The organism is Soehngenia sp. (genome assembly GCF_055108775.1).
Window position 1 is genome coordinate 1 of the sequence record NZ_JBSQIL010000007.1, and the last position, 46,888, is coordinate 46,888.

Below are 46,888 nucleotides of genomic sequence, written 5' to 3' on the forward strand. Positions count from 1 at the left end.
TTTTTACACTGTATATATACCCAAAATGGGGGGAATCTAGCCATTTCAATATAAAAAAAGGCAGTAAATATGCGAGTTGTAGAGTTTTGCAACGAGCTACAAATTTGAATCTAAGGAGGGTTAAATATGGATCTTTTTATTTTAGGAGTAGTATCGGGTTTTACAGTTAAAGCAATCATAGATATCCTAAAACACAAGGGGACCAAAAAGTAATAAATGCAATAGGTTATATAGGTATGACACATACTTTATATTATGTGCATCAAAATTGAAGACTAATAAAAAGGGAAGCTTTGTCATAGGCTTCTTTTTTATTGCCTCTTGAAACGTGTAAATCTAAGCTTTTCAAAATTCATAAATTCCCTGCGAATAAAATGGCTTTTTATAGTATTGTTAAGCGGTAGCTATTGATTTGTGGTTAATTGAAAGCATCACCCGATTTATGAAATATATAAAAATCATGAAGAGGCTTGATTTATGACAAAAATTGTGATAAATTAAACAATTAAGAAAATATAAAGGAGGATTGAAAATGAAAAAGATAGGCTTACTTCCGAGACTTATCATCGCAATTATTTTAGGTATTATCTTTGGGAACGTTTTACCAGAAGCATTAATCAGAGTTTTTTCTACTTTTAACACTATTTTTGGACAGTTCTTAGGATTTGCTATTCCATTGATTATCATTGGATTTATTGCTCCAGGAATTGGTGAATTAGGAAAAGGAGCAGGCAGAATTCTTGCTTTAACAGCAGGTATTGCATATCTTTCAACTGTATTTTCAGGCTCAGTAGCTTATTTTGCTAATTCGTTGATATTACCAACATTTTTAAATAGTAGCAATATCAATATGGACATTGTCGGAGAAGAAGCAATGGCAGCCACATATATTGATATGAGCATACCACCTCTAATGCCTGTAATGACAGCTCTTATCATTGCATTTACTTTAGGGATTGGGATGGCTGCGATAGATTCAAAACACATTAAAGGATTTATGAATGAATTTCAAAACATTATAAGCAAAGTGATATCTGAAATCATAATTCCACTGTTACCAATTCATATCATGGGGATATTTGCTAATTTAACCTTTTCAGGGCAGACAGCCATGATATTAAGTGTATTCTCTAGAGTGTTCATACTTGTAATAGCTCTACACATCTTAATAATCATAATTCAATATACTATTGCTGGTTCAATGGCAAATGCTAATCCTTTTAAATTGATTAAGGGAATGTTGCCAGCTTATTTCACTGCAATTGGTACTCAATCATCTGCGGCTACCATACCAGTTACATTAGTTCAAACTAAGAAAAATGGAGTAAACGAAGGAGTTGCAGAATTTGTTGTACCTCTTTGTGCAACTATACATCTTTCAGGAAGCACAATTACACTTGTTAGCTGCTCTATGGCAATCATGATGTTAAATAATATACCGATAAGTTTTGGAACTTATTTTGGATTTATACTTGTATTAGGGGTTACAATGGTTGCAGCACCTGGAGTTCCAGGAGGAGCTGTTATGGCAGCTTTAGGAATCTTGGAGAGTATATTAGGATTTGATCAGACAATGCTTTCTCTAATGATAGCCCTTTATCTTGCACAAGATAGCTTTGGTACTGCTTGCAATGTAACAGGCGATGGAGCTATAGCTGTAATAGTTAACAAGATTTCAGGATTTAAATTGGAACCAAAAGAAAAATTAGTAGACATAGATATAAATTAATTTAATTAAAAATATAGACCTTTTAGGTCTATATTTTTTTACTTTGGGTATAGATTATCTAAAGGAGGGGGAATGTATGAATATAAGGAGAGCTTATCCAATCGAAGCTGAATTTTTAACTGATTTAGCAGTTGAATCAGAAGCTTATTGGGGTTATGACAAAAAATTTTTAGATGCATTTAGAATTATATACAGATTGAGCGAAGACTACATTATCAACAATCCAACATTTGTCTTAGAAGATGATGATAAAATTATTGGGTTTTATAGCATTGTTGAAAGCAGTGAAGGTGTTATTTTAGAATATTTTTATATAGATCCATCATATATAAGAAAAGGATATGGTAAAACACTGTGGGATCATTTAATCGAGTTTTGCAAAAATAGAGGAATTTTAGAATTTGATTTTGTAGCATCTGATGAAGCAGTGCCATTTTATGAAAAAATGGGTGCAATAAAAGTGGGAGAAACAAAATCAATTGTAGAAAGCGATAGAAGAGTCAATAAAATGAAAATGGTAGTTTCTTAGGAGGGAGAAAATTGGGTAAATATGATTTCAAATTAATATCTGATGAAGGGAAAATGGTATCTTTGGCGGATTTTAAAGGTAAAAATGTAGTAGTTTATTTCTATCCAAAAGACAACACCTCTGGTTGAACAATTGAGGCTAATGGGTTTAGGGATCTAAATCAGGAATTTGAAAAGTTAAACACAGTGATAATTGGGATAAGTAAGGATTCTCAAGAATCACATCAAAAATTTAAAAGAAAAAATGAATTGAATTTTATACTTTTGACTGATGATACAGGTGAAGTTTTAGAGAAATATGGGGTACTTAAAAACAAGAAAATGTTTGGAAAAGAAGTCTTAGGGATAGAGAGAAGCACATTTGTATTCAACAAATTTGGAGAGCTTGTAAAGGAGTTTAGAAATGTTAAACCAGGACCCCATCCACAAGAAGTTCTCGAATTTATAAAGGAAAACTTGGCCTATTGATTGTTTAAATAATAATTAGTTGGGTAAATTCAATATGTGATAATAAATGTTAGGGGGTATATATATGACGCAATATCATGAACCAATTGATAAATTAGATGAAAAAACAAAAGATATTACAAGAGCTCTTATGAGTTTAAAAGAAGAAATAGAGGCTGTTGATTGGTATAACCAAAGAGTCGCAGCATCTGATGATGAGACATTGAAAGAAGTATTAGCTCATAATAGAGACGAAGAAATTGAACATGCTGTAATGACATTAGAATGGCTTAGAAGAAATATGGATGTATGGGATGAAAATCTGAAGAAATATCTCTTTACCACAGAAAATTTACTTGAAGTAGAAGAAAGCGTTACAGAAGATAAAGAAGATAAAGATTTAGGTTTAGGAGATTTGAAATAGGAGGGATAACATATGCTAAATAGAAAAATGGCTCCAATATCAGATAAAGTTTGGGAAGAAATAGATAATAGAGCCAGAGAAGTTCTTACTAGTTATCTAACAGCAAGAAGAGTAGTTAGAGTAAATGGGCCTATGGGTTTAGAATTTAATGCAATAGGAGAAGGTAGACTTTCAGAGATAAAAAAGGCAGATTCAATACATTATTCTAACTATGATGTAAAACCACTTACTGAAGTAAGAGTTGAATTTGAACTAGATAGAAAAGAGTTGGACGATATAGTAAGGGGGGCAAAAGATCCTGATTTAGAACCCCTTGAAGATGCATTGAAGAAATTAGCTTTATTTGAAGAAAAGGCTGTTTACTATGGACTTGAGGATATAGGAATTGTTGGACTAGATAAAGTTGGTAAAAAAGCCATTCCTTTTGGAAAAGACAGAGAATCAATTTTAAATGCCATTGGAAAAGGTTTGATGGAATTAAAAGAAGCTTATACAAATCCACCTTATGTTTTAGTGGTAGGAGAAGAACAATTCAAAGACATTATATTAAGTGACAATGGATATCCTCTAGAAAAGAAGATAGCTAAATTAATTGGTGGAGAAATAATAGTTTCAAAAGCAGTAAACGGAGCTTTTTTAGTACCATTTAATTCAGAAGACCTAGAACTTACAATTGGACAAGATTTTGCGATAGGATTCGTAGAAGCTAATGAAGAAAAAATTAAATTATTCGCAATAGAATCTTTCACATTCAGAGTTTTAAATCCAGATATAGTTGTTAAATTTGCATAAAATTTTGTTTATACCCTATACAGAGATACTCGTATAGGGTATAATTTTTTTATGTAAATGTTTGGAGGTAAAAATATGACAGAATTTATCGCTTTTAGTGCTTTTACTGCTGGAATAGCATCGTTTTTTTCACCTTGTCTGTTGCCTATGATACCAGCATATATTTTTTATATTTCTGGAATAGATGATGTTGAAGCAATAAAAGAAAATAAGAGCAAAGTATTAAAGAGGACTTTAGGATTTATCATAGGGTTTACATTTGTTTTCATAATAATGGGTTTAAGCGCTTCATATATAGGCAGAATATTTATTAGCTACAGAAATGTATTTTTAAAACTCAGTGGATTTATAATTATAGTGTTTGGACTAAATTTGATGGGTATAGTAAATTTAAAATCTTTAAGCAGAGAAAAGAGGTTTAAATCTCCAAGAAAAGTAAATGGGATATTGAGCTCAGGACTCATGGGAATGGCTTTTGCTGGTGGATGGACTCCTTGTTTTGGGCCGATACTTGGTACTATACTTTTCATGGCATCATTAGAGGAATCAATGATTCAAGGAGGGGTTTTATTATTTATATATTCACTTGGTATGGCGATTCCTTTTATAATTACAGCGATTTTCATAAATAAACTCACATTTTTTATGACAAAATATGAAAAGGTACTCAATATCATACCCTATATTGGTGGAATTATATTGATGGTCTTCGGATTGTTGATATTTTTTGATAAATTAGTAATAGTTTCAAATTTGCTTACTTAGGAGGGAATAGAATGAATAGAAAGACTATATTTTTGATATTAGGTTTACTAGTGGTGGCAATAATTGCTCTAGCAGCTACCTCAATAATGGTTGCTGATACAGAAGAAGAGAGTTTTGATAGTTCAAATGAAGTAACAGATAGAGGACAGGTAGGGCCACCTAGAATTGTAGAAGAGCCAAAGATAGAAAAAGGGAAAGAAGCTCCAGATTTCGTTTTAAAAGATTTAGATGGTAATGATATAAGCTTGAGTGATTTTAGAGGCAAAGTAGTCCTATTAAACTTTTGGGCAAGTTGGTGTGTCTATTGTGACCAAGAAATGCCTGATTTAGAGAGATTATATACGACATTTGATGATATTGTTGTAATCGGAGTTAATGTTGGAGAAGATTTAGATCTAGTAAGAGAATATGTTGAAGAAAACAATTTGACTTTTCCTGTAGCATTAGATTCTGAAGCAGATATTGCTAGCGAATATCTAGTATCAGGGCTTCCAACCACTTATTTCATAGATGAAGATGGTATTATTTATGGAAGATATCCCGGAATGATGACATATAACATGATGCTTGAGTTTTCTAATGAAACTAGAAAATATTAGAATTGTTTGACAAGATTTTATCTTATTTATATAATAAGGTTAACGATTTCATACAATATTTGAAGGGTGGAGTTATTTTGAAAAATCCTGTGATTGAAGTTAATTCAGAGATAGGCAGGCTTAGGCAGGTCATGCTTCATAGGCCTGGAAAAGAAATAGAAAATTTGATGCCGGAGTATTTGGATCGGCTACTATTCGACGATATACCATATTTAAAAATCGCACAGAAAGAACATGATGAATTCGCAGAGACTTTAAAATCAAAGGATGTAGAAGTCGTATACCTAGAAGACTTAGTTGTAGAGTCCCTTTTAGAAAGGGAAGTATTAAATTCATTTATTGAAGAATTTCTATATGAAGCAGGAATAAAGGAAGATTTCAATATCATTTCGCTAAAAGAGTATTTCTTATCTTTAGACAAAAAAGAAATGGTTTTAAAGATGATGGCAGGCGTTAGAAAATCAGAGATCAAAAACACGGTAAAAGTACATTTAGCAGAATATTTGGAAAGCGATTACCCGTTTTTAATAGACCCTATGCCAAATCTTTATTTCACCAGAGATCCATTTGCATGTATTGGAGACAAAGTTTCAATTCATAAAATGAATACGCATACCAGAAATAGAGAGACTTTGTTTGCGAAATATATTTTTAACTATCACCCAAAATATAAAAAAGTACAGCACCTTTATGAAAGACAAGAAGAGTTTTCTATCGAAGGTGGAGATATTTTAGTTTTAAGTGATAAAGTGTTAGCTATAGGCATTTCTGAAAGAACTAATCCAAATGCTATTGAAAAAATTGCACTTAACATATTTAAAGGTGAAAATACATTTGATAGAATCATAGCAATAGATATCCCAAAACAAAGGACCTTTATGCATTTAGACACAGTTTTTACAATGGTAGATTATGATAAATTTGTCATACATCCAAATGTAGAACAAACAATGAAATCATTTGTATTAGAAAAAAAGGATAAAAACAGCGTAAAAATAACTCCTCAAATTGGCAGTTTAAATGAAATATTGGAAACGAATTTAAATGTAAAGGGTATAAAGTTTATTAAATGCGGTGGAGATAGCGTTGTAGATGCTGCAAGAGAACAATGGAATGATGGATCAAATACCCTTTGCATAGCCCCAGGAGAAGTGGTAGTATATTCTAGGAACTATGTTACAAATGAAATATTAGATAGAGAAGGCATTAAGTTAAATATAATATCTAGTTCAGAGCTGTCAAGGGGCAGAGGTGGCCCTAGATGCATGAGTATGCCTTTTATTAGAGAAAAAATATTTTATTAGAGAAAAAATATAAGGAGGAGAAAAATATGGCAGTTAATTTAAAAGGAAGAAGTTTTTTAACACTAATGGATTTCACACCTGAAGAAATTAGATATTTATTGGATCTATCTCATGATTTGAAAGCCAAAAAAAGAGCAGGAATTTATAACTATGTACTAAGAGGAAAAAATATAGTACTGCTATTTGAAAAATCATCAACAAGGACAAGATGTGCTTTTGAAGTCGCAGCATTAGAAGAGGGAGCACATGTTACATTCCTAGATTCAGCAAGTTCACAAATGGGCAAAAAAGAATCACTTGAAGACACTGCAAAAGTTTTGGGAAGATTTTACGATGGAATAGAGTACAGAGGATTCAAACAAGAAGTTGTTGAGGATTTAGCAAAATATTCAGGAGTTCCTGTTTGGAATGGACTAACAGATGTAGACCATCCAACTCAGATATTAGCAGATTTATTGACCATAGAAGAGCATGTTGCTAAGCCTTTAAACAAAGTTAAATTAGTATTTGCTGGTGATGTCAGAAACAACATGAGCTATGCATGGATGTATGGTTGCGCTAAGATGGGCATGCATTATGTAGCTCTTGGACCAAAAGAGCTAATCGATCAAATAGATAAAGAAGCTATGAATAGAGCATTGGAAGTAGCAAAAGAAACAGGAGCAAAAATAGAGCTTTCCGATGATATAAATGCTGTAAAAGGCGCAGATGTAATTTATACAGATGTATGGGCATCTATGGGAGAAGAAGATCAGATACCAGAAAGAGTAAAACTATTAACACCATATAAAGTTACTATGGAAATGATTAAGATGACAGAAAATGAAGATTGCATATTCATGCACTGCTTGCCAAGCTTCCATGATTTTGAGACAAAGATGGCAAAAGAACAAATGGAAAAGGGTTATGATATAAGAGAAGTAACTGATGAGGTATTCAGAAGCAGACACTCAGTTGTATTTGATGAAGCAGAAAATAGAATGCATACAATAAAAGCAGTTATAGTAGCGACTATAGGTTAGAGGGGGATTTAATGTGAGACCAACAAGAGTTGTAGTAGCATTAGGAGGAAACGCATTAGAAGACAAGTCAATGCCTTCAACAGCAGAGGCTCAGCTAGAAGTAGTTAAAAGAACAAGTGAATATATAGCTGATATATCAACAGCAGGATATGAAATTGCAGTAGTTCATGGAAATGGACCACAAGTAGGCAGGATTTTACTTGCCACAGAAGCTGCAAAAGATGTTACCCCACCAATGCCATTTGATGTATGTGGAGCAATGAGCCAAGGATATATTGGATATCATATTCAACAAGCTTTGAGATTTGCACTAAAGAAAAGAGGCAGAGATATACCGGTAGTAACTGTTATTACACAAGTTGTCGTAGATAAAGACGACGAAGCATTTAAAAACCCAACAAAACCAATCGGTCCTTTCTACACAGAAGAAGAAGCAAAAAAATTAGCTCAAGAAAAGGGTTATATAGTTAAAGAAGACGCAGGAAGAGGATATAGAAGAGTTGTACCTTCACCACTACCAAAGAAAATAGTTGAGATAGACACAATTAAAACACTTTGGGATACCACAATCGCTGTCACATGTGGCGGTGGAGGAATTCCTGTAATAGAAAAAGAAGATGGATCTTTGGAAGGAGTTGCTGCAGTAATAGATAAAGATCTAGCAGCACAAAGACTTGCAGAGGATATGGAAGCAGATATTCTTTTGATATTGACAGAAGTTGAAAAAGTAGCAATAAACTTCAATAAACCTGATCAAAAGAATTTAGATCATATGAGTGTTGAAGAAGCTCTCAAATACATGGAAGAGGGACATTTCGCACCAGGAAGCATGCTTCCTAAAGTAAAAGCAGCTGTAAACTTTGCAAAATCAAAACCAGGAAGAAAAGCAATCATCACTTCTCTATATAAAGCTAAAGAAGCTTTAGATGGGTTATCAGGAACTGTAATTGAAATGTAGAATCGGGGTTTATCACCCCGATTTTTTCTTAAGTGTTATTATGTTGAATTCTATTCAATTTACTGATACAATTTTTACATAATATATAGAAAAGGGGAAAAAATATGAAGATAGGATTAGTAGGATTAACTTCTGTTGGAAAGACATCACTTTTTAACCTATTGACAGGTTCAAATATAGAAGTTTCTGGATATGCTACAGGAAAGATCAATGCAAATATTGGAATTGCAAAAATCCCAGATGAAAGACTTCAATTTTTAACTGAGCTTTACAAACCTAAAAAAACCACTTATGCCACAATAGAAGTAGTAGATGTGCCTGGATTGGTAAAGGGATCATCAAGTGGAAAAGGAGCTGGAAACTTATTTTTAGATAATGTAAGAAAGACAGATTTACTAGTGCATGTAGTCAGAGCATTTGAAGATGAAAATGTTATACATGTAGAAGGGGACATAGACCCTATGAGAGATGTAGAGACATTAAATTTAGAGTTGTTATTTTCCGATTTACAAGTTATAGAAAATAGAATTGAAAGAATTGAAACTTCTAAAAAAGTGACAAAAGAGAATCTATTGGAATTAGAAGTTCTTAAGAAATGTAGAGAGTGTCTAGAAAATGGTCTATTATTAAACAATCTAGAGTTAACAGATGAAGAAAAAGATGTGTTAAAGACTTTCTCATTTTTATCACAGCAACCTATGATACTAGTGGTAAACATAGATGAAAATCAATTGGCTAACAAAAATTATCCGAAAAAAGATGAGCTATATGAATACTCTAAAGCATCGAACACGCCGATGATCGAAATCTCCGTAAAAACTGAACTAGAACTAAGAGAATTAGACGATGAAGATAGAAAAATTTTCATGGAAGATTTGAACATAAAAGAATCTGGCATAGACCTATTATCAAAGACAGCTTATGATTACCTAGGGCTTATATCATTCTTGACAGCAGGAGAAGATGAAGTAAGGGCATGGCCTATTAGAAAAGGTATCACAGCTAAAGAAGCTGCTGGCAAAATTCACTCTGACATTGAAAAAGGATTTATCAGAGCTGAGGTATGTAAATTCAACGATTTAAAAGAACATAAGAGCATGGTCAAATTAAAAGAATTGGGGTTACTGACATTAGAAGGAAAAGACTATATAGTACAAGATGGAGATATAATCAATTTTAGATTTAATGTATAGGAGAGTTTTAACTCTCCTTTTAAATATGATAGAGGGGTAGTTAAAGATGACAAGTGAAAGGATCAACTACTGCGAGCCAGTTGTTGTTGAAAACGAAAGAAAAACATTGCAGGAAATCGAAAGAAGCATCATAAAGACATACAGAAAACCAATCTGGTCAAAGTTTATTAAGGCAATCAAGGAATACGAACTCATAGAAGACAACGATAAAATAGCAGTTGCGATATCTGGAGGGAAAGACAGTCTTTTAATGGCGAAGTTATTCCAAGAACTTAAGAAATATGGAAAACAAAATTTTGAAGTTGAATTCATAGTAATGGATCCTGGGTATCATAAGGACATAAGGGCATTGCTTGAAGAAAACCTTAAATTTTTAGATATACCTGCACATATATTTGACGCAAATGTGTTTGAAGTCGCTGATAGAATTGCAGGAGAGTATCCTTGCTATATGTGCGCTAGAATGAGAAGAGGAGCTCTTTATGGTAAGGCTAAAGAGCTAGGATGTAATAAGTTAGCTTTAGGTCACCATTTTAATGATGTCATAGAGACTACAATGCTCAATTTATTGTATGCTGGAAGCTTTAAGACTATGATGCCAAAGCTAAAATCCCAAAACTTTGAAGGATTAGAACTCATAAGACCTTTGTATTTAGTGGAAGAAAAATATATAGAAAGATTTATAAAATCAAGCGGAATATGGCCATTAAACTGTGCGTGTATGGTGGCAGCTAAGAAAATTGGGAATAAGAGATACGAAATAAAAAATTTGATTGATGAATTAAAACAAACCAATGAAAATGTAGAGATGTCAATTTTCAGAGCAGCTCAAAATGTTAATTTGGACCAAGTTTTAGGGTATGAGAAAAACGGAATAAAAACATCTTTTTTAGATGAGTACTAGAAGGAGATGATTTAATGAGATTTATATCATGGAATGTCAATGGATTAAGAGCAATAATGAAAAAAGGATTTATTGAATCAGTAAAAAAATTAGATCCAGATATATTATGCCTTCAAGAGACTAAAATGCAAGAAGGCCAACTAGATTTAGATGTAGACCTCGAAGAATACGAAAAATACTTCAATTCTGCACAAAAGAAAGGATATTCAGGAACTGCAATATTTACTAAAGTAAAACCAATAAGTGTAAGCTATGGGATGAATAAAGAAGAACATGACAATGAAGGAAGAATAATAACAGCAGAATATGACGATTTTTATCTTGTGAATGTATATACGCCAAATTCTAAAACGGAATTAGAAAGACTTGAATATAGAATGGTTTGGGAAGATGAATTTAGGAACTTTTTAAAGGATTTAGAAAAGATAAAACCAGTTATAGTTTGTGGCGACTTAAATGTAGCTCATAAAGAAATAGATTTGAAAAATCCTAGTTCTAATAGAAGGAGTGCAGGATTTACAGATGAAGAAAGAAACAAATTCACTGAACTCTTAGAAGCTGGATTTATAGATACTTTTAGATTCTTTTATCCTGACAAGGAAGGGGCATATACTTGGTGGAGCTATATAACAAAAGCTAGAGAGAGAAATGCAGGTTGGAGAATAGATTATTTTTTAGTTTCAGAGAGTTTAAAAGATAGACTTGTAGATGCTAAGATTCATTCGGATATATATGGTTCTGACCACTGTCCAGTTGAACTTGAGATTAGATGATTTTAGAAACCGTCCACATCATTATCATATAATTTTCACAAAACAAAGATATAATGTAACAAAAGGGAGGGATAAGAAATGAAAGATGAAGAAATGAAAGATGAAGAATATAAAAAAGAAGATCTAGAAGAGAATTTGGAAACAGGTGAAGTTGAAGAAGAAATTGAAGAAGAAAATATTAAAGATGCTAACATTAATGAAGAGTACGATTTCAAAGAAGAGGATTCAAAAGATAGAGATGTTACTAAATCAAGTAAAAATGAAACTATTGCAAACATAAACTTTAAGTGGAAAACACTGGTTGTAGTTGTTTTAATCATCTCATTGACAAGTGGGCTACTGGGCTCTTATATCGGAATTAGAATGTTTGCATCAAACTATTATCCAAATTCAAACAATCAACAACAGATAACAATAAATCCAAACGATAGCTATACAACAGTATCTGCTGTGGTGCAAAAGAGCATGAGCTCTGTAGTAGGGATAACAACAGTTGAAGTAAAAGATCATCTGTTTGCTCAGCAATTAGTCAATGGGATTGGTTCAGGGATTATCGTAGATTCTAATGGATATATTTTGACGAATTCTCATGTTATCTCTGATGGAAATGCAAGAGAAATAAATGTTCTATTTGAAAATGGAGAAAAAGCAGAAGCTGAAGTAGTATGGGCAGATAGTTATATGGATTTAGCTATCATAAAAGTAAACAAGAAGAATTTGCCGGTTGCAGTATTAGGTGATTCAGATTCACTCGTGGTAGGAGAATTGGCTATAGCAATAGGGAATCCATTGGGACTTGAGTTCCAAAGGACTGTAACAAGCGGGATAATATCTGGCTTAAATAGATCTGTGCAGGTATCTGAAAATATGGTAATAGATAATTTAATACAAACTGATGCATCTATAAATCCTGGAAATAGTGGAGGGCCATTGCTTAATGCAAAAGGTGAAGTGATAGGAATTAACACTGCAAAGATTTCTACCGCAGTAGGACTCGGCTTTGCTATACCTATAAATACAGCAAAGCCAATCATTGAAGAAGTTATTAAGACAGGAACTTATCAAAAAGCATATCTTGGAATTAAAGGGGTTTCAGTAGAAGAATATGAGATGGGATTAGGTGTAGATTTAGAAGCGGAAAGCGGTGCAGTCATATTAGAAGTTCAAGATAATAGTCCAGCAAAGAGAGCGGGATTGCAAGTAGGAGATATAATTATAAAATTAGATGACGATGTTATAGAAAACATGCATGATTTAAAAAATAGTTTATATTCATACAGACCTAATGATAAAGCGTTATTAGAGATAATTAGAAGTGGTGAGATAAAGAAAGTAGAAGTGATTTTAGAGGCATCAAAACAATAAAATGTGACTTTTATTTAAAAAGTCACATTTTTTACTAGTATAAATCTTTATATTTGATATAATTATATTTAGATTAACGAAACAAAAGGGGTGTTAAAATGGTAAACGCATTGCCTAAAAGAAGCGAAGTCGATGTAAATTTAACTTGGGACTTGAAAGGTATTTTCAAATCAGAGAAAGAATTTAATGAAACATTAGAAAAGGCTAAAAAAATTGCTGAAACAATGATACGAGACTACAAAGGTAGACTAAAAACTGCAGATGATATAAATTCTTGTCTTGATATATTTAGAGAATTTGAGATGTTGTTTAGCTGGCTAGCTAGCTATGCATCATTAAAAGTAAGTGAAGATCAAACAAACATGGATAATCAAACACTATACTCTAAAGTCATGAATTCTTTCATCAAAGTATTCGCTCAAATAGATTTTATAGAAGAGGAAATATCAAATTTGCCAAAAGAGGTTATAGAAGAGGCATTAAATAAATCTGAAGACAACGCAGGATACCTTAAAAATATTCTAAGGAGAAAACCTCATAGACTTCATAAAGAAGCAGAAAGAGTTTTAATTAGCTTAGGAAATACTTTGGAAGCGCCAGAAAACATATACAATATGGCTAAATTAGCTGATATGAAATTTGGAGAGTTTGAAGTAGATGGTAAAAAATATCCTTTAAGTTTTGTTTTGTTTGAAGGCGAATGGGAGTATGAAAAAGATACAAAGATAAGAAGAAAAGCATTTGAAGCCTTTTCAAATAAACTCAGAGATTACCAATATACTATTGGAGCTACTTACAATACACAAGTGCAGACAGAAAAGACCATATCAGAATTGAGAGGTTTTGATTCAGTAATAGATTTTTTGCTTTTCCCTCAAGAAGTAGAAAGAGAACTTTATGATAGGCAAATCGACTTAATAATGGAAAAACTAGCACCCCATATGAGAAAGTATGCGAGACTTTTAAAGAAAATCTATAACTTGGATGAAATGACTTTTGCAGATTTAAAAGTAGATGTAGACCCAGATTTCGAACCGCAAATTAGCGTTGAAGAAGCAAGAGAATATATATTAGGTGCACTTGGTGTTTTAGGCGAAGATTATACAGAGATGCTAAACAGAGCTTTTGATGAAAGATGGATTGATTTTGTACAAAATGAAGGCAAATCAACTGGAGCCTTTTGTTCTTCACCTTATGGTGCACATTCTTATATACTAATCTCATGGACTGAGAGAATGAGAGAAGTGTTTGTACTTGCACATGAACTTGGGCATGCAGGTCATTTTACTCTTGCACATAGAAATCAAAGCATATTTAACTCAAGGCCTTCACTTTATTTTATAGAAGCACCATCGACTATGAACGAAATGCTCATGGCAAACTATTTGATGAAAAACACAACTGATAAGAGAATGAAGAGATGGGTAATATCTAGCATAATAGCTAGAACATATTATCACAATTTTGTAACACACTTACTAGAGGCTCATTATCAAAGAGAAGTTTATAAAATAATAGATGAAGGTGGAAGCGTAAACGCTCAAACACTAAATAAATTGAAAAGAGAAACTCTTGAGAAATTCTGGGGAGAAGATGTAAAAATAAATGAAGGAGCAGAACTAACTTGGATGAGACAACCTCATTATTATATGGGGCTATATCCTTACACATACTCTGCTGGTCTAACTATTGCAACACAAGTAAGCCAAAGGATATTAAAAGAAGGAGAAAGCGCAGTAGAGGATTGGAAGAATGTTCTTAAAGCAGGAGGCACAAAGACTCCAGTAGAATTAGCACAGATGGCAAAAGTAGATATCACAACCGAAGAACCTTTATTGAATACAATCGAATACATTGGAAGCTTAATAGATGAAATAATAAAATTAACTGATGAAATAGAAAACGAAAAATAAGAGAGGCTCAATGCCTCTCTAAAATCTTCTTATGACTTTTAAAGTCAATATACCATTCTCATAATTTAATTGGCCTTCATCAACCATTGCATCGAGCAAGTTCAATTGAGATGAATAATCACTTCCGAGTAAACCCCAATAATACTCTTCTGTATCATCTCTTCGAGGTGTGTTTAAAGACATTTTAAGTTTGTTTAAAACAGATTCATCTATATTTTTTACAGCGCCCTGCAATTCCACCATGCCTTTATTTTCATCAAATACCAGGTTAATATTTACATTGTTGCAACCATGGTTTAAATATATATGGACTAATTCATTCATTATTTTTATCATGATCAATTCATTTTTATTCATCAGATTTTTCCTTTCTAAATGAAGTAATGATTGGTACTAAAAATGCTGCAACAAATCCACCAGAGAAACCATTGTTATATAGATTTAGTCCAGCATGAAGATATGACAGGTTTGAAACCAAAGATGCATGCAAGCCACCTGCCAACAAACCAAACAGCACTCCAAATTCACCAGCTATTGGGGCTAAAGTAGTTGAAAATAGTACAGTTAAGACTGAGCCTATACTAGATAAATCACTGCCAGTTATTTTTAGCATTAATATTGTACCTAGCATAACAGGTAAAATATTTCTAGGATGTTTCCCAAAAGCACCAAATCCTACTACTGTAAATAAGCCAGCAATTGTTGGTCCGTTTATGGTTGCATCAATTATTTCAAGATAAAGCATACATATTAATCCAACAATACCCATATTGAAAATTGCGAAATCAAATCCATCTAAGCTCACAAAATCAGTAACTAACCTACCTGAACGACCTATTAGATTTTTATATCTATGAAAATCCAGCCTTGAGATTATAAATTTAAATAAAATCATGCTTATAATTATGATATAAATAATGATTTTTATCTTTCCATCAGGACCTTCATAAACAGTGCTTAAAGATTCCAATGGTCTGTCGAAAATTTTAAACAATGAAGCTACTACCATACCTATTATTCCAGCAGTAAAACCGATATTATAAAGACTGTAGCCATCGTGGAATCGAACAAAACTACTTGCTAATGGAGGCATGATTAAGCCTACAAACAAACCCGAAACAATAGCAAAGATATAATTAAAAGGAACTAACAACTCACTTCCGAAACCAACACGTGTTACCAAAGGGCTAAGTGCTGTACTAAAAAAAGCAATCACTGTATATTTTGAGAATTTTTCTTTTTTTATTTTACTATAAATATAGACTCCTAAAATTATACTTAATACATTTATGATGTTCTTTCCAAACATTGAAAATCCAGCAACTGTAAAGATAGCAGATATTACTGGCCCATTCGGGTCTATGTTTTGAAATAGAACTATAGCCAATAGCATTATCATGACTAATCCGCTATTAAATAAAGCAGATCCTATGTTGGCAACTTCAAAATAATCTACTATCAACAAATCGGGATGGGCTATGATTACTTTAAGCCCATTAAATATCTCTGAAGGCGAATTGAATAAAAAAGAACTAAGAATCAACAATATACTATAAAAAAATAAAATTAGATACTTTAAATATTTTTCATTATCTTTATATAATAATTTTTGCATAATAAATCTTTAGAATATCCTTCCAATAATTTTTTTGTACTTATCAGTATATTTAATAAAATCATATTCTGGATTTTTAACAACAGATCCTATGAAATTTTGCTTATTGTATTCATAACTCATATTTGGAGTTAGATTTTCAACTAAATAAAAATACTTATTCTTCGATAAATCGAGACTTTCTTTATCGGTTTTTAAAAGCCAATCAACATATTTTTCGATATAAGATAATGTCTTTTCTTCATCTTTTAACATTGCAAAAGTATCTGCAAACATCAAGATATTATTACCAAGCAGATATCCTTCAAGTTCAAAATCTTGTATTAGTTTTCTTTGAAGATTTGCTAATTCCAAAGCATAATCAAAATCTCTATCTTTTAGTGCTATACCCCATAGGCTAGCTAAAGAAATTATTGAATTATTGATATTGTTAAAAAGACTTTCTTGCTCTATTTTTTTAGCCTTATTGCTATCACCTGTAATAGAATAAATAGTCGAAAGCATAAAACCTGTGTTTACATTGATTTTGGGCAATGTATTTAGTAAGTCGATAGCTTTTTCATATTCACCTTTCATTGTATAAAGGCTTGAGAGTACATATAATGAAGCTTGTTTAACCTCTAGATCTCCAATATTTGAAGCCTCTTCTAACAACTCAATTGAGCGATTTAACATTCTATCGGCCTCTTCTTCAGAATGAGCTAATTGAATGTACTCTTGAAGTAAACTCCCAATCCTGAACTTTAGAAAAAGGCTGTCTGGGTATTCCTTTAAATATTTTTCACACATTTCCATAGCTTCATAATAATTGGAAGTGGTAAATTTTTCAGCACATATCTTGTAGATATTATTAACATCTTCTGGTGTAAGTTCAGTTTCAAACATCAAGAGTGAGTCTATAGTTGTCCCGAGTAATCTAGCTATTGAAGAAAGAAGAGTTATATCGGGATATGCTAGATTATTTTCCCACATTTCTACTACTTCTTTAGGAATATCAAGTCCATGAGCAAACTCTTCAACACTTATACCTTTGTTCTCTCTTAATTTTTTTATAGTGCTACCTATTGACAATTGCATGTTAAACCCCCTCACCTTGAAAAACAAAAAAATATTTGCTATAATCACTTTTATATTATACCCTAAAATGATAGAATAAACAAACAGACTTGTTAAATAAGGAGAGCGCATTTGAATGATAAAAATTTTTAAAAATTTAAAGCCTTATTGGAAAAATATTCTTGGGATACTAACATTTACTATGATAGGAGTTCTTTGTGAATTATTTTTACCAAGGCTTATGGGAAACATAGTCGATAATGGAGTCGTAAATGGAGATGTAGACTACATAATTAATACAGGCTTACGCATGATTATGTTTGCCATATTAGGAACATCTTCGATGATAGTATCGGCATATCTTTCTTCTAAGGCAGCTACAGGATTTGGTAGGGACTTAAGAAGAATGGTTTTTACAAAAGTAGAAGGCTATTCTCTTAATGAAATGGAGAAAATAGGAACGTCCTCATTAATTACTAGAACTACTAATGATATCAACCAAATTCAACAAGTAGCAATTATGTCAATGAGAATGATGGTAAGAGCCCCTCTAATGCTAATAGGGGGTTTTGTTATGGCATATTCAACTAACTCTACACTATCCAGAATTCTTCTAATATCAGGACCTTTATTATTAATAGTAATTGCAACGATAGGGAGAGTAGCATTTCCTTTTTTCAAAAAGATTCAAGAAAAAATAGATAAGATAAACAAGGTAATGAGAGAAGAGTTATCAGGCATTAGAGTAATAAGGGCTTTTAATAAAGTTGATTTTGAAAAAAAGAGATTTGAAAAAGCAAATAGAGATTTGACAGAGACATTTTTAAAAGTCACTAGAATTATGACTTTGGTTATGCCTTTGATAATGATCATACTAAATTTTACAAATGTTGCAGTAATTTGGTTTGGAAGCAATTTAATAAGTACAAACAACATGGAAGTTGGACAATTGATGGCATTTATTCAATATGTAATGCAGATTATGTTTTCTTTGATAATGGTATCAGTTATATTTATAATGATTCCAAGAGCAAGCGCTTCAGCAACTAGAATAAATGAAGTCTTAGAATTACAATCAGATATAGTAGATGGAGTGGAGAAATTACCTGAAAACAAAGAAGGAGATATATTAGAATTAAAAGATGTAACGTTTAACTACTTTGATTCAGAAACACCAGCGGTGAAAGACATTAGCTTTAAAGTAAAAAAAGGACAAACAACTGCCATCATAGGTGGAACTGGTAGCGGAAAATCAACTATTTTAAATTTGATCATGAGATTTTTTGAACCTACAAATGGAGAAATACTGTTAAACGGCAAAAATATAAAAAATATTTCTCAGGATGAGTTGAGAAAACACTTTTCATTAATCCCTCAAAAAACTGTCCTGTTTACAGGGACAATAAGGGATAACATAAAGATGGGGAAAGAAGACGCGACAGATGAAGAGATAATTGAAGCTCTAAAAATAGCACAAGCTTATGATTTTGTTCAAAAAAATAAAGAAGGATTAGATTATATATTATCTCAAGGAGGAAAGAACCTCTCAGGTGGGCAAAAACAAAGGTTATCAATAGCTAGGGCAATAGTTAGAAGACCTGATTTTTATCTGTTTGACGATAGCTTTTCTGCCCTTGACTTTAAAACAGATAAAATACTAAGGGAAGAACTAAAAAAAGTTACACAAAATTCAGGAGTACTAATAGTAGCACAAAGAATTTCAACTATCATGGACGCTGAAACAATTGTAGTATTAGATGACGGAGAAATAGTAGGAATGGGAAATCACAAAGAATTGTTAAAATCTTGTGAAGTTTATAGGGAAATAGCTCAATCTCAGCTCGGTGAGGAGGCATTAAAAGATGAGTGAAGAAAATAAAGATTTAGAGAAGAAAAGAAAAGCTAAGAGAGTAAACAATCAACAAGGAGGGAGAGGGCAAGGAGGAAGGTTTGCAACTTTAGAAAAGCCAAAAGATTTTTCAGGAAGTGTGAGAAGACTAGCTGGATATTTGAAACCATATAGAGTTAGGATGGCTATTGTCATTTTTATGGCTATTGGAGCTACAATTTTTACCGTCATAAGTCCAATAATAATAGGGCAAATAACAACTTCGTTGTATGACTCTATCACCACAAATACCCCAATTGACTTTAATTTTATTAAAAACACCATATTTTTATTAATAGGTATTTATTTGGTAGCAGCTTCCTTTAGTTATTTGCAACTATTTTTAATGGCTAGTGTGTCACAAAGATTAGGGTATGACTTAAGAAAACAAGCAAACGACAAAATACACAAATTGCCATTAAAGTATTTTGATTCAAAGACAGTAGGAGAAATTTTAAGTAGAGTTACAAATGACATTGATACAATTATTTCAACTATGCAACAATCAGTAACACAACTGATAACATCGGCTTTGACATTCATAGGTATATTTGTGATGATGCTTGTAATTTCTCCAACGCTCACACTGATTACACTAGTTACAATACCATTGAGCATACTGATCACAAGAAGCATTGCGAAGAGATCTCAAGTTTATTTTTCAAAACAGGCAAATACATTAGGGGAATTAAATGGTCATGTTGAAGAAACTTTTACTGGGCATGTAACGGTTAAAGCTTACAGCAGAGAAAATCAGTTTATTGAAGAATTCAATGAAATAAACGATAGATTGTATAGTCATGCGTGGAAAGCACAATTTGTATCTGGGATAATAATGCCTCTCATGTCACTTGTCAATAATATTGGGTACGTATTTGTAGCTGTTGTTGGTGGGATATTTGTGCTAAGAGGAAACATAACCATTGGATCAGTTCAAGCTTTCATGCAATACACAAGGCAATTTACTCTGCCTATAGTACAAACTGCAGAGATCATTAACATTCTCCAATCAACTGTTGCCTCTGCTGAAAGGGTATTCGAATTATTGGATGAAGAGGAAGAAGATGATGAAAGCCATAAAGTATTGAAATTAGAAAGTCCTAGAGGAGAAGTAGAATTTAAAAATGTTACATTTGGTTACACTAAAGAAAAACCCTTGATAAAAGACATGAATCTACATGCATCACCTGGTGAAACAGTGGCAATTGTTGGACCTACAGGTGCAGGCAAGACAACCATTGTAAATTTACTCATGAGGTTTTATGAAATTGATGATGGAGAAATCATCATAGATGGAGTAAACACAAAAGATTTAAAAAGAGAAGATGTAAGAAAGCTCTTTGGAATGGTATTGCAAGATACGTGGTTATTCAATGGGACAATCAAAGAAAATATAGCATATGGGAAAGAAAATGCAACGGATGATGAAATAATACACGCTGCAAAACTAGCTCAGGCAGACCACTTTATAAGGACTTTGCCAAAAGGATATGACACTGAATTAAATGAGGAAGCCTCAAATATTTCCCAAGGTCAAAAACAGCTTTTAACTATAGCCAGAGCCATATTAGCAAATCCAACTATACTTATACTAGACGAAGCTACATCAAGTGTAGATACTAGAACGGAAATTCTAATTCAAAAGGGAATGGATATGCTAATGAAAGGAAGAACTAGCTTTGTCATAGCACATAGACTTTCAACGATAAGAAACGCAGATATCATACTAGTAATGAATAATGGGCAAATAATTGAGCAAGGGAGTCATGATGAATTAATGAAACTAAATGGGTTCTATGCTGACCTTTACAACAGTCAATTTGCCGCTTAAACGCTGAGATAATTAAGCGTTTTAATTTAATAAAATTAAATGTTTGAAAACCAATATAAAGGGTAAAATCCCTCGAAAAGGAGGGATTTTTTTCATATGAAAAAATTTATATCATTAGCAGTAGCCATAATTTTTTTACTCACAAGTGTTAATTTCACATCAGCAGCACCATCTTTGACAGAATTACAGAACTTAAGATATCAGGCAGAGAAAAATGTTACACCTACAAAATCATTGACACAATTTAACGAAGAAGAATTAAAGGACACAGATTTAGTTAGAGTAGCAGTTGAGCTAGAAAGTGATCCTATAATTAAGGTTGCAACTTTAAACAAAAAGGATTTTGCGAAACTTGATAGCAACCTAAAAAAACAGCTCAAAGATGAGATCAAAGCAGAGCAGAAAGCACTTAAAGAATTGATGAAGGCAAAAGGAATAAAATTTAAAGAATTAGAAAGTTTTACAAATGTTGTAAATGGGTTTAGTATCGAAACAACTTTTGGAGATGCTAAGAAAATAAATCAATTAGAAAATGTCAAAAATGTGAGTCTAGTAAACGAATATGAAAGACCAAAGCCAGAACTTGTTACAAGCAAAGACATTATAAATGCAAGAGAAGTTTGGGAGAATTTAGATTATAATGGAGAAGGAACAGTAATTGCAATCATTGACACTGGAGTTGACCCTAGTCATAAAGACATGGTATTGACAAATCCTGACAAGGCTAAAATCCAGTCTGCAGTTGATTTAACTGGTTTTCCAGGGACATTTAGGACAATAAAAGTTCCTTATGGATACAATTACATGGATAAAAACCAAGAAATCCTCGATTTAGGACCAGATGCATCAGAACATGGCATGCATGTAGCAGGGATAGCTGCTGCAAATGGCAATGAAGAAGACGGAGGGGTACAAGGAGTAGCAAAAGAAGCTCAAATACTAGCTATGAAAGTGTTTGGTAACAATCCATCACTTTCTACCACTTATGGGGATATAATTGTAAAGGCTATAGATGATTCAGTAGCTCTTGGAGCAGATGTAATAAACATGAGTTTAGGCTCGACAGCTTCATTTGTTGATGAAGAAGATTTAGAGCAAGTTGCAATAAAAAATGCTGTAGAAAATGGAGTAATCTGTGCTGTATCTGCCGGAAATTCTGCTAGATTTGGAAACGGATGGGATAATCCATACACATCAAATCCAGACATAGGTGTTGTTGGCTCTCCTGGATTGGCATATGATTCACTTCAAGTAGCTTCCATAGAAAACACTCATCAGATGTCTAGAACTTTGATGTATAGAGAAAATGGACTAGAAAAATACATTCCTATGGCAATAGCAGGCAGATTCGATCCTATTGATTTCTATGATGGACCTGTAGAATATGTAGATGCTGGATCAGGTCATCCAAGTGAAATGGCCAATGTCGAAGGCAAGATCGCTCTTGTAGTTAGAGGAGGTCTAACACCAAATTTTGTTGATAAGATAACCAATGCACAAAATGCAGGAGCTATTGGTATAATAGTCTATAATCATCAATCCGGAGGAGAAGCTCTTGTAAATATGGCTACTCCAGACAATTTAATGATACCTGCCATGTTTATAGGAAACAGTGGGGGGCTTAAACTTCTATCTTTAGATGAAAAATTTGTTGAATTTAATAATAAGACAGTGATTTCATTAAATCCAAATGCTGGTAAAATGTCAGATTTTACATCTTGGGGGACAACTCCTAATTTAGGATTTAAACCTGAGATTACAGCACCTGGTGGAGCTATATACTCTACTGCACAGAATAACAAATATCAATCAATGAGTGGAACATCTATGGCAGCTCCTCATGTAGCAGGAGGTAGTAGCTTAATTTTGCAGAGAGTAGATAAAGAATTTGGATTAGAAGGAGAATTAAGAGCAAACCTAGTTAAGAATTTGATTATGAGCACAGCAAAACCACTAGGAGACAAAGGATTATATAACTCTTATTATGGTTTGACTGAATTTAATTATACTTCTCCTAGAAGACAGGGAGCAGGCACCATGGACTTATTGAGTGCAAGTATAACACCTGCTATAGTAATTGATCCAACAACAGGAATAAGTAAAGTTGAATTAGGAGAAATTGATTATTTAACTGAATTTACCATAAGAGTTCAAAACTTAAGTGATAGGCAACTATCATATAGCCTTAAAGGAACAGTACAGACAGATTTAGCAGATACTGAATATAACTATTTAGAATCACAAGGCGTTTATATAGAAGATACTATAGAGCCTCAAGGGCCAAATGGTTTTTGGTCAGGAGAATTTCCATTGACATTTAGTCAACAGACAATAAATGTGCCCGCTAATGGATACACAGATGTATTGGTAAGCATTGATTTAACAAATGCAGTAGATTGGTTTTACAATGTTCCACTAGAGTATATATTCCCAAATGGAACGTTCATTGAAGGATTTATAACATTAGATGATGTGTTAGATGAAAATCCAAGTTTAAGCATTCCTTATTTGGGATTTTTTGGAGAATGGGATAAAGCTCCAATCTTAGATGATAGTATATACGATGCAGAGGGAAATCAATTTTACGGAGTCACTGGTTTAGCATGGTTGGATGAAGCAAACAGAACCTACTATTTCTTAGGTTTTGATGCCTTAGGGAATGTTGATGAGAACTTTATTTCATTTTCGCCAAATAACGATGGAGTATACGACTCGGTAGTTCCGGTAGTGAGTTTTTTAAGAAACGCGAAAGAACTTGAAATAAATATTCTAGATGAAGGCATGAATGTAGTTAGACAATTAGCTAAACAAAACGATTTACGAAAAAATTATTTTGATTCTCGTTATCCATATTATACATCCTATAGAGACTGGAGCTGGGATGGTAAAATAAATAACAAATTAGCAAAAGATGGGCAATACTATTATGAGATAAAAACAAAAGTGGACTATCCAAATGCTGATTGGCAAGTTTATACTTTCCCAGTGAAACTGGACAACACTAAACCAGTAATAGAAGATGTATTATATGATGCAGACATGAATGAATTGCATGTAAAAGCTCATGATAGTGGAAACGAAATATATATCTATGAGCTATATACAAATGGCAAACTAGTTAGTCGATCTTTAGATGGAGTATTTGATCTAACTGATGTTTCTTACAGCATGAAATCGGAAGTTGTTGTGGTTGATTTTGCAAACAACTATGAATTTAGATCATTAGAAAAAGTATTTAAAGGAGTAAATCCTCCAAAAAAAGATAAAACAAATCCTAAAGGACCACAAGAGCCTGCGACACCAGAAACACCAGATGCAGAAAAATACAAAGAACCTTTAATGCCAGTTGATAATGACATAACTATACCAACAGTAATGGTTCAAACACCAGCTTTTTTTGATCTTCTAAACAGCAATAAAGTAACTCTATCAGGATATGTAAAAGATGAATCTAACATTGAATATTTAAAAATAAATGATAGAATTGTCAACTTAGTATGGGATGAATTTAATAATCAATGGAACTTCAAAATAGATCTTTTATTAGAAGATGGATTCCACTCTATAAACATAGAAGCCGCTGATGGAGCTGGAAACATGATTAGCTTTGCTCACAAGATATTTATAGACACCATTGCTCCTACTATAGAACTAATTGAAGCTATTCCTAGTCAAACAAAGGCTAATACTATTACAATAAAAGCCAAGGTAAGTGATAATTTTCCAAGCTTGAAAGTTTATTTAAATCAAAATATACTAACAAATATATCTCCAGATTGGTCATATTTTGATGAATTAGATAATGCCATGTATTTGATAGAATATGAGCTAAAATTAAACAAAGGAAAAAACGATATAGTTATTGAAGCAGTGGATGATGCAGGGAATAGAACGATAAGAGAATATAAAATAAATAAGCATTAAATATACAAACCTCAGGTTTAACCTGAGGTTTGTGTTATAAAACTGATATTATAAAATTCGTCAATCCACCCAGTACTATCAATATAGCACTATTAACTTTAAATCTTATCATCAGGATAAGACTTAATAAAAATATAGTTACGGTAATAGGATTAAATAAAGATGCCATACCAAGACTTATGCTAACAAAAGCCATCATAACTAAAGAAGCTATATTGACACCATCTAATGCACTTGAAAAATAAACTGAATTTCTAAGTGTTTGAATATGTGGTTTTATCAAATAAACCACCACAAAAGCAGGTAAGAAAATCCCTATTGTTGCAAGTATTGCTCCAGGTAAACTCCCCAATAAATATCCGATAAAAGTTGCAGTGGTAAAAACTGGGCCTGGAGTGAATTGTCCAACAGCGATAGCATCAAGCAATTGTGTATTAGTCAGCAATGCTCTCTTTTCAACAAACTCTGATTCTAAGAAAGCCAACAATACATATCCACTTCCATATAAAAAAGCTCCGATTTTTAAAAACACAAAAAATATCATTGGCAAAGATATGCTGAAAAACTTGTCCTTTAGTCTTGTTCTGTTGTCATATAACATCATGAGAATCCCAGTAGTTAAAATTAAACTAATTTCAGCAAAACCTGAATAATAAAGCAATGCAGCAATCAGACCAAATATGACTTTCTTTTTTGAATCGATGACACTTCTAAACAGCCTATAAAGAGCATTTAATATGATTGCCATTATTACGGGCTTTATCCCATCTAATATTGCGCCAACTTGTGGCAAAGTTCCATAATTCACATAAAAAAAAGCAAATAACAACACTATAAGCATAGCTGGGAGTATAAAAGAAACCCCTGCATTTATAAGACCCAATACCCCACCATGTTCATATCCAACCATTATTACCATTTCAGTGGAATTAGGTCCTGGAATCAAGTTAGTAGCCCCAAAGAAATCCATAAATTTTTCTCTATCAAGCCATTTTTTCTTAGTGACAGCTTCTTCCTCAAGCATGGCGATATGAGCTGCTGGTCCACCGAAAGCCAAGAAACCCAATTTGAGAAACGTTTTAGTTATATCTAACTGTCTTCTATTTTTTTCCTGCTTTGATAAAAGATCATATTCCTTATTTTCCATATATTCACCTCAATCAATATATACCAAAATTGCTGTGGCAATAACAAAATAATTCATAAAATCTATGTAAAATTTATTTTTAGTAACACATGTTACGCATATTTTTTTAAAAAAAGGGTATTATATAAGCATAAAGAATTAGGAGGGGTAATATGGATATGTTTTGTTTTCAATGTCAAGAAACATCAAAGGGAACTGGATGCACGAAAGTAGGAGTTTGTGGAAAGACCAGCGAAGTTGCAAACCTTCAAGACCTTATGATATATGCGTTAAAAGGGATTTCTCAATTAGCTACTAAGGCGGATGAAATAGGTTTAGAAATTGAAGGTCTCGATAGATTTATAGTAGATGGATTGTTTATGACAATAACAAATGCTAACTTTGATCGAGAAAGATTTTTAAAAAAGATTAGAGAAGCTCTATTGAAAAGAGAGGAAATCGAGAGAGCGCTTTTGGAAAAAGGCGTTGATTTAAGCAATTTATCGGATTATGCTAAATTTAGAGTAAATACTGATGAAGACATAATATACAAAGCAACTTCAGACGAAGTGGGCGTACTTAGCACAAAAGACGAAGATGTAAGATCTCTTAGAGAGTTAATAACTTATGGAGTTAAAGGCATGGCGGCATACTATGAGCATGCACACAATCTAGGTTTTGAAAATAAGGACATACCTAAATTCATGAGAAAAGCGTTGAGTATGATAACAGATGATAGTTTAACAGTAGACGATCTAGTGAAACTCACTTTAGAAACAGGAGAATATGGAGTTAAGACTATGGCTTTATTAGATGAAGCCAATACAACTACCTATGGGAACCCTGAAATAACAGAAGTAAATATAGGTGTGAGAAATAATCCGGCTATACTTGTATCAGGCCATGACTTAAAAGATTTAGAGGAATTGCTAATTCAAACTCAAGGAACTGGAGTAGATGTATATACTCATAGTGAAATGCTTCCAGCAAACTATTATCCCGCATTTAAAAAGTACGATAATTTTGTTGGGAATTACGGCAATGCTTGGTGGAAGCAAAATGAAGAATTTGAAAAATTCAATGGCCCTATACTATTTACTACAAACTGTATAACTCCACCTAAAGAATCATATAAGGACAGAGTATATACAACAGGCAGCTCTGGATATCCAGGATTTAAACATATTCCAGACAGAAAAGGTGGGAAGCCAAAAGATTTCAGTGAAATAATAGAACATGCAAAAAGACTTCCTGCACCTACTGAAATAGAAACAGGAAAAATAGTGGGTGGCTTTGCACATGCACAAGTATTCGCTCTTGCAGATAAAATCGTAGAAGCAGTCAAAAATGGAGATATTAAGAAATTCTTTGTAATGGCAGGTTGCGACGGTAGAATGAAAAGCAGAAACTACTACACTGATTTTGCGCAAGCACTTCCTAAAGACACAGTCATACTTACCGCAGGATGCGCTAAATACAGATACAACAAGTTAAACTTAGGCGATATAAATGGAATACCAAGAGTATTAGATGCAGGTCAATGCAATGACAGTTATTCATTAGCCCTTATAGCACTTAAGTTAAAGGAAATATTTGAATTAAATGACATAAATGAATTGCCTATTGCATACAATATAGCTTGGTATGAACAAAAAGCGGTGATAGTATTGCTAGCATTATTGAGTTTAGGTGTTAAAAACATTCACTTAGGGCCAACTTTGCCTGCATTTTTATCACCAAATGTTGCAAAAGTATTAGTAGATAATTTTGGAATTGGAACAATAAAAGATGTAGAGAGCGATTTAGAATACTTTTTAGCTTAATAATAAATGAACCGACAAATTTGTCGGTTCATTTATTATTTGTTTAATTATCTTCGATATGGGAATATATTAAATGCATTTAATTCTAAAGGAGGTAGGTTCATGTATAAAAGTAAAAGATTAGTTGCATTTTTGTCTGCTTTAGCTCTTGTCTTATCGATTTTTCCGTTTCCAACTAGTTCAATTGCAGCAGAAGAAACAATAAAAATTACAGTATTAGGTACCACAGATTTACATGCAAACATCTACAATTATTCTTATGAAGATGGAAAAGAATTAGACAATCTTGGTATGACTAAAGTGTATTCAGTAGTTAAAGAAGTAAGGAAAGAAAATCCAAACACTTTGTTAATCGACAATGGTGATACTATTCAAGGTACTATTTTATCTGATGACTTATACAATAATGACCTCAGCCTAAAAAACCCGGTAATTGATGTGATGAACTTCATGGGATACGATGCCATGGTATTAGGCAACCATGAGTTTAATTTTGGCTTGGAATTGATTGATAAACTCAAAGATGAAGCACAATTTCCATTATTAGCTGCAAACATTACCAACAAATCAGATTCTAGCAATTACGCAACTCCATATGTAATTAAAGAAGTTGATGGGGTAAAAATCGGCATACTTGGTTTTACTAATCCAAATATACCTAAGTGGGATGGACCTAAGGTAACTAGCTTAGAGTTTTCTAAACCAGTAGAAGTAGCTGGGAAATATATTGAAGAAATGAAACAACAAGGTGTAGACATAATAATCGTTTCAACACATACAGGATTAGAAGAGGAATATGCATCAACCGGTGATGGAGCTATGGAATTAATTGAGAAATTTCCAGAAATAGATGCAGTATTAACAGGGCATGCTCATGTAACTCACGCTACCAAGATAAATGATACTTTAGTTGGAGCTGCTAAAAATGCAGGAGCAGAAGTAGTGAGATTTGATTTTGAAGTAAAGGAAGAAAATGGCGAATTTGTAATAGCAGATAAGAAAGTAGATGTAATAAGTGTTAAAGACTACAAAGCTGATGAAGAACTTAAAGAATACGCCAAACCTTATCATGAAAGAACTTTAGAATTTTTGGAGGAGGTAATAGGAACTGTAACTGATGATTTCGCACCTCCGTCAGAAATTCCAGGCATACCTGAAGCTCAAATTAGAGATACTGCAGTTATAGACTTGATAAACAATGTTCAATTAGAAGCAACAGGAGCTGATATCGCAGCTGCTGCATTGTTCAGTCAAAATTCAAATTTAAGAAAAGGTGATGTAACATACGCTAATATATTTGAAATATACAAGTATCCTAATACTTTGGTAGGAATAGAAATAACAGGCAAGGAATTAAAAGACTATATGGAATGGTCAGCTTCTTATTATAATACCTTTAAACCTGGAGACATAAATATCAGCTTCAATCCAAACATAAGAGGATATAATTATGACATGTTCCAAGGAGTTGACTACAAAATAGACATAAGCAAACCAGCAGGTGAAAGAATCGTTGATTTAAAATTCAATGGACAAGAAGTAAAAGACACAGATACATTTAAATTGGCAATAAATAATTACAGATATGGTGGACTTAAAAGCATGGGAATCATAAGTGGTGAACCATACTTTGAATCAGATCCAAAATCACTTAGAAGTTATATTGCAGACTATATAAGGGAAAACTCACCTCTTTCACCACAAGTAGATAACAATTGGGAAATCATAGGTGCAGACTTAAATCATCCTCTTAGACCTTATTTAATTGAAGAAATCAAAGCAGGCAGACTGGCTCTACCAGTATCAGAAGATGGGAGGAGCTTTAATTCAGCAGCTATAAATGCAGATGATATGATAAAACAAGGCTTAATCCCAGATGAAGTATTAAAAGAACACGGCATTGAAGTAGAGCCTTATGAACCAGAACAACCTACAGAACCAGAAGAACCAAAACATACAATCTATACGGTTAAATCAGGTGATACACTCTATAGAATTGGACAAAAATTTGGTGTGGACTGGAAAGAGATAGCTGAACTCAATGAAATAAAAAATCCTAATTTGATTTATCCAAGTCAAAAATTGATGATACCTGAAAATAGCATAAGCGAACCGGTCGTAATAGAACATATTGTAAAAAGTGGAGAGACTTTATCAGGTATAGCAGCCAAACATGGGGTGGATTGGAGAGACTTAGCGGAGTATAATAATCTTACTAATCCAAACCTAATTTATCCTAATCAAAAGATATTAATAAAAAAATAAATACTCATCACATCTCAATGTGATATAATAAATAGAATAAAACCCCTATAAATGATATGATACTTCTAAAGTAGATAATCTGATTAATTAAAATTAGATTTCTGCTATGGAAGCATCAGTTCACAATCAGGGGTTTTATTTTGCATTAACTGGGTATAATACCAAGATGAATTTATATTTAGGGGGAAACTGAATTGACAGATTGGCTTTTAAAGAAAGTACTAAAAGATAATCCTAATTATCAAGACCCAATAGTAAGACAAAGAGTAGGATATTTAGCTGGTATAGTAGGAGTAATAACAAATGTTTTACTATCGGTTATTAAGATAATAATAGGACTTTTAATTTCATCTATAAGTGTGCTTGCAGATGGAGTAAATAATCTTGCCGATTCTGCATCTTCTATAACCACATTGATAGGTTTTAAAATTTCAAATTCCCCAGCAGATAAAGAACATCCCTATGGACATGGCAGAGTAGAATACATAGCAGCTTTGATAGTATCTTTTATGGTTATTTTAGTGGGGCTTCAATTCACATCTTCTTCAATTGATAGAATTCGAAATCCAAAACCTGTAGATTTTGAAATTATTTCATTTAGCATTCTTATATTATCTATATTAACAAAGGTATGGTTATCAATATTTAATAAAAAATTAGGAGATAAAATAAACTCAACTGGACTCAAAGCTACAGCAACTGACGCATTCGGAGATGTTCTTATTACAAGTGTTGTTGTGTTATCCATTTTATTTTCTCAAGTGACCACATTTCCAATAGATGGAGTTGTTGGGCTAGTAGTTTCTTTCTTTATTATTTACCAAGGGATTGGGCTTATAAAATACACAATAGGTCCATTAATTGGTGAGGCACCATCTAAAGAAATGGTTGAGAGCATATATGAAGATTTAAAAAAATATGATTACATTACAGGAGCACATGATCTTTTGATCCATTCATATGGGGAAGGAAAATACATGGGTACAGTAGATGTTGAATTTCCAGCAGATATTGATGTAATAACAATACACAACGTAATCGACAAAGCAGAAAGAGAATTAGGAGAAAAGTACAATATTTCTTTAGTTATTCACATGGATCCACTTGAAAAAGAAACTAAAGAAAGATATGAGCTGAGGCGAAATGTAAAAGATATAATCAAAAAAGACGATAGAGTTGAATCCATGCATGACTTTAGAGTCTTGGAAGATGAAGATGGAAAGTATATTGAACTTCATGTTGTGATTAATGGAGATAAAATTGACAAGGAAGAAATAGCCGAAAAAATTAAAGAGGAAATTGAAGAAAGCATAGAAACCGTATCAAATGGTCTAAGGGCAAAAGTTATAATAGATATTGACTTTAACGGAACGAGGGGATAAATGTGTCAGAAACAAATCTGGTTAGGAGGTTTGCTGAGTTTATAAAGTCTGGTGAGAAAAATCCAGATGATTTAAAATTAGGTTTGGAATTAGAACATTTTGTTGTATATGAAAAGAATTTAAATTCTGTTTCGTACTTTGGTATAGATGGTGTTGAATCAAGTTTAGAAGAATTCTCTAAAAATGCCAAAAATGTAATTAAAGAAAATGGACACATAATAGAAGTGGATAAAGATGATTATTATATTACCTTAGAGCCAGGTAGCCAGCTTGAAATAAGCATTGAAAAGACCAGTTCTATAGAAAAGATTAATGAAATATATCAAAAATTTTTAAAAGAATTTTTGCCTATACTTAAGAAAAAAGAACAAACCCTGATAAATTTAGGATATCATCCAGTAACTAGGATTGATGAAATAAGGCTAACACCAAAAGAAAGATACAATATAATGTATGAATACTTCAACTCAAAAGGAAAATACGCACACAATATGATGAAAGGCACAGCAGCAACTCAAGTTTCAATAGATTACACAGATGAAGTTGATTATGCTAAAAAAATAAGAGTTAGCAATGCACTATCTCCTGTATTGTTTGCTGTATATGAGAATGCATATTTTTTTGACGGAAAACCATCAGAAAACCATTGTACTCGTGCTTTGATTTGGGAAAATTGCGATGATGATAGAACAGGCATAATACCTGGAACTCTAAGGGATAACTTTAAATATGAGGATTATGCAAGGTATATATTAAATAGACCTCCCATATTTACAGTGCGAAATGGAGAAATCATAAAAACTTATGATAAAAATACTATTGAGATAATAGATGAAGACAACTTAACATATGATGAAATAAGGCATATCTTTAGCATGTTTTTTCCAGATGTTAGAACGAAGACCTATATTGAGATAAGGATGATGGACTCTGTTCCATTTGAATATGCTTTGAGTTCAGTTGCTTTGATAAAAGGATTGTTATATAACGAAAAAAATTTGAATTATTTGTTTGAAAAGACCAAGAAAATTGATGAAAAAGAAGTTAAAATGGCTAAAAAAGAAATCATAAAAAATGGACTTTTCAGCAAATATGGTGAATATAAAATCATAGATATATCAAAGGAATTATTGAATTTAGCCTATGATGGACTTGAGGATAGTGAAAAAAACTATTTGATTCCACTTGAAAACTTAATTAATGAAGAGATAAATTTACATGAGAGAACTAAAAGACTTTACATTGACTTAGACAGATTAAAAGCATTAAATTGGGCAATTGCAAAGGATGATACAGTATGACTGGAGAAGATATAAATAAAAATTTCATTGAAATGGTATTTAGAGATAAGGACTCTTATGAAAAGGATTACCATCTGACAGCTGAAAGAGTTAAAAATTCGTCAGCAATATACAAGGGTAAACCTGTTCCTTTCACATATAATCCGATGTTCTATTCAACATCAGAAGAAATTGAAATAAAAAAACTCATGGAATACATGATGCAAATTTGTGATAAAGTAACTGACGAATACATCAAAAATCCTGAATTTAGAAAGAGATTTTTGTTCCCAAAAGAGATCGAAGAGCTAATTCTTTTAGAAAACCCATATGATGTAAATATACCAATAGCTAGATTCGATATGTTTTACAAGGACAAGGATAATTTCAAATTTTGTGAATTAAATACTGACGGATCCTCTGCAATGAACGAAGACAATACAATAGCAAGGATTTTGCTTGAATCAAAAGCTTTGAAAGATTTTAAGGAAGGATTTGAATTATACAATCGAGAGCTCATAGAAAAATGGGTAGATGTAAGTTTGGAATTATACGAAAAAGCTAAACTTCGTGAAGGGAATCCAAATGTGGCAATAGTAGATTTTAAAGAGAGCGCCACTGCTTATGAATTTTTAGAGTTTAAAAAAGCTTATGAAAAAAAAGGATTAAAGACTTTAATAGTAGACCCTAGAGATTTAGTCTATAAAGATAATAAACTTCACTATGAAAATACTAGGATAGATTTAATATACAGAAGAATTGTCACATTTGAATTGATTGAAAAATTCAATGAAGCAGAAGAATTCATAAAGGCTTATAGAGATGGAAACGTAGTGACAATAGGCTCATTAAGAAGTCAAGTTGTACACAATAAGATATTTTTTAAGGTCTTGCATGATACAGATTTGAAATTTTTACTAAATGAAGATGAATTGGAATTTGTTAAAAAACATATACCTTATACTAACATATTTGGTGGAGATGAGGATGTATTTAAGGAAGTGTTAAGAAATAAAGACAACTATGTCATTAAACCAATGGATATGAATGCATCACAGGGTGTCAGTATAGGCAGAGATATCGAAGAACTCTCTTGGAAGAGAAATTTAGAAAAAACCTTTAATAAAAATTATATCTATCAGGAATTTGTATCTCCTTACGAAAGAGAATTTTTAGTATATGAAGGTGGATTGAAAAGAAAAAATTTAAAGTATTTAGTAGGTGTTTTTTTATACAATAGAAAATACGCAGGAATGTATACAAGAGTGAGTGAGAACAATTTAATTTCAGGTGTAAAAGACTATTACACCGCAGCTAATATAATCGCAAAAAAACAAGGTGAGTAGAATGAAACAAATATTTAAAAATGATTGGCAGAATTTATTAGAGGAAGAGTTTGAAAAAGATTATTATATTAAACTGAGAAAAATCTTAATAGAAGAATACCGAAATTACACAGTATACCCCGATATGTACAGCATTTTCAACGCACTACACTATACAGCCTACAAAGACGTCAAAGTTGTCATTTTAGGGCAAGACCCTTATCACGGCGAAAACCAAGCACATGGTCTAAGCTTTAGTGTCAAAAAGGGAGTTCCCATACCGCCATCTCTATTGAATATATATAAAGAATTAAAAGATGACTTAGGATATGAAATACCCAATCATGGAAATCTTGAAAAATGGGCAAAAGAGGGTGTCCTATTATTAAATACTGTCTTAACTGTGCGAAAAGGACAGCCTAATTCACATAAAGGTTTAGGCTGGGAAATATTCACGGATAGGGTAATTGAACTTGTAAATCAAAAGCAAACACCTGTTGTGTTTTTGCTCTGGGGTAACAATGCCATATCAAAACAGGATCTTATCACAAATAAAAATCATCTAATTTTGAAATCACCACACCCAAGTCCATTTTCGGCAGCAAGAGGATTCTTTGGATCTAGACCTTTTTCAAAGACAAATGATTTTTTAATAAAAAATGGCTTAGAACCAATAGACTGGAAAATAGACTATATATAGGAGGAAGATATGAATTTATTTGGAGTAAGAGAAGAAAAGATGTTTATACAGGAAATACCAGTACTTGTTTATAGAGCAGAATATAGGAAAAGTGATTTTCCAACAATAATTTTTTATCATGGATTTAGCTCTAATAAAGAAAAACAGAGTTTAAGAGCTCAAGTCCTAGCTTCCCTAGGATATCAAGTCATAGTTCCTGACAGCATATATCATGGCGAAAGAGGAAGTGTTGATTATGAAAAGGAAATTTATGAAGGGGTTTTTTGGAGAATAGTCTTAAAAAATATTGAAGAATATTACATTATTAAAGAATATGCAATAAATCAATTGGATACAGATCCAAATAGACTGGCAGTCATGGGACATTCTATGGGAGGATTTACATCAGGAGGAATATTTGCAAAAGATAAAGATTTAAAGACAGCTATAATTGTAAATGGCTCATGCAATTACAAAGAAAGCAATCAAATATTTAAGAAAATTTTGGGAATAGAAGACCAAGAAAAATTTGTTGAATTAGAAAGAGATGTATTAAAGGTCGACCCATTTCAAAATCTTGATAAAATTGTTGATAGACCTTTACTGTTGCTTCATGGGGAATCAGATACTGTGGTAGATATAAACCCTCAAAATAGCTTTTATGAAAAGGCAAAAACTATTTATAAAGATAAAGACCTTATAGAATTTGTAAACTACCCTAGGCTTAATCATCATTTCACAGTTAATATGCTCGAGAAATCAGCAGAATGGCTCGGAAAATACCTATAAAATGAATTTATAAACTAAAAATAAATGCAATACTAAAAAAAGAGGAATGAGAATTGTAAATTTCCTCTTTTTTGTTTTATGAGAAAAATACTTCATCCCTAAAATCCCACCTATTGAACCACCAATAAGGCTTACAAATAAAAGTCTATTTTCACTTATTCTCCATTTGTTAGTTTTTGATAGTTTTTTATCTTTGCCAAATAGATAGAAAGTATATGTATTAACAATTACAATATAGACTATTAAAGCATAAAAATAATTTGACAAATTGTTCACACTCCACAGAATTTTATAAAAATTTAATCAATTGTTGTGTTTTTACATTGACAAGTATCAAAAATTATTATAGTGTAAATTTAAAATATTAGCAAATTTAGGTGGGTGCAATGGAATATAAATTCGATTTAGAGAAAAATGAAGTTTTATTAAAAGAATTTAAAGCTTTTCTATCGGAAATTAAAAAAAACAATGGTGCACTTATGCCGGCACTTCAGAAAGCACAAGAGCTTTTCAACTATCTTCCGAAGGAAGTTTTAAAACTAATTAGCGATGAGTTAAACATACCCTTAGCAGAGATATATGGTGTGGCAACCTTTTATTCTCAATTCTCATTTATACCAAAGGGTGAAAATCAAATAAACGTATGCCTAGGCACTGCTTGCTATGTGAAAGGTGCACAAAGCATATTGGAGGAATTTGAAAAAGAGCTAGGCATAAAACAAGGAGAAACTACAAGTGATTTAAAATTTTCGATTGGTCAGGCAAGATGCCTGGGAGATTGTTCAAAGGCACCTGTGGTTATGATTAATTCAGACATATTTCCTTTAGTAAAAAAGAAAGATGTTAAGAAAATACTCGATAATTATAGATAGAGGTGTTTTATGGATAGAGATAGACTTTTAAACATTAGAAATGAGAAAAAGCCTGAGATTGTAGAAAAACTTATTAGAGATGATGTTGTTGAAATAAGAGCAGAAAGAGTTGTATTAAAGGGAGATTATTACAAAAATCAACTTCGCATTGCACTTAGAAATTGTGACATCATAAACCCCTTTGATATAGAAGAATACATAGCATTTGATGGTTATTTTGCCTTATACAAAGCTTTAAATGACCTTTCTCAAAGAGAAGTGGTTGATATTATGAAAAATTCTCTACTTCGAGGAAGAGGAGGAGCTGGATTTCCAACAGGAAAGAAATGGGAAGAGGCTTTTTCGTTTGATGCAGATCAAAAATACATAATTTGCAATGCTGATGAGGGAGATCCCGGGGCGTTTATGGATAGATCTATTTTGGAAAAAGACCCACACAGCGTATTGGAAGGCATGGCAATAGGTGGCTATGCAATAGGAGCTAACAAAGGCTTTATATATGTAAGAGCCGAGTATCCTCAAGCAGTAAAGACTTTGAGACATGCTATAGCTCAAGCTAAAGAAAAGGGTCTTTTAGGTGAAGATATATTTGGAACGGGATTTAATTTTGACATTGAACTAAGGCTTGGTTCAGGTGCATTTGTTTGTGGAGAAGGAACAGCTCTTATAGAGTCTATTGAAGGCCATAGGGGGATGCCCAGACCTAAATTACAGAGGACTGCTCATGTAGGGTTGTGGGGAAAACCTACAATTATAAACAATGTTGAGACTTTTGCAAATGTAGCACCGATTATATTAAATGGTGCAGAATGGTTTAGAAGCATAGGAACAGAGAAATCTCCAGGAACAAAAGTGTTTTCTCTAGTGGGTAAAATAGAAAATGCAGGATTGGTTGAAGTGCCTATGGGGACTAAATTGAGAGATATAGTGTTTGACATAGGCGGTGGATGCCAGAACAACAAAGAGTACAAGGCTGTGCAGACAGGCGGACCATCAGGAGGTTGCATACCCAAGGAGTATTTAGATGTTTCGGTTGATTTTGAATCATTAGATAGCATTGGATCTATCATGGGTTCTGGTGGCATGGTTGTCATGGATGAAAACACCTGTATGATAGACATAGCTAAATATTTTTTGGAGTTTAGTGTAGATGAATCATGTGGAAAGTGCATTCCTTGTAGAGAGGGCACTCGAAGGATGTATGAAATATTAGAGCTGATAACTGAAGGCAAAGCTGAAATGAACGATTTAGAAGAACTAGAAAAACTTTCACATGTGGTGAGCAATACGTCTTTATGTGGGCTAGGGCAAACAGCTCCAAATCCAGTTGTAACTACTTTAAAATACTATAAAGATGAATATCTTGCACATATAGTTGATAAAAAATGTCCTGCAAAGAGCTGCAAAGCTTTGATAACTTACACTATATCAGATAGATGCATAGGTTGCTCTATATGCAAAAAAAATTGCCCAGTAGATGCGATTGATGGTGAACTTAAGAAAAAATATAGCATAGATAATGAAAAATGTATCAAATGTGGAAGTTGCTACGAGGTTTGTCCAGTAAAGCCAGTAAAAGCAGTAGAGATTTACTAGGAGGGAATTATGAAAACAGTAAAGCTTACTATAGATAATAAAGAAATTGAGGTCGACAGTTCATTAACTGTCATACAAGCGGCAGAATTAGCTGGCATAGAAATACCAAAGCTCTGCTATGATGAAAGGCTTGATATATTTGGTGCATGCAGAATGTGCATTGTAGAAATTGAAGGTAATAAAAAGCTTCAAACTTCTTGTTCAACTAAAGTAAAAGAGGGAATGGTTGTACATACTAAGACTGATAGAGTGATAGAAGCTAGAAAAGATATATTAAGGTTACTTCTTGACAATCACCCAAATGACTGCCTAACTTGTGAAAAAGCAGGAGATTGCTTGCTTCAAGATTATGCCTATGAATACGATGTTAAATTTAGGACTCATCGCGGGAAAATAAGAGAAAGATATATAGACGACACAAATCCATTTTACATATATGACGCTCAAAAATGCATCTTATGTGGCCTTTGTGTTAGAGTTTGTTCAAGGCTTCAAGTTACAGGGGCAATAGATTTTGTAAATCGAGGGTTTGATACGATAATCGGGACTCCATTTAATGATGGGTTGATCAATTCAAACTGCGTATCATGTGGAAATTGCGTTTCAGTATGTCCCACTGGAGCATTGTTGCCAAAATCTAAAGAGAAGTTTAGAACATGGGAAGTAAAAAAAGTTAAGACTACTTGCACATTTTGTGGAGTAGGTTGCCAGATAAATCTACTCGTCAAAGAAGATAAAGTAGTAGGGGTAGAACCTGTAAAAGATGCTGTTAATGAGGGGTTATTGTGTGTTAAAGGAAAGTTTTCATTCAATTTCATAAATCATCCAGATAGATTAAATACACCATTGCTAAAAGAGAATGGGGAATTTAAAGAAATATCGTGGGATAGAGCATATGAAATAATCAAAGAAAAAGTAGAAGCTTATATGGAAGAAAGTGGGCCTGATTCTTTCGCTGGACTTGCATCAGCAAGATGTACAAATGAAGAGAATTACTTATTTCAAAAGCTTTTCAGAGCTGTACTAAAGACGAATAATATAGACCACTGCGCAAGGCTCTGACATTCTTCAACAGTTGCAGGGCTTGCAACTACACTAGGAACAGGTGCTATGACAAATAGCATCGCAGAGATAAAGAACAATGATACGATATTTGTGATAGGTTCAAATACTACTGAAACGCACCCTGTCATAGGTGCTTTTATAAAACAAGCAGTTAAAAAGGGAGCGAAATTGATTGTCGCAGATCCAAGGAAGATTGAGCTTTCAAAATTTGCAGATGTCCATATTCAGCTTAAACCTGGCACAAATATAGCCCTAATAAATGGTATGATGAATGTCATCATAGAAAACAAACTCTATGATGAAGAATATATTAAGAAAAATTGTGAGAATTTCGATGAATTAGTAAGACTTGTTAAAAACTATCCACCTGAAAAAAGTGCTGAGATTTGTGGAGTCGATAAAGACTTGATAATAAAAGCTGCTTTAATCTATGCAAATTCTCCAAATGCAGGGATTTACTATACTATGGGGGTTACTCAGCATACTACTGGAACACATGCAGTGATGAGTTTGTCTAATTTAGCGCTTTTATGTGGAAATGTTGGTAAGGAAAATGCTGGAATAAACCCATTGAGAGGGCAGAACAATGTTCAAGGTGCAAGTGATATGGGGGCAACACCTGCAGATTTGACAGGATATCAGAAGATTTTTCATAGAGAAAGTCTCGAAAAATTCGAAAGAGCATGGAACACAAAACTTTCTGATAGAGTCGGTGCAACCATCACAGAGATGTTCAAACTTATAGAGGAAGAAAAAATAAAATTTTTATACATCATGGGAGAAAATCCAGTTGTATCCGACCCTGACACAAATCATGTGATCAGTGCGCTAAAAAAAGTTGACTTTTTGATCGTTCAAGATATATTTTTTACTGAAACTTGCGAATATGCAGATTTAGTGCTGCCAGCGGTTTCTTTTGCACAGAAAGACGGCACTTTTACTAATACTGAAAGAAGAGTTCAAAGAGTAAGAAAAGCGGTAAAAGAAAATGGACTTGCAAAGCCAGACTGGCAAATAATCATGGAGATAATGAACACTTTAGGCTATGAAAAGGAATATTCTCATCCTAAAGAGATAATGGAAGAAATAAGTTTGCTAACTCCTCAGTACAGTGGAATCAACTATGAAAAGATAGAGGCAAATGGCATACAATGGCCATGCAAGGATTTAAATGATATAGGAACAAAATTCTTGCACAAAGACAAAATTTCAAGAGGCAAGGGTTTGTTTATGCCTGTTGAATATGTTCAAAGCAGAGAAACTCCAGATGATGAATATCCGTTTATTTTGACTACTGGTAGAATTCTTTATCATTATCACACTAGGACTATGACTGGTAAGGAAGAAGGACTAAATGAGATAGCAGGAAGTTCATATATAGAAATAAACGAAGAAACTGCCAACAGATTGACCATACAAAACGGGGATAAAGTAAGAGTTAAATCGAGAAGAGGCGAGATCATAACGAGGGCAAAAGTTGTGGATACGATAGACAGAGATGTTTTATTTATGCCATTTCATTTCACAGATGGACAAGCTAATTACTTGACCAATACTTTTTTAGATGAGATAGCAAAAATACCAGAGCTAAAAGTATCTGCTGTAAGCATAGAAAAGTTAGAGGAGGAGGACTATGTTTAAAGTAGGGATATTGACAGCCAGCGACAAAGGTTCAAAAGGTTTAAGAGAAGATTTATCAGGCAAACTCATAAAGGAAATAATGGAGAAAAATGGATATGAAGTAGTGAGGACTGTTATTGTCCAAGATGACAAGGAAGACATAAAAGCTGAACTATTGTATATGGCTGATGAACTCAAAGTAGATTTGATATTAACCACTGGTGGCACTGGATTTAGCAAAAGAGATATAACACCAGAAGCCACTTTAGAAGTGGTGGATAGACTGGCTATGGGAATAAGCTATGCTATTTTAAATAAAAGCCTTGAAAAGACTCCACATGCAATGCTATCACGGGCTGTAAGCGGAATAAGAAATGAAACTTTGATAATAAATCTACCGGGAAGTCCAAAAGCTGTTGAAGAATCATTAGATGTTATTTTGAGTGCTTTGCCACATGGACTGGAGATTTTGACAGGAAGGGCGAGTGAGTGTGCTAGAGAATAATGTAAATAAATTTGGATCTGCAATGATTTTAGCAGGTGGTAAAAGCTCGAGAATGGGCTTTGACAAACAATTCTTAAAGCTAGAGAATAAATCAAATATAGAATCACTCATAGAAAAACTTAGCCCAATATTTGATGAGTTCATCATTGTAACAAACAAACAGGATTTATATGATAAAGAGAATCTAAAGATTGTAAGCGATGAAATAAAAGATAAGGGTCCTCTGTCAGGAATCTACATTGGTTTAAAAACTGCTAGGTCTAAATATGTATACTGTATAGCTTGTGACATGCCGATAGTGAATCTCGGTTATATTAAACATATGATGGAAATTCTAGATAGGGAAAGCAATTTAGCAATAGTCACAAGAGCTTTAGTTGGCATTGAGCCTTTTAATGCTTTTTATTCTAAAGACTTAGTAGATGATATAGAAAGACATTTAATGGAGGAAAAAAGAGATGTAAAGTCTCTTTTAGAGAAAGTTAAAACCAGCTATATCTCATATAGAAAAGCACTTAGTTTCAGTCCTGATTGGAGTATGTTTTTAAACTTGAATACTAGAGAGGATTTAGAAGTATATGAAAGCTTTAGATCGCGATGACTTTAAAACAAAGCAAAGAGTAAAAATAATTAAAGTGAACGGCAAAAATATTTCAGAAGAAGATGACTTTGTAGCTGTCGAAAAACCCTTTACAATTTTTCTAAATGACATAGAAATAGCGACTTTGATGATCACACCAGAGTCGCTATATGAGCTTACGGTTGGGTTTTTAATTTCTGAAGGGATAATAAACACAGTAGATGAAATAAAAGACTTAAAAATCTACGAAACAACTCTTGAGGCTAGAGCGATAACTTATGAAGACAAGGCATTAAAACAATCTCTTTTAAATAAGAGGTTGATTAGCTCAGGCTGCGGAAATGCCCCCATATTTTACAATGTTATTGACTCTATAAAGAGCAAAAAAATAACAACTGATTTTACGATTAAAGATATAGAATTGCTAACACTAATGGAAAAATTCAATAAAAATTCCAAGCTTTTTATAGAAACTGGCGGTGTTCATTCTGCAGCATTAGCAAATCATACCAATATTTTATACTTCTATGAAGACATCGGCAGGCACAATGCTATAGACAAAGTGCTTGGCAGAGCTGACATGGAGAAATTAGACTACAGCGATAAAATCATCTTAACATCTGGAAGAATTTCTCATGAAATAATCTCAAAGACCTCTAAGAGAGGTATTCCTGCTGTCATATCTCATTCAGCTCCTACATCTTATTCTATAGAATTGGCTAAAGCTTTAAATATAACATTAGTCGGTTTTGTGAGAGGTAAAAGATTAAATGTGTACACAAATTTTGACAATATAATACAATAATTATTTATTGTTTCTTAAATCAACAACAGTGTAGGATTGAGTATAAGTGTCGATTAATAGGAGCTTATGCCTAAGCAATTCACCTCTTTTTATCAATATCTTTAAAACTTCACTCACCTCAATTGCTGCAATCAAAGCTGGGGTAAATGAAGGGTTACCTAACTTGTTTTCTACACTTTCAGCTCTTTTGTAGATTAGATTTAAAGTATTGTCATTTGGCATAATAGTTGAAACTTGTCCATACCAGCCAGATATAGCTCCATGTACCATAGGAATATTTAATTCTCTTGCAAAATCTTGTATTAAAAACCTCGTCTTTATGTCATCAACTGCATCAACAACCACATCATGTCCTTTTAAGATATCTTTATAATTATCTTCTGTGATATTTGTACTAATGCTATTCACTTTGACTAAAGGGTTTATTTCATTTACTCTGAGTTTAGCTGCTAGAGCTTTATTTTGTCCTAAATTATTCATTTTTGAAAAAAGTTGTCTGTTTAGGTTTGTTTCTTCAAAGGTTTCACCATCTACAGCACTTATTGTACCTATACCAAGGCGAGCTAGCATTTCTATTATATAACCGCCTAAACCACCACAACCAATTACACAGACTTTATATTTACTCAAGCTTTCATTCTCTTCCAGTGATAGCATTTGCATATTTCTAAGGTATCTTTCCATAAATACACCCCTATTAAATCATATATAAGCTCATCTTACGATGAGCTTATATATTTTTTAGCCTCCACCTAATGGAGTCAACACTATTATTTTATCATTTTCGTTTAAAATTGTGTCATCCTTTGCACTTGAGTCATTCACTATAAATGTAGCATTTTGAATAATCGGTTTCAAATCTTCACTAGAAAGTTCTATTAGAGTGGACTTAAGTTGATTTAGATCTGAACCTTCTTCTAACTCTAACATATCAGGCATATTATCATGAATTACACCCATATATTTTAGTTTTACTATCATCTATTTATCTTCTCCATAAATATCTTTTATTACTTCGTCTAAATGCCCAAGTCTTTCTAAGACAGCTTTATCTGGTAAACCAGTATCAAAATCGATTCCTGCTTCTTTGAAGAAGTTTCGACCTAACTTATCAACATCTACACTATATCCTTTTAATGGGCCAGCCTCAAGTGGAGGATCTCCGATTGCTCTTTTTGAAATAGTCATATCTTTTGGTTTTATACCTTCTCTTAAATTAAATGCATATCTCATCATGAATATTCTAAGTCCTGCATTGAATGCTGCTTGCTGATCAAAGTTCATACCTGTTGTAGCAGCAATGTACTCGTAAACTGCCTCCTGAGGTGCACATAGTATAGAAAAATAGCACATACTAGATGCATTTAATACTTCTGTAAACAATGTCATACCTAAATCCATTGGACCAGTGCCTTCAAAGATGAAATTTTCTTCTTTGATAGGCTCTAGCATTTGAGCTGAACCAATACCACCTTTTACATGTCTACCTGGGGTTGGGTCATATTTATATGTTCTAGCTAAACCAGGTGAGTGTCTAGGGTCATGCATTGGAAGTTCAATACCTGAAGCAGTTTGCAAATATTCTTTTCCCTTGTTCCAGTAATTTGCAGCATATTGGGATCCGTGAGACAATACCATACCACAACCATCACCATTAGCCATTTTCTCCATTATTTTTACTATTGCCTCTCCATTTCCCCATGTCAATTCAATGCCATCTAAGTCCTCTTTTGATAGTATACCTCTTTCATAGCATTCCATTGCCCATGCGATAGTCATACCTGCAGAAATCGTGTCAAATCCATATCTGTTGCAGATTTCATTGCATTTTAGTATAACATCAGGATCACCACATAATAGGGTGCTTCCAAAGGCAGCTGCTGTTTCGTATTCAGGTCTTTCAGTTGGTCCTAAAGGCCATCTTCCATCATTTACTTCATATTCTGCACCACATCCAAGTGGACAACTAGCACAGTTATATTTCTTTGTTTTGTAGCGATCAAGAGCAATTGAACCTAATTTTTCTGCCTTTTCTTCTCCAAAGTCAATCACACCTACACCAGCCCAGTTTTTAACAGGAGAATCTCCACTTAGTGCAGAAGCAGGAGTACCTACACCTGTTCCATAAGTGCCAAATGCTTGAGCCATTTGACTGTTTTTCATTGCCTCAGTTACTTTTTTGTTGATTTCCAATACTTTATCTGGGTGAGCTACTGGGATATCTTGAGTTCCTCTAACAGCTATTGCTTTTAATTTTTTAGAACCCATTATTGGTCCTGTACCACCTCTTGCAGGAGCACGGTGCCCATCGTTAATAGGACATGAAATCAGTGAAACTCTTTCACCAGCAGGGCCAATTGCACTTACTCTTATTCTTGGCTCTCCTGTTTCTTCTTTTAATGCTTCCCAAACTTCTTTTGCATCCATACCCCATAGATGAGATGCATCTCTTATCTCAACTTTTCCATTATTGATGTAGATGTATACAGGCTTTGGAGATATTCCTTTGATAAAGAGAGCGTCATATCCTGCTTTTTTTAGCTCTGGACCAAAGAAACCACCTGAATTTGCATCATTCCATCCTCCTGTTATAGGGGATTTATTTACTACTGTGTATCTGCCGCCAAACCAAGCTTTTGTTGCACTTGTAGGTCCAGTGATAAAACCTATTACACTGTCGGGACCTAGTGGGTCAGTGCCTGGTTTCATCATATCATAGAGTATCTTTGCTCCAAATCCATATCCGCCAATAAAGTTTTCTGCGAGTTCCTTTGGAGTTTCCTTTTCCTCGATATCTCCGGTCGATAGGTCAATAAATAACATTTTCCCTGCATATCCATAGAGCATTTTTTATCTCTCCTTTCAGGTTTTAATACTTAAAATTGGTCACGCCTAATCTGTTAACTTTATTATACTACTACAATAGAACTTTATCAATCATAAATTTGGGCAAGCCTAAAAATAATTCAAAAAAAAAGCAAGGTCAGTCCCTTGCCCATTTACAGCTTTCTATCAAAAATGATGTAATTTCTTTTAATTCAACAGTATCAGCTATCTCTTTAGCTTTATCATTAATTTTTTTGATATCTTTTTCTCGTACTTTTAGCATAGTGAACATAATTTTATTTACAGTCGTCGCTAATTTATCATAAGTCATTTTAATTTTTCCTTCTCTTATGCTTAGGAGCAACTCAGATTCTGCTCCAACTGCGACAGTCAAAGCTAGCAACATCTGATATTTTGTTATAGGGATATCATCATTTTCGATTATTTTATAATAAGAATCAATATACTTTTCGATTTTTACTTTTGTTAATTCTCTACTAGATATCATTTCTGACAAAAAATTCAAACTCTCATTAGTTGATGTCATAACCTTGTAAAAGAGTATATTTAAGAGTGCTAAATAAGTGTAGCCTTTTACTATATCTTTATAGTTTTTTTCAACATAGTTATATAATGCATCTAAAATATCTTCATACATTTCTATTACAATGTCTTCTTTTTGATTGTAATAATAATGCAAAAGACCTTTATTAATTTGAGATTGATTTGCAATCTCTCTAGTAGTGGTATTTTTAAAACCCTTTTCTTTAAATAATCTATATGAATTTTTTAATATATTATCTCTTTGGATTGTTGCACGATCCATTTCAACCACCACCAAATTTAATTATTATCTACTTTAGTATAAACAATTTTAATAAAACTGTCTATTTGTATATGGATAAGATAGCATTAATTAATCATTCTTTTAAAAACAATTTATACTGTATTATTATTTACAAAAAATTGACATATCAAATTTACTATGATATACCTATGTTAAGGTTTTTACTGAATATTCTAATAAATCTATTTCTAGTAAAAATCTATTAGGGGAATATGGTTATTGTTAAATTTGTAAAGAATATGAATGCGCTATATAATTTAAAAATATAAATTATTGGCGTTCGGAATCCAGAGTTATACATTCATAGCGAAAACATTATACATAGAGAGTTTGGAGTCCTCAATTTTCATTTAAGTTTACAAAACGTATAAGGAGACTCTGTAAACTAAACATGAAAAAATAGCACAATGTTTTACAAAATTGTATTAAATTAGAATTAATTTCATCTTCATGATGATACTTGAGATGATAAA

Annotated in this window: 40 protein-coding genes; 31 read left to right on the top strand and 9 right to left on the bottom strand. The window is 32.9% G+C overall.

Going from position 1 to position 46,888, the window contains the following annotated elements; translation table 11 throughout:
* Positions 1 to 532 precede the first annotated feature (532 nt).
* From ACTB1H_RS01895 to pepF, 15 genes are all read left to right on the top strand, one after another.
* Complete coding sequence (locus ACTB1H_RS01895; protein ID WP_463261143.1) at positions 533 to 1,729, top strand: dicarboxylate/amino acid:cation symporter; 1,197 nt, start codon at positions 533 to 535, stop codon at positions 1,727 to 1,729.
* A gap of 76 nt (positions 1,730 to 1,805) precedes the next feature.
* Positions 1,806 to 2,258 carry an N-acetyltransferase family protein gene (locus ACTB1H_RS01900; protein WP_463261144.1) on the top strand — a complete coding sequence of 151 codons (453 nt, stop codon included), beginning with the start codon at positions 1,806 to 1,808 and terminating at the stop codon, positions 2,256 to 2,258.
* Positions 2,259 to 2,311: 53 nt separating this feature from the next.
* On the top strand, positions 2,312 to 2,725 hold the full coding sequence (locus ACTB1H_RS01905) for a peroxiredoxin (protein WP_463261184.1): 414 nt from the start codon (positions 2,312 to 2,314) through the stop codon (positions 2,723 to 2,725).
* A gap of 64 nt (positions 2,726 to 2,789) precedes the next feature.
* Positions 2,790 to 3,128 carry an encapsulin-associated ferritin-like protein gene (locus ACTB1H_RS01910; RefSeq protein ID WP_463261145.1) on the top strand — a complete coding sequence of 113 codons (339 nt, stop codon included), beginning with the start codon at positions 2,790 to 2,792 and terminating at the stop codon, positions 3,126 to 3,128.
* Positions 3,129 to 3,140: 12 nt separating this feature from the next.
* Positions 3,141 to 3,920 carry a family 1 encapsulin nanocompartment shell protein gene (locus ACTB1H_RS01915; RefSeq protein WP_463261146.1) on the top strand — a complete coding sequence of 260 codons (780 nt, stop codon included), beginning with the start codon at positions 3,141 to 3,143 and terminating at the stop codon, positions 3,918 to 3,920.
* A 75-nt stretch (positions 3,921 to 3,995) separates the two neighbouring features.
* Positions 3,996 to 4,685: a cytochrome c biogenesis CcdA family protein gene (locus tag ACTB1H_RS01920; RefSeq protein ID WP_463261147.1), complete on the top strand. Its 690-nt coding sequence runs from the start codon at positions 3,996 to 3,998 to the stop codon at positions 4,683 to 4,685.
* An 11-nt stretch (positions 4,686 to 4,696) separates the two neighbouring features.
* Positions 4,697 to 5,284 carry a TlpA family protein disulfide reductase gene (locus ACTB1H_RS01925; protein WP_463261148.1) on the top strand — a complete coding sequence of 196 codons (588 nt, stop codon included), beginning with the start codon at positions 4,697 to 4,699 and terminating at the stop codon, positions 5,282 to 5,284.
* 77 nt (positions 5,285 to 5,361) lie between these two features.
* On the top strand, positions 5,362 to 6,588 hold the full coding sequence (arcA, locus tag ACTB1H_RS01930) for an arginine deiminase (RefSeq protein ID WP_463261149.1): 1,227 nt from the start codon (positions 5,362 to 5,364) through the stop codon (positions 6,586 to 6,588).
* A gap of 26 nt (positions 6,589 to 6,614) precedes the next feature.
* Entirely contained in the window at positions 6,615 to 7,610 is a 996-nt protein-coding gene (gene argF, locus ACTB1H_RS01935) for an ornithine carbamoyltransferase (protein WP_463261150.1), read from the top strand.
* Positions 7,611 to 7,623: 13 nt separating this feature from the next.
* Entirely contained in the window at positions 7,624 to 8,568 is a 945-nt protein-coding gene (gene arcC, locus ACTB1H_RS01940; RefSeq protein WP_463261151.1) for a carbamate kinase, read from the top strand.
* Positions 8,569 to 8,672: 104 nt separating this feature from the next.
* Positions 8,673 to 9,761: a redox-regulated ATPase YchF gene (gene ychF, locus ACTB1H_RS01945; RefSeq protein ID WP_463261152.1), complete on the top strand. Its 1,089-nt coding sequence runs from the start codon at positions 8,673 to 8,675 to the stop codon at positions 9,759 to 9,761.
* 46 nt (positions 9,762 to 9,807) lie between these two features.
* Positions 9,808 to 10,665, top strand: coding sequence for a tRNA 2-thiocytidine biosynthesis TtcA family protein (locus ACTB1H_RS01950; protein ID WP_463261153.1), 858 nt, complete (start codon positions 9,808 to 9,810; stop codon positions 10,663 to 10,665).
* Positions 10,666 to 10,679: 14 nt separating this feature from the next.
* Positions 10,680 to 11,438, top strand: coding sequence for an exodeoxyribonuclease III (locus ACTB1H_RS01955; RefSeq protein WP_463261154.1), 759 nt, complete (start codon positions 10,680 to 10,682; stop codon positions 11,436 to 11,438).
* 78 nt (positions 11,439 to 11,516) lie between these two features.
* The gene (gene htrA, locus ACTB1H_RS01960) at positions 11,517 to 12,803 is read left to right on the top strand and encodes a serine protease HtrA (protein WP_463261155.1); all 1,287 of its coding nucleotides are present in this window, start codon (positions 11,517 to 11,519) and stop codon (positions 12,801 to 12,803) included.
* 98 nt (positions 12,804 to 12,901) lie between these two features.
* Complete coding sequence (gene pepF, locus ACTB1H_RS01965) at positions 12,902 to 14,716, top strand: oligoendopeptidase F (RefSeq protein WP_463261157.1); 1,815 nt, start codon at positions 12,902 to 12,904, stop codon at positions 14,714 to 14,716.
* 18 nt (positions 14,717 to 14,734) lie between these two features.
* Here pepF and ACTB1H_RS01970 read toward each other — a convergent pair whose 3' ends face one another.
* The 3 genes from ACTB1H_RS01970 to ACTB1H_RS01980 are packed head-to-tail and all read right to left on the bottom strand — an operon-like array spanning position 14,735 to position 17,408.
* Positions 14,735 to 15,073 carry a hypothetical protein gene (locus ACTB1H_RS01970; RefSeq protein WP_463261158.1) on the bottom strand — a complete coding sequence of 113 codons (339 nt, stop codon included), beginning with the start codon at positions 15,071 to 15,073 and terminating at the stop codon, positions 14,735 to 14,737.
* On the bottom strand, positions 15,066 to 16,331 hold the full coding sequence (locus ACTB1H_RS01975; RefSeq protein ID WP_463261159.1) for a DUF1576 domain-containing protein: 1,266 nt from the start codon (positions 16,329 to 16,331) through the stop codon (positions 15,066 to 15,068). The genes ACTB1H_RS01970 and ACTB1H_RS01975 overlap by 8 nt, the downstream gene beginning before the upstream one ends.
* 9 nt (positions 16,332 to 16,340) lie before the next feature.
* Entirely contained in the window at positions 16,341 to 17,408 is a 1,068-nt protein-coding gene (locus ACTB1H_RS01980; protein WP_463261160.1) for a helix-turn-helix domain-containing protein, read from the bottom strand.
* Between the two features lie 115 nt (positions 17,409 to 17,523).
* Between ACTB1H_RS01980 and ACTB1H_RS01985 the strand changes: the two genes are divergently transcribed.
* The 3 genes from ACTB1H_RS01985 to ACTB1H_RS01995 all read left to right on the top strand — a co-directional run bounded on the left by ACTB1H_RS01985 (position 17,524) and on the right by ACTB1H_RS01995 (position 25,030).
* The gene (locus ACTB1H_RS01985) at positions 17,524 to 19,257 is read left to right on the top strand and encodes an ABC transporter ATP-binding protein (protein ID WP_463261161.1); all 1,734 of its coding nucleotides are present in this window, start codon (positions 17,524 to 17,526) and stop codon (positions 19,255 to 19,257) included.
* Positions 19,250 to 21,106 (top strand): ABC transporter ATP-binding protein, encoded by a 1,857-nt coding sequence (locus ACTB1H_RS01990; RefSeq protein WP_463261162.1) that lies wholly within the window; start codon positions 19,250 to 19,252, stop codon positions 21,104 to 21,106. The genes ACTB1H_RS01985 and ACTB1H_RS01990 overlap by 8 nt, the downstream gene beginning before the upstream one ends.
* A gap of 96 nt (positions 21,107 to 21,202) precedes the next feature.
* A complete protein-coding gene (locus tag ACTB1H_RS01995) occupies positions 21,203 to 25,030 on the top strand; it encodes a S8 family serine peptidase (protein WP_463261163.1) in 3,828 nt (1,275 codons plus the stop codon).
* Between the two features lie 34 nt (positions 25,031 to 25,064).
* On the opposite strand, the gene ACTB1H_RS02000 is transcribed toward ACTB1H_RS01995, so the two are convergent.
* Complete coding sequence (locus tag ACTB1H_RS02000; protein WP_463261164.1) at positions 25,065 to 26,177, bottom strand: chromate transporter; 1,113 nt, start codon at positions 26,175 to 26,177, stop codon at positions 25,065 to 25,067.
* A 152-nt stretch (positions 26,178 to 26,329) separates the two neighbouring features.
* On the opposite strand from ACTB1H_RS02000, the gene hcp reads away from it, so the two are divergent.
* From hcp to ACTB1H_RS02035, 7 genes are all read left to right on the top strand, one after another.
* Positions 26,330 to 27,979 (top strand): hydroxylamine reductase, encoded by a 1,650-nt coding sequence (gene hcp / locus ACTB1H_RS02005; protein ID WP_463261165.1) that lies wholly within the window; start codon positions 26,330 to 26,332, stop codon positions 27,977 to 27,979.
* Positions 27,980 to 28,081: 102 nt separating this feature from the next.
* Positions 28,082 to 30,244 carry a LysM peptidoglycan-binding domain-containing protein gene (locus ACTB1H_RS02010; RefSeq protein ID WP_463261166.1) on the top strand — a complete coding sequence of 721 codons (2,163 nt, stop codon included), beginning with the start codon at positions 28,082 to 28,084 and terminating at the stop codon, positions 30,242 to 30,244.
* 194 nt (positions 30,245 to 30,438) lie between these two features.
* Positions 30,439 to 31,626: a cation diffusion facilitator family transporter gene (locus tag ACTB1H_RS02015; protein WP_463261167.1), complete on the top strand. Its 1,188-nt coding sequence runs from the start codon at positions 30,439 to 30,441 to the stop codon at positions 31,624 to 31,626.
* 2 nt (positions 31,627 to 31,628) lie between these two features.
* Entirely contained in the window at positions 31,629 to 32,927 is a 1,299-nt protein-coding gene (locus ACTB1H_RS02020) for a glutamate-cysteine ligase family protein (protein WP_463261169.1), read from the top strand.
* Entirely contained in the window at positions 32,924 to 34,252 is a 1,329-nt protein-coding gene (locus tag ACTB1H_RS02025; protein ID WP_463261170.1) for a glutathionylspermidine synthase family protein, read from the top strand. Before ACTB1H_RS02020 ends, ACTB1H_RS02025 begins: the two co-directional genes overlap by 4 nt.
* Position 34,253: 1 nt before the next feature.
* Positions 34,254 to 34,931 (top strand): uracil-DNA glycosylase, encoded by a 678-nt coding sequence (locus ACTB1H_RS02030; RefSeq protein WP_463261171.1) that lies wholly within the window; start codon positions 34,254 to 34,256, stop codon positions 34,929 to 34,931.
* Positions 34,932 to 34,940: 9 nt separating this feature from the next.
* Positions 34,941 to 35,699 (top strand): prolyl oligopeptidase family serine peptidase, encoded by a 759-nt coding sequence (locus tag ACTB1H_RS02035; RefSeq protein WP_463261172.1) that lies wholly within the window; start codon positions 34,941 to 34,943, stop codon positions 35,697 to 35,699.
* On the opposite strand, the gene ACTB1H_RS02040 is transcribed toward ACTB1H_RS02035, so the two are convergent.
* Positions 35,694 to 35,966 carry a DUF1294 domain-containing protein gene (locus ACTB1H_RS02040; RefSeq protein WP_463261173.1) on the bottom strand — a complete coding sequence of 91 codons (273 nt, stop codon included), beginning with the start codon at positions 35,964 to 35,966 and terminating at the stop codon, positions 35,694 to 35,696. The two genes, ACTB1H_RS02035 and ACTB1H_RS02040, sit on opposite strands and share 6 nt — an antisense overlap.
* 119 nt (positions 35,967 to 36,085) lie before the next feature.
* Here ACTB1H_RS02040 and ACTB1H_RS02045 point away from each other — a divergent pair, with 119 nt between their 5' ends.
* Genes ACTB1H_RS02045 through fdhD form a run of 6 tightly spaced genes read left to right on the top strand, consistent with a single transcriptional unit; the run spans position 36,086 to position 42,742 of the window.
* Positions 36,086 to 36,571, top strand: coding sequence for an NADH-quinone oxidoreductase subunit NuoE family protein (locus tag ACTB1H_RS02045; RefSeq protein WP_463261174.1), 486 nt, complete (start codon positions 36,086 to 36,088; stop codon positions 36,569 to 36,571).
* Between the two features lie 9 nt (positions 36,572 to 36,580).
* Positions 36,581 to 38,167 carry an NADH-ubiquinone oxidoreductase-F iron-sulfur binding region domain-containing protein gene (locus ACTB1H_RS02050; RefSeq protein ID WP_463261175.1) on the top strand — a complete coding sequence of 529 codons (1,587 nt, stop codon included), beginning with the start codon at positions 36,581 to 36,583 and terminating at the stop codon, positions 38,165 to 38,167.
* A gap of 9 nt (positions 38,168 to 38,176) precedes the next feature.
* Positions 38,177 to 40,873, top strand: a complete 2,697-nt coding sequence (gene fdhF, locus ACTB1H_RS02055) for a formate dehydrogenase subunit alpha (RefSeq protein WP_463261176.1) — start codon at positions 38,177 to 38,179, stop codon at positions 40,871 to 40,873.
* The gene (locus tag ACTB1H_RS02060; RefSeq protein ID WP_463261177.1) at positions 40,866 to 41,357 is read left to right on the top strand and encodes a MogA/MoaB family molybdenum cofactor biosynthesis protein; all 492 of its coding nucleotides are present in this window, start codon (positions 40,866 to 40,868) and stop codon (positions 41,355 to 41,357) included. The genes fdhF and ACTB1H_RS02060 overlap by 8 nt, the downstream gene beginning before the upstream one ends.
* The gene (gene mobA, locus ACTB1H_RS02065) at positions 41,338 to 41,958 is read left to right on the top strand and encodes a molybdenum cofactor guanylyltransferase (RefSeq protein WP_463261178.1); all 621 of its coding nucleotides are present in this window, start codon (positions 41,338 to 41,340) and stop codon (positions 41,956 to 41,958) included. The genes ACTB1H_RS02060 and mobA overlap by 20 nt, the downstream gene beginning before the upstream one ends.
* Complete coding sequence (fdhD, locus tag ACTB1H_RS02070) at positions 41,936 to 42,742, top strand: formate dehydrogenase accessory sulfurtransferase FdhD (RefSeq protein WP_463261179.1); 807 nt, start codon at positions 41,936 to 41,938, stop codon at positions 42,740 to 42,742. Before mobA ends, fdhD begins: the two co-directional genes overlap by 23 nt.
* Here fdhD and ACTB1H_RS02075 read toward each other — a convergent pair whose 3' ends face one another.
* The 4 genes from ACTB1H_RS02075 to ACTB1H_RS02090 all read right to left on the bottom strand — a co-directional run bounded on the left by ACTB1H_RS02075 (position 42,743) and on the right by ACTB1H_RS02090 (position 46,394).
* Positions 42,743 to 43,426: a HesA/MoeB/ThiF family protein gene (locus ACTB1H_RS02075; protein ID WP_463261180.1), complete on the bottom strand. Its 684-nt coding sequence runs from the start codon at positions 43,424 to 43,426 to the stop codon at positions 42,743 to 42,745.
* A 57-nt stretch (positions 43,427 to 43,483) separates the two neighbouring features.
* Positions 43,484 to 43,723: a MoaD/ThiS family protein gene (locus ACTB1H_RS02080; RefSeq protein ID WP_463261181.1), complete on the bottom strand. Its 240-nt coding sequence runs from the start codon at positions 43,721 to 43,723 to the stop codon at positions 43,484 to 43,486.
* Positions 43,724 to 45,589, bottom strand: coding sequence for an aldehyde ferredoxin oxidoreductase family protein (locus ACTB1H_RS02085; protein ID WP_463261182.1), 1,866 nt, complete (start codon positions 45,587 to 45,589; stop codon positions 43,724 to 43,726).
* A 136-nt stretch (positions 45,590 to 45,725) separates the two neighbouring features.
* Positions 45,726 to 46,394, bottom strand: a complete 669-nt coding sequence (locus ACTB1H_RS02090) for a TetR/AcrR family transcriptional regulator (RefSeq protein ID WP_463261183.1) — start codon at positions 46,392 to 46,394, stop codon at positions 45,726 to 45,728.
* Positions 46,395 to 46,888 lie beyond the last annotated feature (494 nt).

Coding starts and splice junctions, on each gene's coding strand:
- ACTB1H_RS01895 (WP_463261143.1), top strand. CDS start 533: ATGAAAAAGATAGGCTTACTTCCGAGACTTATCATCGCAATTATTTTA.
- ACTB1H_RS01900 (WP_463261144.1), top strand. CDS start 1,806: ATGAATATAAGGAGAGCTTATCCAATCGAAGCTGAATTTTTAACTGAT.
- ACTB1H_RS01910 (WP_463261145.1), top strand. CDS start 2,790: ATGACGCAATATCATGAACCAATTGATAAATTAGATGAAAAAACAAAA.
- ACTB1H_RS01915 (WP_463261146.1), top strand. CDS start 3,141: ATGCTAAATAGAAAAATGGCTCCAATATCAGATAAAGTTTGGGAAGAA.
- ACTB1H_RS01920 (WP_463261147.1), top strand. CDS start 3,996: ATGACAGAATTTATCGCTTTTAGTGCTTTTACTGCTGGAATAGCATCG.
- ACTB1H_RS01925 (WP_463261148.1), top strand. CDS start 4,697: ATGAATAGAAAGACTATATTTTTGATATTAGGTTTACTAGTGGTGGCA.
- argF (WP_463261150.1), top strand. CDS start 6,615: ATGGCAGTTAATTTAAAAGGAAGAAGTTTTTTAACACTAATGGATTTC.
- ychF (WP_463261152.1), top strand. CDS start 8,673: ATGAAGATAGGATTAGTAGGATTAACTTCTGTTGGAAAGACATCACTT.
- ACTB1H_RS01950 (WP_463261153.1), top strand. CDS start 9,808: ATGACAAGTGAAAGGATCAACTACTGCGAGCCAGTTGTTGTTGAAAAC.
- ACTB1H_RS01955 (WP_463261154.1), top strand. CDS start 10,680: ATGAGATTTATATCATGGAATGTCAATGGATTAAGAGCAATAATGAAA.
- htrA (WP_463261155.1), top strand. CDS start 11,517: ATGAAAGATGAAGAAATGAAAGATGAAGAATATAAAAAAGAAGATCTA.
- pepF (WP_463261157.1), top strand. CDS start 12,902: ATGGTAAACGCATTGCCTAAAAGAAGCGAAGTCGATGTAAATTTAACT.
- ACTB1H_RS01970 (WP_463261158.1), bottom strand. CDS start 15,073: ATGAATAAAAATGAATTGATCATGATAAAAATAATGAATGAATTAGTC.
- ACTB1H_RS01975 (WP_463261159.1), bottom strand. CDS start 16,331: ATGCAAAAATTATTATATAAAGATAATGAAAAATATTTAAAGTATCTA.
- ACTB1H_RS01980 (WP_463261160.1), bottom strand. CDS start 17,408: ATGCAATTGTCAATAGGTAGCACTATAAAAAAATTAAGAGAGAACAAA.
- ACTB1H_RS01985 (WP_463261161.1), top strand. CDS start 17,524: ATGATAAAAATTTTTAAAAATTTAAAGCCTTATTGGAAAAATATTCTT.
- ACTB1H_RS01990 (WP_463261162.1), top strand. CDS start 19,250: ATGAGTGAAGAAAATAAAGATTTAGAGAAGAAAAGAAAAGCTAAGAGA.
- ACTB1H_RS01995 (WP_463261163.1), top strand. CDS start 21,203: ATGAAAAAATTTATATCATTAGCAGTAGCCATAATTTTTTTACTCACA.
- ACTB1H_RS02000 (WP_463261164.1), bottom strand. CDS start 26,177: ATGGAAAATAAGGAATATGATCTTTTATCAAAGCAGGAAAAAAATAGA.
- hcp (WP_463261165.1), top strand. CDS start 26,330: ATGGATATGTTTTGTTTTCAATGTCAAGAAACATCAAAGGGAACTGGA.
- ACTB1H_RS02010 (WP_463261166.1), top strand. CDS start 28,082: ATGTATAAAAGTAAAAGATTAGTTGCATTTTTGTCTGCTTTAGCTCTT.
- ACTB1H_RS02025 (WP_463261170.1), top strand. CDS start 32,924: ATGACTGGAGAAGATATAAATAAAAATTTCATTGAAATGGTATTTAGA.
- ACTB1H_RS02030 (WP_463261171.1), top strand. CDS start 34,254: ATGAAACAAATATTTAAAAATGATTGGCAGAATTTATTAGAGGAAGAG.
- ACTB1H_RS02035 (WP_463261172.1), top strand. CDS start 34,941: ATGAATTTATTTGGAGTAAGAGAAGAAAAGATGTTTATACAGGAAATA.
- ACTB1H_RS02045 (WP_463261174.1), top strand. CDS start 36,086: ATGGAATATAAATTCGATTTAGAGAAAAATGAAGTTTTATTAAAAGAA.
- ACTB1H_RS02050 (WP_463261175.1), top strand. CDS start 36,581: ATGGATAGAGATAGACTTTTAAACATTAGAAATGAGAAAAAGCCTGAG.
- ACTB1H_RS02060 (WP_463261177.1), top strand. CDS start 40,866: ATGTTTAAAGTAGGGATATTGACAGCCAGCGACAAAGGTTCAAAAGGT.
- fdhD (WP_463261179.1), top strand. CDS start 41,936: ATGAAAGCTTTAGATCGCGATGACTTTAAAACAAAGCAAAGAGTAAAA.
- ACTB1H_RS02075 (WP_463261180.1), bottom strand. CDS start 43,426: ATGGAAAGATACCTTAGAAATATGCAAATGCTATCACTGGAAGAGAAT.
- ACTB1H_RS02080 (WP_463261181.1), bottom strand. CDS start 43,723: ATGATAGTAAAACTAAAATATATGGGTGTAATTCATGATAATATGCCT.
- ACTB1H_RS02085 (WP_463261182.1), bottom strand. CDS start 45,589: ATGCTCTATGGATATGCAGGGAAAATGTTATTTATTGACCTATCGACC.
- ACTB1H_RS02090 (WP_463261183.1), bottom strand. CDS start 46,394: ATGGATCGTGCAACAATCCAAAGAGATAATATATTAAAAAATTCATAT.